45 protein-coding genes are annotated in these 49,125 nt (G+C 66.5%); 16 read left to right on the top strand and 29 right to left on the bottom strand.

Translation table 11 applies throughout. From position 1 onward, the window contains the following. The first annotated feature begins 227 nt into the window (after positions 1 to 227). Complete coding sequence (locus AB0N24_RS24610; protein ID WP_364130345.1) at positions 228 to 863, top strand: DUF2461 domain-containing protein; 636 nt, start codon at positions 228 to 230, stop codon at positions 861 to 863. 67 nt (positions 864 to 930) lie between these two features. Here AB0N24_RS24610 and AB0N24_RS24605 read toward each other — a convergent pair whose 3' ends face one another. The 8 genes from AB0N24_RS24605 to AB0N24_RS24570 all read right to left on the bottom strand — a co-directional run bounded on the left by AB0N24_RS24605 (position 931) and on the right by AB0N24_RS24570 (position 10,634). After that, a complete protein-coding gene (locus tag AB0N24_RS24605; protein ID WP_364130342.1) occupies positions 931 to 1,536 on the bottom strand; it encodes a TetR/AcrR family transcriptional regulator in 606 nt (201 codons plus the stop codon). A 67-nt stretch (positions 1,537 to 1,603) separates the two neighbouring features. Further along, positions 1,604 to 3,178 carry an amino acid permease gene (locus AB0N24_RS24600; protein ID WP_364130340.1) on the bottom strand — a complete coding sequence of 525 codons (1,575 nt, stop codon included), beginning with the start codon at positions 3,176 to 3,178 and terminating at the stop codon, positions 1,604 to 1,606. Between the two features lie 209 nt (positions 3,179 to 3,387). Further along, complete coding sequence (locus AB0N24_RS24595; RefSeq protein WP_364130337.1) at positions 3,388 to 3,795, bottom strand: DUF779 domain-containing protein; 408 nt, start codon at positions 3,793 to 3,795, stop codon at positions 3,388 to 3,390. Next, positions 3,795 to 4,817 carry an alcohol dehydrogenase AdhP gene (gene adhP / locus AB0N24_RS24590; protein WP_364130334.1) on the bottom strand — a complete coding sequence of 341 codons (1,023 nt, stop codon included), beginning with the start codon at positions 4,815 to 4,817 and terminating at the stop codon, positions 3,795 to 3,797. Before adhP ends, AB0N24_RS24595 begins: the two co-directional genes overlap by 1 nt. Positions 4,818 to 4,945: 128 nt before the next feature. Further along, positions 4,946 to 6,469: an aldehyde dehydrogenase family protein gene (locus AB0N24_RS24585; protein WP_364130331.1), complete on the bottom strand. Its 1,524-nt coding sequence runs from the start codon at positions 6,467 to 6,469 to the stop codon at positions 4,946 to 4,948. Between the two features lie 116 nt (positions 6,470 to 6,585). Continuing rightward, positions 6,586 to 7,992, bottom strand: coding sequence for a GAF domain-containing protein (locus AB0N24_RS24580; protein ID WP_364130329.1), 1,407 nt, complete (start codon positions 7,990 to 7,992; stop codon positions 6,586 to 6,588). A 110-nt stretch (positions 7,993 to 8,102) separates the two neighbouring features. After that, positions 8,103 to 9,557, bottom strand: coding sequence for an FAD-dependent oxidoreductase (locus AB0N24_RS24575; protein ID WP_364130326.1), 1,455 nt, complete (start codon positions 9,555 to 9,557; stop codon positions 8,103 to 8,105). Between the two features lie 66 nt (positions 9,558 to 9,623). Beyond that, positions 9,624 to 10,634 (bottom strand): DNA topoisomerase IB, encoded by a 1,011-nt coding sequence (locus AB0N24_RS24570; RefSeq protein WP_364130323.1) that lies wholly within the window; start codon positions 10,632 to 10,634, stop codon positions 9,624 to 9,626. A 165-nt stretch (positions 10,635 to 10,799) separates the two neighbouring features. On the opposite strand from AB0N24_RS24570, the gene rarD reads away from it, so the two are divergent. After that, positions 10,800 to 11,804, top strand: coding sequence for an EamA family transporter RarD (rarD, locus tag AB0N24_RS24565; RefSeq protein ID WP_364130320.1), 1,005 nt, complete (start codon positions 10,800 to 10,802; stop codon positions 11,802 to 11,804). Between the two features lie 32 nt (positions 11,805 to 11,836). Here the strand turns inward: rarD and AB0N24_RS24560 are convergent, their stop codons facing one another. From AB0N24_RS24560 to AB0N24_RS24550, 3 genes are all read right to left on the bottom strand, one after another. Beyond that, positions 11,837 to 12,700, bottom strand: a complete 864-nt coding sequence (locus AB0N24_RS24560) for a universal stress protein (RefSeq protein WP_364130318.1) — start codon at positions 12,698 to 12,700, stop codon at positions 11,837 to 11,839. 305 nt (positions 12,701 to 13,005) lie between these two features. Further along, positions 13,006 to 14,361, bottom strand: coding sequence for a 4-aminobutyrate--2-oxoglutarate transaminase (gene gabT, locus AB0N24_RS24555; protein ID WP_364130315.1), 1,356 nt, complete (start codon positions 14,359 to 14,361; stop codon positions 13,006 to 13,008). A 53-nt stretch (positions 14,362 to 14,414) separates the two neighbouring features. Continuing rightward, positions 14,415 to 15,845, bottom strand: coding sequence for a gamma-aminobutyraldehyde dehydrogenase (locus tag AB0N24_RS24550; RefSeq protein ID WP_364130312.1), 1,431 nt, complete (start codon positions 15,843 to 15,845; stop codon positions 14,415 to 14,417). Positions 15,846 to 16,012: 167 nt separating this feature from the next. On the opposite strand from AB0N24_RS24550, the gene AB0N24_RS24545 reads away from it, so the two are divergent. The 4 genes from AB0N24_RS24545 to AB0N24_RS24530 all read left to right on the top strand — a co-directional run bounded on the left by AB0N24_RS24545 (position 16,013) and on the right by AB0N24_RS24530 (position 20,755). Continuing rightward, positions 16,013 to 17,455 carry a PucR family transcriptional regulator ligand-binding domain-containing protein gene (locus AB0N24_RS24545; protein WP_364130309.1) on the top strand — a complete coding sequence of 481 codons (1,443 nt, stop codon included), beginning with the start codon at positions 16,013 to 16,015 and terminating at the stop codon, positions 17,453 to 17,455. 75 nt (positions 17,456 to 17,530) lie between these two features. After that, positions 17,531 to 18,757, top strand: a complete 1,227-nt coding sequence (locus AB0N24_RS24540; protein WP_364130306.1) for an MFS transporter — start codon at positions 17,531 to 17,533, stop codon at positions 18,755 to 18,757. After that, positions 18,754 to 19,434: a FadR/GntR family transcriptional regulator gene (locus AB0N24_RS24535; protein ID WP_364130304.1), complete on the top strand. Its 681-nt coding sequence runs from the start codon at positions 18,754 to 18,756 to the stop codon at positions 19,432 to 19,434. The genes AB0N24_RS24540 and AB0N24_RS24535 overlap by 4 nt, the downstream gene beginning before the upstream one ends. A 151-nt stretch (positions 19,435 to 19,585) precedes the next feature. Then, positions 19,586 to 20,755 (top strand): AI-2E family transporter, encoded by a 1,170-nt coding sequence (locus AB0N24_RS24530; protein ID WP_364130301.1) that lies wholly within the window; start codon positions 19,586 to 19,588, stop codon positions 20,753 to 20,755. Between the two features lie 153 nt (positions 20,756 to 20,908). Here AB0N24_RS24530 and AB0N24_RS24525 read toward each other — a convergent pair whose 3' ends face one another. Further along, positions 20,909 to 21,454 (bottom strand): hypothetical protein, encoded by a 546-nt coding sequence (locus AB0N24_RS24525; RefSeq protein ID WP_364130299.1) that lies wholly within the window; start codon positions 21,452 to 21,454, stop codon positions 20,909 to 20,911. A 93-nt stretch (positions 21,455 to 21,547) separates the two neighbouring features. Between AB0N24_RS24525 and AB0N24_RS24520 the strand changes: the two genes are divergently transcribed. The 3 genes from AB0N24_RS24520 to AB0N24_RS24510 all read left to right on the top strand — a co-directional run bounded on the left by AB0N24_RS24520 (position 21,548) and on the right by AB0N24_RS24510 (position 23,200). Then, positions 21,548 to 21,838: a hypothetical protein gene (locus AB0N24_RS24520; RefSeq protein ID WP_364130297.1), complete on the top strand. Its 291-nt coding sequence runs from the start codon at positions 21,548 to 21,550 to the stop codon at positions 21,836 to 21,838. A gap of 29 nt (positions 21,839 to 21,867) precedes the next feature. After that, positions 21,868 to 22,695, top strand: a complete 828-nt coding sequence (locus AB0N24_RS24515; protein ID WP_364130294.1) for a DUF1206 domain-containing protein — start codon at positions 21,868 to 21,870, stop codon at positions 22,693 to 22,695. A 64-nt stretch (positions 22,696 to 22,759) separates the two neighbouring features. After that, complete coding sequence (locus tag AB0N24_RS24510; protein ID WP_364130291.1) at positions 22,760 to 23,200, top strand: SRPBCC family protein; 441 nt, start codon at positions 22,760 to 22,762, stop codon at positions 23,198 to 23,200. A gap of 119 nt (positions 23,201 to 23,319) precedes the next feature. Here the strand turns inward: AB0N24_RS24510 and AB0N24_RS24505 are convergent, their stop codons facing one another. From AB0N24_RS24505 to AB0N24_RS24480, 6 genes are all read right to left on the bottom strand, one after another. Then, complete coding sequence (locus AB0N24_RS24505) at positions 23,320 to 24,783, bottom strand: FAD-dependent oxidoreductase (RefSeq protein ID WP_364130288.1); 1,464 nt, start codon at positions 24,781 to 24,783, stop codon at positions 23,320 to 23,322. A gap of 116 nt (positions 24,784 to 24,899) precedes the next feature. Beyond that, entirely contained in the window at positions 24,900 to 26,171 is a 1,272-nt protein-coding gene (gene cobA, locus AB0N24_RS24500; protein ID WP_364130286.1) for a uroporphyrinogen-III C-methyltransferase, read from the bottom strand. Between the two features lie 207 nt (positions 26,172 to 26,378). Next, on the bottom strand, positions 26,379 to 26,840 hold the full coding sequence (locus AB0N24_RS24495) for an SRPBCC family protein (protein WP_364130283.1): 462 nt from the start codon (positions 26,838 to 26,840) through the stop codon (positions 26,379 to 26,381). A gap of 276 nt (positions 26,841 to 27,116) precedes the next feature. After that, positions 27,117 to 28,082 carry an ABC transporter permease gene (locus AB0N24_RS24490; RefSeq protein ID WP_364130280.1) on the bottom strand — a complete coding sequence of 322 codons (966 nt, stop codon included), beginning with the start codon at positions 28,080 to 28,082 and terminating at the stop codon, positions 27,117 to 27,119. After that, positions 28,072 to 28,797, bottom strand: coding sequence for an ABC transporter ATP-binding protein (locus AB0N24_RS24485; protein WP_043483399.1), 726 nt, complete (start codon positions 28,795 to 28,797; stop codon positions 28,072 to 28,074). Before AB0N24_RS24485 ends, AB0N24_RS24490 begins: the two co-directional genes overlap by 11 nt. Positions 28,798 to 28,853: 56 nt before the next feature. Continuing rightward, entirely contained in the window at positions 28,854 to 30,011 is a 1,158-nt protein-coding gene (locus AB0N24_RS24480) for an ABC transporter substrate-binding protein (RefSeq protein ID WP_364130278.1), read from the bottom strand. A gap of 221 nt (positions 30,012 to 30,232) precedes the next feature. Between AB0N24_RS24480 and AB0N24_RS24475 the strand changes: the two genes are divergently transcribed. Then, positions 30,233 to 30,559 carry a GYD domain-containing protein gene (locus tag AB0N24_RS24475; RefSeq protein WP_104175832.1) on the top strand — a complete coding sequence of 109 codons (327 nt, stop codon included), beginning with the start codon at positions 30,233 to 30,235 and terminating at the stop codon, positions 30,557 to 30,559. Positions 30,560 to 30,626: 67 nt separating this feature from the next. Here the strand turns inward: AB0N24_RS24475 and AB0N24_RS24470 are convergent, their stop codons facing one another. The 7 genes from AB0N24_RS24470 to AB0N24_RS24440 all read right to left on the bottom strand — a co-directional run bounded on the left by AB0N24_RS24470 (position 30,627) and on the right by AB0N24_RS24440 (position 38,796). Next, positions 30,627 to 31,631, bottom strand: a complete 1,005-nt coding sequence (locus tag AB0N24_RS24470) for a hypothetical protein (RefSeq protein ID WP_364130274.1) — start codon at positions 31,629 to 31,631, stop codon at positions 30,627 to 30,629. A 75-nt stretch (positions 31,632 to 31,706) separates the two neighbouring features. Then, the gene (locus AB0N24_RS24465; protein WP_364130271.1) at positions 31,707 to 32,873 is read right to left on the bottom strand and encodes an RtcB family protein; all 1,167 of its coding nucleotides are present in this window, start codon (positions 32,871 to 32,873) and stop codon (positions 31,707 to 31,709) included. Positions 32,874 to 32,981: 108 nt separating this feature from the next. Continuing rightward, complete coding sequence (locus tag AB0N24_RS24460) at positions 32,982 to 34,415, bottom strand: GTP-binding protein (protein ID WP_364130268.1); 1,434 nt, start codon at positions 34,413 to 34,415, stop codon at positions 32,982 to 32,984. Beyond that, positions 34,415 to 35,362 (bottom strand): sulfate adenylyltransferase subunit CysD, encoded by a 948-nt coding sequence (gene cysD / locus AB0N24_RS24455; protein ID WP_056626278.1) that lies wholly within the window; start codon positions 35,360 to 35,362, stop codon positions 34,415 to 34,417. Before cysD ends, AB0N24_RS24460 begins: the two co-directional genes overlap by 1 nt. Beyond that, positions 35,359 to 36,147 carry a phosphoadenylyl-sulfate reductase gene (locus AB0N24_RS24450; RefSeq protein WP_364130263.1) on the bottom strand — a complete coding sequence of 263 codons (789 nt, stop codon included), beginning with the start codon at positions 36,145 to 36,147 and terminating at the stop codon, positions 35,359 to 35,361. The genes cysD and AB0N24_RS24450 overlap by 4 nt, the downstream gene beginning before the upstream one ends. Beyond that, positions 36,144 to 37,889, bottom strand: a complete 1,746-nt coding sequence (locus tag AB0N24_RS24445) for a nitrite/sulfite reductase (protein ID WP_364130260.1) — start codon at positions 37,887 to 37,889, stop codon at positions 36,144 to 36,146. The genes AB0N24_RS24450 and AB0N24_RS24445 overlap by 4 nt, the downstream gene beginning before the upstream one ends. A gap of 181 nt (positions 37,890 to 38,070) precedes the next feature. After that, positions 38,071 to 38,796, bottom strand: a complete 726-nt coding sequence (locus AB0N24_RS24440) for a CbiX/SirB N-terminal domain-containing protein (RefSeq protein ID WP_364130257.1) — start codon at positions 38,794 to 38,796, stop codon at positions 38,071 to 38,073. A gap of 60 nt (positions 38,797 to 38,856) precedes the next feature. On the opposite strand from AB0N24_RS24440, the gene AB0N24_RS24435 reads away from it, so the two are divergent. Further along, positions 38,857 to 39,528, top strand: coding sequence for a trimeric intracellular cation channel family protein (locus AB0N24_RS24435; RefSeq protein WP_364130254.1), 672 nt, complete (start codon positions 38,857 to 38,859; stop codon positions 39,526 to 39,528). Between the two features lie 14 nt (positions 39,529 to 39,542). Further along, positions 39,543 to 39,968 carry a hypothetical protein gene (locus AB0N24_RS24430; protein WP_364130251.1) on the top strand — a complete coding sequence of 142 codons (426 nt, stop codon included), beginning with the start codon at positions 39,543 to 39,545 and terminating at the stop codon, positions 39,966 to 39,968. Positions 39,969 to 40,108: 140 nt separating this feature from the next. Here the strand turns inward: AB0N24_RS24430 and AB0N24_RS24425 are convergent, their stop codons facing one another. The 4 genes from AB0N24_RS24425 to AB0N24_RS24410 form a co-directional block, all read right to left on the bottom strand. Next, positions 40,109 to 40,948 carry a DUF559 domain-containing protein gene (locus AB0N24_RS24425; RefSeq protein ID WP_364130249.1) on the bottom strand — a complete coding sequence of 280 codons (840 nt, stop codon included), beginning with the start codon at positions 40,946 to 40,948 and terminating at the stop codon, positions 40,109 to 40,111. A gap of 445 nt (positions 40,949 to 41,393) precedes the next feature. After that, entirely contained in the window at positions 41,394 to 42,497 is a 1,104-nt protein-coding gene (locus AB0N24_RS24420) for a polyprenyl synthetase family protein (RefSeq protein ID WP_214953553.1), read from the bottom strand. Between the two features lie 9 nt (positions 42,498 to 42,506). Further along, positions 42,507 to 43,841: a geranylgeranyl reductase family protein gene (locus tag AB0N24_RS24415; protein WP_364130246.1), complete on the bottom strand. Its 1,335-nt coding sequence runs from the start codon at positions 43,839 to 43,841 to the stop codon at positions 42,507 to 42,509. An 11-nt stretch (positions 43,842 to 43,852) separates the two neighbouring features. Continuing rightward, complete coding sequence (locus AB0N24_RS24410) at positions 43,853 to 44,626, bottom strand: demethylmenaquinone methyltransferase (RefSeq protein WP_311380570.1); 774 nt, start codon at positions 44,624 to 44,626, stop codon at positions 43,853 to 43,855. Between the two features lie 119 nt (positions 44,627 to 44,745). On the opposite strand from AB0N24_RS24410, the gene AB0N24_RS24405 reads away from it, so the two are divergent. From AB0N24_RS24405 to AB0N24_RS24390, 4 genes are all read left to right on the top strand, one after another. After that, complete coding sequence (locus AB0N24_RS24405; RefSeq protein ID WP_364130243.1) at positions 44,746 to 46,191, top strand: isochorismate synthase; 1,446 nt, start codon at positions 44,746 to 44,748, stop codon at positions 46,189 to 46,191. 249 nt (positions 46,192 to 46,440) lie between these two features. After that, a complete protein-coding gene (locus tag AB0N24_RS24400) occupies positions 46,441 to 47,244 on the top strand; it encodes an ABC transporter substrate-binding protein (protein ID WP_364130240.1) in 804 nt (267 codons plus the stop codon). 161 nt (positions 47,245 to 47,405) lie between these two features. Further along, on the top strand, positions 47,406 to 48,197 hold the full coding sequence (locus AB0N24_RS24395; RefSeq protein ID WP_214953544.1) for an amino acid ABC transporter permease: 792 nt from the start codon (positions 47,406 to 47,408) through the stop codon (positions 48,195 to 48,197). Positions 48,198 to 48,208: 11 nt separating this feature from the next. Beyond that, the gene (locus AB0N24_RS24390; RefSeq protein WP_364130236.1) at positions 48,209 to 49,006 is read left to right on the top strand and encodes an amino acid ABC transporter ATP-binding protein; all 798 of its coding nucleotides are present in this window, start codon (positions 48,209 to 48,211) and stop codon (positions 49,004 to 49,006) included. Positions 49,007 to 49,125 lie beyond the last annotated feature (119 nt).

The following is a 49,125-nucleotide window of genomic DNA, read 5'->3' as shown; positions in this document are numbered from 1 at the left end:
AAGCTGCGCGCCAACCTCGGCGCAGGCCAGACCGCATCAGACGCAGAAGCAGCCAACAAGCTCTGAACCGCTCCCTCGCTACAGCGCCCTAAACCCGCGCCTGACAGCCCCTGATACGAACACCCCGCCGCGGACCATCCGCGGCGGGGTATTCTGCGTTCCGGGCGTTTCCACATACGGTCCGATGCCTCTGGCCTGCTGCGGCAGGGCGGCCCTAGGCTCCCTACATGAACACATTCGACGGCATTCCCGCCGGTGCCTCCGGCTTCTATGCGGACCTTGAGCAGAACAACAACCGGGACTGGTGGCTGGAACACAAGGCCCGGTACGAGACGCTCGTCCGGGAACCGCTGGCTACCCTGCTGGCCGAGCTGGAGCCCAGGTTTGGCCCCGCGAAGATCTTCCGGCCCAACCGGGACATCCGTTTCTCCGAGGACAAATCCCCCTACAAGACAGCCCAGGGCGCGGTCGCGTCCTTCCAGGAAGGCGTGGGGTACTACGTGCAACTGAGTGCCGACGGCCTCCTGGTGGGTGCCGGCTGCCATTCGATCTCGCCCGCCCAGCTTGCCCGCTTCCGGAACTCGGTGGATGCCACCGGGACCGGGGAATCCCTGGAGAAGATTGTTCATCGGCTCACCGATGCCGGATTCACCGTGGAGGGTGAACGGCTCAAGACTGTCCCGCGGGGGTTCCCCCGCGAGCATCCCCGGGCGGAGCTCCTCAAATACAAGTCGCTGTCCGCCGGCAGGGAGCTGGGCGAACCCGGCTGGCTCTCCACGCCGGGCGCCGCGGAGGAGGTTGGCGGGCTCTGGGAACAGTTGCGGCCGCTCGTCGAGTGGTTGGGCCGCCATGCTTCGCCCTAAGGCAGCTTCGCCGTAGGCAGCTTCGCCCCAGGGCAGCGGGCCCTGCGGGGCGCGGTTTGTGACGGTGTCAGAAGTGCTGGCCGTCCGTGGCCAGGCGGTGCTCAAGGTTAGAGAAGAAGACTGTCACCATCAGTTCGAAGGCCTTCGTCGCTTCCTCGGGCTGGTTCATCACCACAAAATCGAACTGGAGGCCGTAGAACGTGGACGTGAAGAGGCGGGCATCGGTGTCCGCGAACTCCGGGCGTATGCCCTGCACCACCAGCCAGTCGCGGGCTTTTTCGTGGAGCATGCGGAAGTGGTCCTGGGCTGTTCCGCGGGGCGAGGCCGCCACGATGTCCTGTGCCGTGGCCTCAAACTCAAGCCTGGCCAGGTGGCGGTTCCGCTGGGCCATCGTCCAGCGCCAGGACTCCATCAGGTAGGACCGCCAGGCCTCCTGGTCGATGTCGCGCACATCCGTGGTGCGCATGCTGTCCAGCCGGGATTCGATGGACCGGATGATCTCATTGACCAGCTGCTCCCGGTTGCCGAAGTGGTAGACCAGCACGTACGGGCTGATGCCCAGGCCGTCCGCCAGGCTCCGGAACGTGAGCTCGGCCAAGGTCTTGTCCATCAGGTAGTCCTGAATGGCGGACAAAAGCTCCGCCTTGCGCTCCGGTTTAACTGCTCTGGCCATGGCTCCATCTTATGGAGTCATGGCCAGGGCGGATTCCGACGCAGCGGCTTGCGGACGGGAGCGGAGGTCAGCTGCGGGTGAGCGCGTCCTCGTCCTCGTCGTCCGCAGCGTCCTTGTGCTGCGTTGCGTGCACTGCTTGCGGGGCACCATTGACGGCGGCCTTGGCTTCGGCGAACTTCTCGTTGAGCCGGGAGTGGCGCTGGCCGTAGGAGAAGTAGATGGCCACGCCGATGACCAGCCAGATGGCGAAGAAGATCCAGGTCTCCACCGCGAGGTTCGTCATCAGGTAGAGGCACAGGAGCGCCGATACCACCGGGAGCACCTTGCCGAACGGGACGCGGAAGGCCGGCTTCAGGTCCGGGCGCTTCCTCCGCAGGACCAGGATGCCGAGGCTGACCATCACGAAGGCGGAGAGCGTGCCGATGTTGATCATTTCCTCCAGCAGGTCCACGTTGGTGAGGCCTGCCACGACGGCAACCCCTGCACCGCAGATGATCTGGAGGCGGACCGGCGTCGCACGGATAGTGCTGGTCTTGGACAGCGAGCGCGGCAGCAGGCCGTCGCGGCTCATGGCCAGGACCACCCGGGACAGTCCCATAAGCAGCACCATGATCACCGTGGTGAGGCCCACCAGGGAGCCGAAAGCGATGACCTTGGCAGCGTCGGTGTTTCCCACGGCTTCGAAGGCGGTGGTGAGGGTGGGGTTCTTGGCCTCCGCCAGCTGCGTGTAGGACACCATGCCGGTCAGGGCGAGCGACACCAGGATGTAAAGGACAGTGACGATCGCCAGGCCGCCGAAGATGCCCCGCGGCAGGGTCTTCTGCGGGTTCTTGACCTCTTCGGCCGAGGTGGCCACGACGTCGAATCCGATGAAGGCGAAGAAGACCAGCGCGGCGCCGGCGAAGATGCCCAGTGTGCCGTACTGTGCCGGCACGGCTCCGGTAAGGAAGCCGAAGAAGGACTGCTTGAGCACGTCGGCACCGCCTGAGGCGGCGGTGGGCTCGGAGGCGGGAACGAACGGTGCGTAGTTCTCGAACTTCACGTAGCTGAAGCCCACCACGATCACGAACAGGACCACGGCGATCTTGATGAGGGTGAAGATGTTGCCCACGCGGGCGGAGAGCTTCGTTCCCAGCACCAGCAGCACGGTGAATACGGCCACGATCAGGAAGGCGCCCCAGTAGAGGTCGATTCCGCCGAGCGAGATGGCGGGCGGAATGTCCACTCCCATCAGCGCGAAGACCTTGCTGAGGTAGATTCCCCAGTACTTGGCGATCACGGCGCCGGCGGTGAACAGCTCAAGGATGAGGTTCCAGCCGATGATCCAGGCCAGCAGCTCGCCCATGGTGGCGTAGGTGAAGACGTAGGCGGAGCCGGCCACCGGGATGGCCGTGGCAAATTCGGCGTAGCACATGATGGCCAGGGCGCAGGTGACTGCGGCGATGGCGAAGGACAGCGTCACAGCGGGGCCGGCGAAGTTCGCCGCGGCCTTGGCTCCGACGGAGAAGATCCCGGCGCCGACAGCAACGGCGACACCCATGATCATCAGGTCCCACGTGCTCAGGGAACGCTTCAGTTTGCGTCCGGGTTCATCGGCGTCGGCAATCGACTGCTCAATGGATTTTGTCCGGAAAAGGTTCATAGGAAAGTCCACAATCTCGATAGCTTGTTGGAAACAGACTTATCAAGAGTAGTGTCCATCCAGTGGACGGTCATATTTATCCCAGATAGTGAGACGCTGCATGCCCGGCCCGAAGATCATGGCGGCGTCAAGTTTACGCGCGAACGAACACTTGAGGCCCCTCTCACGAGGGGCCTCAAGTGTTCGTTCGTGCTGCCAGGACGGGCTGGTCAGGCCGGCCACTCCATGAGCTTTGACCGGATCAGGAACCGCTTGCCTTCGGGTGATTCAACCGAGAAGCCGCTCCCCCGGCCCAGGACCACGTCCACGGTCAGATGGGTATGGCTCCAGTAGCTGAACTGCTCCCTGGACATCCAGAACTCGAGGGGCTGCGGCTGCCCGCCATCGGCGATGTCGAACAGCCCCAGGAGGACGTCCGCTTCCGCGGTGATGAACTCCCCGGCCGGATAACACATAGGCGAGGAGCCGTCGCAGCAGCCGCCGGACTGGTGGAACATGAGGGGCCCGTGCTGGCCCCACAGCTTCCTGAGCAGTTCCACAGCCTCGGCCGTGAGCGCCACGCGGGAGATGTCCTCCCCGGGCAGCGTCACTGCCGCGTCAAGCCTCGCCTCCATCATCAGTACTTGATGACGACGCGGCCGTCGATCTTGGCGTGCTTCATCTCGTCAAGAACGGCGTTGACCTCGGAGAGCTCCCGGGTGGACACGGTGGGGTGGATCTTGCCCTCAGCGTAGAACTCGAGGGCTTCCTCCAGGTCCTGCCGGGTACCCACGATTGAGCCGCGGACCGTCAGGCCCTTGAGCACAATCTCGAAGATCGGTGCCGGGAAGTCGCCCGGCGGCAGGCCGTTGAACACGATGGTGCCGCCACGGCGGGCCATCCCGATCGCCTGTCCGAATGCTGATGGGTGCACAGCCGTGACCAGGACTCCATGGCAACCTCCGGTTTCACGCTGGATGACTTCGACGGGATCTTCGTGCAGCGCGTTGACGGTAAGTTCCGCACCGTGCTTCTTGGCCAGGGCGAGTTTGTCGTCCGCGATATCCACTGCGGCCACGCGCAGGCCCATGGCCACGGCGTACTGGACGGCAATGTGCCCGAGTCCGCCGATGCCGGAAATGGTGACCCACTGGCCGGGCCTGGCTTCGGTCATCTTCAGGCCCTTGTAGACCGTGACGCCGGCGCAAAGCACCGGGGCGACTTCAACGGGGTCCGAGCCGGCCGGGATGCGGGCGGCAAAGCGCGTGTCCACGAGCATGTACTCCCCGAAGGAACCGTCCACACTGTAGCCGGCGTTCTGCTGCGCTTCGCAGAGCGTCTCCCAGCCGGTGCGGCAGTACTGGCAGTCGCCGCAGGCGGACCACAGCCAGGCGTTGCCGACGAGGTCTCCGACGGCCAGGTCGGTGACACCCTCGCCCAAGGCAACCACTTCGCCTACGCCTTCGTGGCCGGGGATGAACGGCGGTGTCGGCTTGACCGGCCAGTCGCCCTCGGCCGCGTGGAGGTCTGTGTGGCAGACGCCGGTGGTGATGACCTTGACCAGCGCCTGGCCCCGGCCCGGGGTGGGAATGGGGAGGGTCTGGATCTGAAGATCCTTGCCGAACTCGGTTACTACTGCTGCTTGCATTGTCGTCGTCATTGGCGAAATCCTTGCGTAGATAAAGCGGTGGTGCGGTGGAGGTGGTGCTGCCTTCCTGAGGGGTGGCCAGGATGGTGCAGGCGGGGACGGATCGGTGCTGATCCGTCCCCGCCCGGGCTAAGGGCGGCTTAGAAGAAGCCGAGCTTGTTCTCGTTGTAGCTGACCAGGAGGTTCTTGGTCTGCTGGTAGTGATCCAGCATCATGGAGTGGTTTTCACGTCCGATGCCGGAGGACTTGTACCCGCCGAACGCGGCGCCGGCCGGGTAGGCGTGGTAGTTGTTGACCCACACACGGCCGGCCTGGATTTCGCGGCCGGCACGGTAGGCGACGTTGCCGTTGCGCGACCAGACGCCGGCGCCGAGCCCGTAGAGGGTGTCGTTGGCGATTTCCATCGCGTCGTCGTAGTCACTGAACCGGGAGACCGACACGACAGGTCCGAAGATCTCCTCCTGGAAGATCCGCATCTTGTTGTGGCCTTCGAAGACGGTGGGCTGGACGTAGTAGCCGCCGGCCAGGTCGCCTTCGAGCTGGGCGCGGGCGCCGCCGGTGAGGACCTTGGCGCCTTCCTGCTTGCCAATGTCGATGTAGGAAAGGATCTTTTCCAGCTGGTCGTTGGAGGCCTGGGCGCCGAGCTGGGTGTCGGTGTCCAGCGGGTTGCCCTGGATGATTTTCTCCACGCGGGCCACGGCGTCAGCCATGAAGGAATCGTAGATACCGTCCTGGACCAGGGCGCGGGACGGGCAGGTGCAGACTTCGCCCTGGTTGAAGGCGAAGAGCGCGAAGCCCTCCTGTGCCTTGTCGTAGAACGCGTCATCGGACTCGGCAACATCGTTGAAGAAGATGTTCGGGCTCTTACCGCCCAGTTCCAGCGTGACCGGGATCAGGTTCTGGCTGGCGTACTGGCTGATCAGGCGTCCGGTGGACGTCTCGCCGGTGAAGGCGATCTTGCGGATCCGCGGGCTGGAGGCGAGCGGCTTGCCGGCCTCGACGCCGAAGCCGTTGACCACGTTGAGCACACCGGCCGGCAGCAGGTCACCGATGAGTTCCATCAGGACCAGGATGGACGACGGCGTCTGCTCGGCGGGCTTGAGGACCACGGCGTTGCCGGCGGCCAGGGCCGGGGCAAGCTTCCAGACGGCCATCAGGATGGGGAAGTTCCACGGGATGATCTGGCCCACTACGCCAAGGGGCTCGTGGAAGTGGTAGGCCGTGGTGTCGTCGTCGAGCTGGGAGAGCCGGCCTTCCTGGGCACGGACGGCGGAGGCGAAGTAGCGGAAGTGGTCCGCCGCGAGCGGAATGTCCGCATTCAAGGTTTCGCGGATCGGCTTGCCGTTGTCCCAGGACTCGGCGACGGCGAGCATCTCCAGGTTCTCGTCGATGCGGTCGGCGATCTTGTTGAGGACCGCGGCGCGCTCTGCGACGGAGGTCTTGCCCCAGGACGGTGCAATCTTGTGCGCTGCGTCCAGTGCCAGCTCGATGTCTTCCGCGGTGCCGCGGGCAACTTCGCAGAAGACCTTGCCGGTGACGGGCGTGATGTTCTCGAAGTACTGGCCCTTGACCGGGGCAACCCATTCGCCGCCGATCCAGTTCTCGTAGCGGTCCTTGAACGTAACCTTCGAACCCTCGGTACCGGGCTGTGCGTAGACAGTCATTGCTAGCTCCTTTGCTGTGGCAGTTACTATGCCTCCACCGTAGGAGCCTGGGGGTTGCAACCAGGTTGCAACCCTGTGACTCAGCTCACGCCAGCGCCGTCCGGCACGCCAGAGCCTCAAGCGCTGAGTTCGTTTTCCAGCCGTTCAAGATCGGCGACGACGGCGGCCCGCTTGGGCGAGCGCAGCGGGAGCAGCCTCAGCGCGGCGGTGCGGACGCCGACGTCGTCCTTTGCTTCCGGAAGTTCCGCGTACTTCAACAGTGCATCGGCGCTGCCGTCCGTCAGGACCGCTTCGCGCAGCAGCGAGGACACACGGTCCCGGAGATCGATGATGCCCGGCGCTTCCGAACGCGGCAGCACCGCCCCGCGGTAGATCTCCAGGGCAATGCGGTGCGCCCCGCGCTGCAGGCAGTTGAGCACCTGGCTCGAGTCCGGCATCAGGTCCATGGGGAGCCGGTACGGGCGGGACGCGGGGACGGCTTCCGGGCTCAACTGCTGCAGGACCTTGCGCAGGCGCACCATCTCCGGCCGGAGCGTCATGGAGGAGCCGTCGCCCGGATACAGCAGCGTGCAGAGTTCCTCCGCGCTGAGCCCCTTGGGGTGGACGCTGAGCAGTGCCAGGATCTCGCTGTGCCGGGCGGAGAGTGCCACAGTGCGGCCTTCGATGCTGAGCAGCGCCTGGTCCCGGCCCAGGAGCTGGAGGCTATTGCGGTACAGGCTCCCTTCCACCGCGGAACCGGCCTTCGCAGCGGAAGACGTAGTCCGCCGTCGTGCCGGCGCCGCCTGGCGGGCGGCCGCCAGCTGGAGCCGCTCCACACGCAACTGCGCCTGGGCGGCTGCGACGGTGGCCTCCACGAGGGACAGCGTGTGCGGCGCCACCGCGGATTCGGTGCCCGTGATGTCCACAACCCCCAGCAGTGCGCCGGAGTCGGGGTCGTGGAACGGCACGGCGGTGCAGCTCCACGGATGGACGGAGCGCTTGTAGTGTTCGGCACCGGAAATCTGGATACTGCGGCCCAGGGCCAGGGCGGTTCCGGGGGCGCTGGTGCCAACGCTGGCCTCGGACCAGTCGGCGCCGGCCACGAACATCATGCCTTCGGCGCGCCGCTGCGTTACGGAGTCACCCTCCACCCAGAGGAGGCGGCCCACCTCATCGCCCACGGCAACCAGCAGGCCGCTGTCGTGGCTGGGCAGGACCAGGAGTTTGTGGATGACGGGCATGATGGTGGCCAAGGGATGCTGCCGGCGGTATTCCTCCAGCTCCTCCCCGTCCAGGGCCAGTGGTGCTTCGGGGTTGTCCGGATTGGCCCGGAACTGGACGGAACGCTGCCAGGATTCCTCCACCAGGCTCCGCAGCCCGGGCAGGTGCACGCTCCCGGTGCGGCCGGCGCTGCTCGCGGAATCGAGGCCGCCGGCAGGGCCGAAGCCGGTCACGCCGAGCAGTTCGTGGCCCGCCAGGGCATGCCGCTGGAGAAGTGCCGCGGGGTCCGTGCCCGGAACTGCTGGCTGATTCGTTTTCCTCATGGAACTCCCTTGCCGGCACATCGGTGTGCCTGGCGTGACGGTATGCCGTGCTGGGTTGGTCTGCTCAGTCTATTGCCATCCGCCAAGTCGCCATAGGGCTGGCCGTGGGGTTAGCCCTCGGCGCTGCGGGAGATCCGGATCATTTCCTCGCGCGGCACAACCTTGACGCGTTCGCGGACGACGCCGGTCTCCGCCTCCGCTTCGGTCCACGCCTGACCGAGGGCTGCTTCGTGCGCGTCCAGCCTGTTCCAGCCCTCCCACGTGGTGTACTCGACACCGCGCTCCTCCAGCAGGGCAATGATGGCGTGCGGGTCCGGGTTCTGCGCCGGCGGCAGTGTCAGCCGGTCCTCCAGCAGGCAGCCGATGGTCTCCAGGGCGTCGCCCTTCGTGTGCCCGATGAGCCCCACCGGACCGCGCTTGATCCAGCCCGTGGCGTAGATCCCGGGCACCGGGTTGCCCTCGGAGTCGAGGACCCGGCCGCCCTCGTTGGGGATCACGCCGGCCCTGGCGTCGTATTCCAGCTCGTCCAGCGGGGAGCCGTGATAGCCGATGGCGCGGTAGACGGCCTGGACGGGATAGTCAATGAACTCCCCCGTGCCCTTGACGTGCCCGGTACCGTCCAGCTGCATCCGCTCAAACTTGATGCCCGCAACCTTTCCGGTGCCCGCGGTGCTGCCGGCGCCGTCGTAGACCTCCACCGGGCTGTGCAGGAAGTGCAGGTGCAGGCGTCGGGAGGACGGCTGTTCGGATTCCGCATGTTCCTCGACGAGCCAGTTGGTCAGCGTGTTCACCATGGTCTTGATCTGGTTGTTGCTGCGGATGGCGTCATCCGAGGCTTCGTCGAACTCGAAGTCCTCCGGGTACAGCACGATGTCCACATCCTTCATGTGGCTCAGTTCGCGCAGTTCCAGCGGGGTGAACTTCACCTGGGCCGGGCCGCGGCGGCCGAAGACGTGAACGTCCGTAACCGGGGAGTTCTTCAGGCCCCGGTAAACGTTGTCCGGGATTTCCGTGGAGAGGAGTTCGTCCGCGTGCTTCACCAGCATGCGGGCCACGTCCAGGGCCACGTTGCCGTTGCCGATGACGGCGATTTCCTTGGCATCCAGCGGCCATTCGCGGGGCACATCCGGGTGGCCGTCGTACCAGGACACGAAGTCGGCCCCGCCGAAGGATCCTTCTAGTTCGATGCCCGGAACGTTCAGGTCAGCGTCCTTGATGGCGCCGGTGGAGAAGATCACGGCGTCGTAGAAGGCGCGGAAGTCGTGGAGTTTCAGGTCGCGGCCGTAGGTCACGTTGCCGAGGAACCGGATGTCGCCGCGGTCCAGGACCTTGTGCAGCGCGTTCACGATCCCTTTGATGCGCGGGTGGTCCGGTGCCACGCCGTATCGGATCAGGCCGTAGGGGGCAGGGTAGGCCTCGAACAGGTCGATGCTGACTTCGAAGTCGCCGCCCTTGACCTCGTTGGACTTGGTCAGGATGTCCGCGGCGTACACGCCTGCCGGTCCGGCGCCGACAATCGCGACGCGGAGGGGACGTTTGGGGGTGGTTTCGGCCGTGTTGGACACCGGGAGCCCTTCTGAAACGAGAAACTGCGCCACGTCACGTAGCGCACAGTTCCCCATTCTAATTGGTCACCCCCCTTTCCCTGCGGAGCTGTTGAGGGATACTACGTCGCCCTCCCGGTACAACAGCGCGCGCAATTCGGATTCAGCCGAGCCCGTCCGCCGCGGGTCGATGGTCTCCCCCGCGGCAAAATGGTCCAGGAGCCGGGGATCCACATAGCTTTTCCGGGCGATAGACGGGGTGTTTCCCAATACCGCCGCCGCGTCCTGCATCGCGAGGCTGATGGCCCTCTTTTTCTCAGCCACTGTCTTCCGGGGCCCGATCCGGGCCAGGCTAACCGCGGCAGCCACGGTTCCGTGCAGGGTGCGGAAGTCCTTCGCCGTGAAGTCCGACCCCGTCCGTTCCTTGACGTATTCGTTGATCTCCGGGCTGCCCACCGGATGCCAGCTGCGCCCGTTCTTGTACGCCAGGAGCCGGGCGTTGCCGCCCCGGCGCTTGAGCACCCGGACCAGGGCGGCGAGGTCGGCGTCGTCGATCTCGGATTCCCAGGTTTTGCCGCTCTTGGCGGGAAAACTGAGCCGGAGGCTCTCCTGCCTCAATTTCGCGTGGGCGCACAGCAGGGTGGCCAGCCCATGGCTGCCGTTCTCGTTGGTGTACCGCTCGGACCCGACCCGCAGCGAACCCGTGTCCAGCATCCTGAAGGCAGCCGCCAGGACGCGTTCGCGGGAGATCCCGTCGCTGCGCAGGTCCACGGTGACCAGCCTCCGCGCGGTCGGCAGGGATTCGGCGAGCTGGAGGACCCGGTCGAATTTGAGCCGGTCCTTCTTTTCCCGCCAGGCCGGGTGGTAGATGTACTGCCGGCGGCCCATGGCATCGAGTCCTGTGGCCTGGATGTGCCCGTTGTCGTAGGGCGCAATCCACACGTCGGTCCAGGCCGGCGGGATGCCGATGCTCTCCAGCCTTTCCCGGACCGGCCCCGGGGGCAGCGTGGAACCGTCCAGGTCACGGTACGTGAAGCCGGTGCCTGCGGCCAGGCGCCGGTAGCCCCTTCCCGAGGCGTTGCTGTGGCGGAGCCTCATGGCCCGGCGGGGTCAGGATGCTTGTTCATATTAGTAAGCATACTGATCACCGCAAGGCCCTGCAGCATGGCTCCGGGCGATTCGCTGCCGTGTCGGCGGAATACCGCCCGCGGGGGTGGTGTTATTGATCGTGTGCCTACACCCGACGGAACCGCAGCCCCAGCCATGACCACTCCAGGTACCTCAGCGGCCAACGCAGCTTCCGGCGGACAGCCGCCCCGCCCCGGCGTCGCCCTTAAGGCAGTGGACAAGGACACGACGGCGGGTGTCCTGTTCGGAATCGGCGCGTACGGGCTGTGGGGGCTGCTGCCCCTGTACTTCTTCGCGCTGCAGCCCGCCGGCGCGGTGGAAATCGTCGCCAACCGGGTGGTGTGGTCGCTCCTGTTCTGCACGCTGCTGATCACGGTCACCCGCTCCTGGCGGGTGTTCGGCGCGGCGTTCCGGAACCGGACCGTCCTTGGCACCCTGTCCATCGCCGCGGCTTTGATCGCGGTGAACTGGCTGACCTACACGTACGGCGTCACCACCGGCCAGGCCGTGGAGGCGTCCCTGGGCTACTTCATCAACCCGCTCGTCTCCGTGCTGCTGGGCGTGTTCGTGCTGAAGGAAACGCTGCGTCCGCTCCAGTGGGCCGCCGTCGGGATCGGCTTTGTTGCGGTGGTGGTGCTGACGATTTCCTACGGCAAGCTGCCTTGGATCGCCCTGACCCTGGCGGTCAGCTTCGGACTCTACGGCTTCGTGAAGAAGCGGATCGGGCCCAAGGCCGACGCCATCACCAGCCTGTCCGTGGAGACGGTGGTACTGGCTCCCCTCGCGGCCGCCACGATGATCTTCCTTGGCGTCAGCGGGGCCGCCACCCTCGGCACTCAAGGAGCCGGCCACTTCTGGCTCCTGGTCGCGTCCGGCGTCATCACCGCAGTGCCGCTGGTGTTCTTCGGCGCCTCGGCCCGCCGCCTGCCCATGACCACCATCGGCCTGCTGCAGTACTTCGCGCCGGTGCTCCAGTTCATCGTGGCCCTGGTGGTGTTCAAGGAAACCATGACCCTGGACCGCTGGATCGGCTTCGGCGTGGTCTGGCTGGCGCTGCTGGTGCTGACCGTGGACATGCTGGCGGCATCGCGCAGGAGTTCCGTGGCCCGGAAGCGCGCGCTGCGGGAAGCGCGAACCTAAAGCGCGAACGGGGAAGGCCCGGGCGGGGTCGCTTAGGGGCTGTCGAGGCGCTCGTATTCGCGCGGGATGACCACCATCGGCACGGGCAGAGCACGCAGCACCTTGTTGGCCGTGCTCCCGATGAACAGCTTGTTTTTCTCGGCCAGGCGCGACGAACCCACGATCAGGATCTCGCCGTCGTCCCATTCGAGGTCGTCGATGCACTCCTCGATGGTGCGCCCGTGCGCCACTTCCACGCTCACGTTATGTCCTTCCGGGAGCCGGTGCGACGCCTCGGTGAGCACGGTATTGGCGTGGATGTGCGCCGCATTGACCACTTCGCCGCTGTCACCTTCCGCGTCGAGCTCCACCAGGGAGACCATGCGCAGCGGTGCACCCCGGCGTTGCGCGGCCGCGATGGCGACACCGATTGCTGCCTCCGCGCCCACCCTCTGGCCTACGGCGAGCGTCAGCCGGGTGACGGCCTCCGTGCGGCGGTAACCGCGGGGAGCCAGCGCCACCGGAACCGGGGAGGCGTGCAGGAGGGCGTTGGCCACACTGCCCACCGTGTGGCGCTTGAACAGGCCGCTGCTCGCCGCACCCACCACGATCAGTCCCGCTTGGTACTCGACGGCGGCCTCGATCAGCCCAGCAGCGAACGACTCGGCGTGGCGCACGTGGAACTCCACGCTGACGTCCTCGGGAACCAGTGCCAGCCCTTCACGCTGTGCGTCCAGCACCGCCTGCTCGCCGGCGCCGACATGGCCGCTGTCGGCATCCTGCGCCGCATGCGGGACGCCCTTTTTCACCACATAGACGAGGTCCAGCTGGGCGCCCTGCGCCCGCGCCATCGCGGACGCTAGGGCTACGGCGTCGGCGCCGCGTTCGTTTGGTGTGTAGCCAACTACGTATCGCATGGGTGAACCCCTTTTGGGTCTGGGGCAGAATCCAGCCGCGCTCGGGGTTCCCGGGCAACGTCGGCCGGTCTGCGTTCCTGCAGTGGTAGTGCTGACTCTAGCCCACAAGGGCCCACATCAGGGGTGACATTTGGCCCGAAACGGGCGCCCGAAACGGAGGCCCGGCTACAGCCAAAGCAGCGCATACACAGAAGAGCCGCGGACGGTCGGTCCGCGGCTCTTCTGTTGGCTCCCGGGAGCCTGCGTCAGGCATCCGGGCGGAGTCCCAGTGGGTGGGGCCCTGGTGCGGGCCCCGGGTCTTTAGGTTAGGCGTGCGCCTTGATGGCGGCGGCCAGCACCTCGAGGCCGTCCAGCAGCAGTTCGTCGCCGATGACCAGCGGCGGCAGCAGGCGGATGACGTTGCCGTAGGTGCCGCAGGTGAGGATGATGACGCCTTCCTTGAGGCAGGCGGCGGCAACGGCCTTGGTCAGTTCCGGGTTCGGTTCCTTGGATCCGGCCTGCACCAGTTCGATCGCCAGCATGGCGCCGCGTCCGCGGATGTCGCCGATAACCGATACCTCGGAGGCCAGTTCGCGGAGGCGGCCGGTGGCCAGTTCCTCGATGTGCTTGGCGCGGGCGTTGAGGTCGTACTGCTCCATGGAGCCGATGGACGCGAGTGCCGCGGCGCAGGCAACCGGGTTGCCGCCGTAGGTGCCGCCCAGTCCGCCCGGGTGGACGGCGTCGAGCAGGTCCGCACGGCCGGTGATCGCGGACAGGGGCATGCCGCCGGCGATGCCCTTGGCCATGGTGATGATGTCCGGGACAACACCTTCGTGGTTCACGGCGAACCATTCACCGGTGCGGCAGAAGCCGGACTGGACCTCGTCGGCGATGAAGACAATGCCCTTTTCCTTGGCCCAGGCGGCGAGTGCCGGCAGGAAGCCGTCGGCCGGGACGATGAAGCCGCCCTCGCCCTGGATCGGCTCGATGATGATCGCGGCAACGGATTCGCCGCCGATCTGCTTTTCGATCATGGTGATGGCGCGCTTGGCGGCCTCGGCACCCGTGATCGAGGGGTTTTCCTCGCGGAACGGGTAGCTCATGGGCATGCGGTAGACCTCGGGCGCGAATGGGCCGAAGTTGGTCTTGTACGGCATGGCCTTTGCGGTCAGCGCCATGGTCAGGTTGGTGCGGCCATGGTAAGCGTGGTCAAAGGCGACGACGGCGTCACGGCCGGTGGCCAGGCGGGCCACCTTGACGGCGTTTTCCACGGCTTCGGCACCGGAGTTGAACAGCACCGTGCGCTTTTCGTGGTCGCCCGGGGTGAGGCGGTTCAGCTGCTCGGCGACAGCCACGTAGCCCTCGTACGGGGTGACCATGAAGCAGGTGTGGGTGAAGTGCTCCACGGCTTCTTTCACGGCGCCCACGACGGCGGGATCGGATGCACCGACGCTGGTCACGGCGATGCCGGAGCCGAGGTCAATGAAGGAGTTGCCGTCGACGTCGTGGATGATGCCGCCGTCGGCGTCCGCAACAAAGACGGGGACGCTGGAGGCGACGCCGGCTGCCACGACAGCCTTGCGGCGTTCGGTCAGCGCAACGGACTTGGGTCCCGGGAAGTCCGCCTGAACGCGGCGCTTCTGCTCGAGACGGTAGGTGATGTCATGGGCGGTGGCGGTCATGGAGAAGCCTTTCTTGAAAGCTGGGGATGAGGCGTAAAGGTCAGGAAGTTGGATTATGCGTCGAGTGCAGACATCACGTGCTTGATGCGCGTGTAGTCCTCGACGCCGTACATGGAGAGGTCCTTGCCGTAACCGGACTGCTTGAAGCCGCCGTGGGGCATCTCGGCGGTCAGCAGGATGTGGGTGTTGATCCACACCGCGCCGAAGTCCAGGTCGCGGCTGACGCGCATGGCCGTGCCGTGGTCGGTGGTCCAGACGCTGGACGCGAGGGCGTACTCGACGTCGTTGGCCAGCTCCACTGCCTCGGCCTCGGTGGTGAACTTCTGGACCGTGATGACCGGCCCGAAGGTTTCCTTCTGGACGACGTCATCGGTCTGCTTGGCGCCCGTGATGATGGTGGGTTCGAAGAAGAAGCCCTTGTCGCCGGCGCGGTGGCCGCCGGTCACGATTGTGCAGTTCTCGGGCAGGTGCTCCACCACGGAGTTCACAGCGTTGAAGTGGTTGACGTTGTTGAGCGGGCCGAAGTAGTTGTCTTCGTCGTTCTGCGAGCCGGTGTGCAGGGTCTTGGTGTGTTCCACCATGGCTGCCACGACGTCGTCGTGGACCGAGTCCTCAACCAGCACGCGGGTGATGGCCGTGCAGTCCTGGCCGGCGTTGAAGAAGGCGAACTCGGCGATGGCCGCCGCGCTCTTCTTGATGTCCGCGTCCTTGAACACGATGGCCGGAGCCTTGCCGCCGAGCTCCAGGTGGGCGCGCTTGAGGCCCTTCGCGGCGCCGGAGGCAACCGCGATGCCGGCCCGGACCGAACCGGTGATGGAGACGAGGCCGGGGACCTTGTGGTCCACCATCATGGCGCCGGTTTCACCTGTTCCCAGGACAACGTTGAGGACGCCGGCCGGGAAGATGTCCTTGGCCAGCTTCGCCAGCACCAGGGTGGACTCCGGGGTGGTGTCCGATGGCTTGAGGACCACGGTGTTGCCTGCCGCGAGCGCGGGGCCGATCTTCCAGATGGCCATCAGGAACGGGTAGTTCCAGGGGGCAACCTGGGCCACGACGCCGATGGGTTCGCGGCGCACGTAGGAGGTGTGGCCTTCGAAGTACTCGCCGGCGGACTTGCCCTCGAGGATGCGGGCCGCACCGGCGAAGAAGCGGAGCTGGTCGGCGCCGGCGGCAACTTCCTCGGAGGCGATCAGGCTGCGGACCTGGCCGGTGTTGCGGTGCTGGGCTTCAACGAGTTCGTCGCTGTTGGCTTCAACGGCGTCGGCAAGCTTGAGGAGCATCAGCTGGCGCTGGCCCGGCGTGACGTGCTTCCAGGTCTTGAACGCCTCGTTGGCGGCCGTCATGGCGGCGTCGACGTCGGCCTGGACGGAGATGGGCGACTTCGCCACCACTTCACCGTTCGTGGGATTCACGATGTCCAGCAGTCCAGTGCCGGCGGGCGTGACGAACTCGCCGTTGATGAAGTTCTGCAAGGTTTGGACCACGGTGTACAACCTCTTTCATGCTGGTTTCTGCGGCCGGTCCTGCAACCGGCGCAGTGTTGCGACTGCTCACGAGCCTATGCCAGTGCCCGTACACAGGGAATAGCCACCTGCACACCATCCCCGGAACCCTTTAGTGCGGTTGACCAGCGCGCGGTTATCCTGAATTCATGGCCATCTCCCTCGCCGCCCTGCTGGGCGTACAGTCGCTCAAGCTCATCAAATCCGGCCTTGCGGAGACCACGTGGCACCAGGACATCCAGTGGGTTGCCGTCACCGAGCAGGAGGATCCGCAGCGTTTCCTCAACGGCGGCGAGCTGGTGCTCACCACGGGAATGCGGCTGAAGTCCGCCCCGGAGCAGCGCCGCTTTGTGCGGCAGGTGCAGCGGGCAGGCGCGGTGGGGATCGGGTTCGGGATCGGCCTGACGCACGACGCCGTTCCGCCGGCACTGATTGCCGAGGCGAACCGCTGGGGCCTTCCCGTGGTGGAGGTCCCGTACGAGACGCCCTTCATTGCGATCACCAAGCTGGTGGCCGACGCCCAGTCCGCGGACCACTACTCCAAGCTGGAACGGCTCATTGCGGGCCACCAGATCCTGGCCCGCGCCCTGCTGACCGGCGGCGGCCTGTCCGAGCTGCTCAAGAACCTCGGCTCGATGCTCCGCACGGACATTGTCCTGACCCAGTTCACGGCGCAGCTGTACAACAGCGTGCCCGGCAACCCGCCACCCACGGCGGACACCTGGGCGTCCTACCCCATCCCCACCGGACGGCGCGACGCGTGCACCCTCTGGATCCGGCAGCCTTTCGAGGATTCCGGCATCGTGGGGTACGCGCAGAACCTGATCAGTGTCGAGCTGAACAACATGGTCAAGCAGCGGCAGGCCCAGCGGGCACTGTCCGGCCAGGTGCTGGAGGACGTGATCCACGGGACCCTGGAGGCCAGCGAGGCGTCCCGGCGGCTCGCGGGCATCGGTGTCAACAGCACCCGGAAGAACGTGGTCCTCCTGGCCGAGTCCGCGGCGCACCCCAAGCAGTTGGTGAGTTCCTCGGTGCCGCGGCCGCTGGAGCACGGGGTGACCGCCGTCGTCGGGAAGGACCTGATCATCGTGTTCCAGGACGACGGCAGCGGCGCCAGCGTGCTGGCCAAAAGCCTCAGCGACCACCTGGCCGAGGCCGGGATCCACGCCACGATCGGCATCGGCGGCGCCTACACCAAGCCCAACGGGCTGCGGTGGAGCTACTTCGAGGCCCGGGACGCGGCAAGCCACGGCCTGCCCGTCAACGAACCCGAGCGGCTCAGCCTGACGTCGCTGCTCCTGGCCAGCGAGGACGTGCCGCTCGCGGACATGGCGAATGAGTCCCTCAACCCGCTGCGGAATTTCGACGCCCTGCACGGGGCCGAGCTGATGACCACGCTGGAAAGCTACCTGAACAACAACGGCTCCGTGGCCGCCGTCGCCGAGGCACTGACCCTACACCGCAATACCGTCCGGTACCGGCTCGCGCAGATCACCGAGCTGACCGGCTACGATCCCGCCCAGACCCAGGACCGCGTGCAGCTCTGGCTGGCCCTTGCCGTGCAGCGGCTGAGCCAGCGGCAGCAGGGGTAGTCCCCCGTTTGAAGCTTCCGGAGATGTTTGCCACATCTTTACAAACATCAAACGTCTAACGTCTAATGTTTAAGTATGGCAAGTACGACGGCGGCACCTCCTGGAACTGACACCCCACCCAACGCACGGGTCGGGGTGAGCCGGCCGCGCGCCGTCGTCGTCCTCGGAATCATTGCCGTCGTCCTCATCGGCCTCAACCTCCGCGCCGGTATCACCGGGGCTTCCGCCCTCCTCCACGACCTCCAGGAAGTCCTGGGCTACGGGCCCTTCATTGCCGCCGTGATCCCCTCCATCCCCACGCTGTGTTTTGCGGTTGCCGGCGCGGCCACGTCCTGGCTGACACGCCGGGTGGGCGTGGAGAAAGCCATCCTGCTGGCCCTGGGAATGATGGCCGCCGGCCTCCTGGTGCGCGGCATCCCGTCCACCGGCATGCTGTTGGCCGGAACCGTGGCGGGGATGTCCGGACTGGCCGTCTGCAACGTGGCCATGCCGTCCTTCATCCGTGAGCACTACGCGGACCGCACTTCCCTCATGACGGCGCTCTATACCGTCACCATGACCACCGGCGCCACGGTCACGGCCGTGATGGTCGTCCCGGTGGCCCAGGCGCTGGGATCTGCGTCGGCGGGGCTTGGCTCCATCGGCCTGCTCTCCGTGGCCGCCTTCCTGGGTTTCCTGCCGGTCGCCCTTCATGCGCACCGGAACGCCACACCCGGCCGGGGCAGCCACATTTCCCCCTGGCCGCTCCTGCGGACCCGCAAGGGCGCGCTGCTCACCGCCATTTTCACCCTCCAGGCACTCCTCGCCTACGCCGTGCTGAGCTGGTTCCCGTACATGCTGACCACCCTGGGGCTCACCGCGACGGACAGCGGCCTGATGTTCGGGCTGATGCAGCTGGTGTCCGTTCCCGCGGGCATGGTGCTGATCGCCATCGGATCGCGGCCTCGAATGCTGCGGCCGGCCTTCTACCTGGCCAGTGTCACCATGGTCCTGGGCGTCATAGCCCTGATGCTGCTGCCTGCGACGCTGGCCGCCGTCCCGGCCGTGCTGCTGGGTTTCGGCCTGGGAATTTTCCCGCTGGTGATGGTGATGATCAGCCGCAGCGGACGCACGACGGCGGAAACCACCGCCATGTCCACGCTGGCACAGTCGGTGGGGTACCTGCTGGCCACGGCGGGTCCGTTCGGCATGGGCCTGCTTCACAGCGCCACGGGCGGCTGGACGGTACCGCTGGTCCTGCTGCTGGCCATCGCGCTGGCCCAGATCGTGGTTGCCCATCTGCTGACAAGGACCCGGCCATGACCCTCACCGCTTCGAACCGGCCTGCACTGGCCGACGAAATCACCGACAAGCTCCGCCGGATGATCCACTCCGGCGAATGGCCGCTGCAGCAGAAAATCCCGGCCGAGCCCGAACTGATGGCCACGCTGGGCGTGTCCCGGGGCACCCTGCGCGAGGCCATCAAGGCGCTGGCCCATGGCGGCATGCTGGAGGTCCGCCGCGGCGACGGCACCTACGTCCGCGCCACGAGCGAGATTTCCGGCGCGGCGCAGCGCATGTACCAGGACCACACCCAGGAGCACATCCTCGAAGTCCGGGTGGGCCTGGACACACAGGCCGCCCGGCTTGCCGCCCGCAATGCAAAGGCGGACCACATCACCGCCATGAAGGCCCTGCTGGCCCAGCGCCGCGATGCCTGGAACTCCGGGGACTACGCCGCCTGGGCACAGGCCGACTGGGACTTCCACGTGCTGGTGGCGCACGCGACCGGGAACCCGCTGCTGCATGAGCTCTACGTCAGCTTTGGCGCCGTGTTCCATGCAGACCTGCTCCGGCAGCAGCGCCGCAGCGGCTTCAACGGGCTCCCCGACGAAGGGCACGGCAAGCTTGTTGAGGCCATCGAGGCACACGATGAAAGCGCCGCCGTGGACAGCGTCAACCGGAACCTGAACTCCTGCGCGGAGTGGCTCGGAGTGTAGCCGGTCCGGCCGCCCTTCAGCGGGCACGGCGCTAAGCCTTCAGCGGGCACGGCGCTAAATCAGTAGGCTTGTCCCTTTGGGGGAGCTCTTCATCCGGCCTTGGCCGCAGCCGACCCGCCCTTTCTGCCTGCTGACGAAATTGGAGTACCCCTTGGCCAGATCAGTCGAAGTCACCGCGGAAGGCAAGCGTCCGGACCCCTGGGCGGACAGCCTGGGCCGGGTGGGCGTCCGCTCCGCCCAGGTCCTGCTGATCCTGACCGTTGTTGTGGTGTCAGTATTCGCCCTGCTCCAGATCCGGCTCCTGGTCATCCCGGTGCTGATCGCCCTGATCCTGGCGGCGGCGATCGCACCCTTCGTCAACGTGCTGAAGCGGCGCGGCCTGCCCGGCGCAGCGGCGACGGGACTGGCCTTTGTGGCCCTGCTCGCGGTACTCGCCAGCGTCACCGCCGTCATTGTGGTCTCCATCCGCAGCCAGTGGAGCGAGCTGGCCAGCCAGGCGTCCTCGGGGCTGGATGAGCTGCAGTCCTTCCTCCTCAACGGCCCCGTCCCCGTGGACCGGGATCAGATAGAACAGGCCCGGGCAGCCATCGTGGAATTCGCCGCCAGCAGTCAGGTCCGCTCCGGAGCGCTCACCGGGTTGTCCGTCATCACGGAGTTCCTGGCCGGCGCCAGCCTCATGGTGGTGATCCTGTTCTTCTTCCTCAAGGACGGCACGGCCATCTGGAGTTTCTTCCTGCGGCCGTTCACCGGCGCACGCGAGGCGAAGCTGCGCCGGTCCGGCACCCGGACCATCCAGGTCCTGGGTGACTACGTGCGCGGCACCGCCATTGTTGCCCTGGTGGACACCGTGGCCATCGGTTCGGCACTGCTGATCATGCAGGTTCCACTGGCCATACCGCTGGCCATTATCGTCTTCATCGGCGCCTTCGTTCCGATCGTTGGCGCCACGGTGGCCGGCATCCTGGCCGCGCTCGTGGCCCTGGTGGCCAGCGGACCCGTGGTTGCGCTGATCGTGATCATCGTGGTGATCGCCGTCAACCAGCTGGAAGGCAACCTGCTGCAGCCCGTGGTGATGGGCAAGTCCCTCCAGTTGCACGCCCTGGTTATCCTGCTGGCCCTGACCGCAGGGACCATCCTGGCCGGCATCATCGGCGCCGTGCTATCCGTCCCCTTGGCCGCAGTGGCGTGGGCGATCATCCAGGTCTGGACCACGGATCCCAAGGAATTGGAAGCCAAGAACCCATCCGGTCAGGAACTGGAAGACAAGGACCCTGAACCTACGGACGCGGAGCTTGCCCCGGCGGACAGCGCGTCGCGGTAGGGGCAGCGCGCCATAAGGGCACAGGCGCGGCCACCGAGACCAACCAACCACGGTGGTCCCATCCGAAGGGGGCACATGACAGAAGCGGCCCGGACCCGGCGGGGTCCGGGCCGCTTCTGTCCGGGCGGATTGGGGTTTAAGGCTGAGGGCTGCCTAGCTGGAACGGTGCAGGAGGCCCTGGATCACGTTCTTCGGCCGCTGCATTTCGCCGTGCTTGGAACCGAGGACGATGACCCACCCCGCAAACACCGGGATGGCCCACTGCAGGACTTTCAGTTGCTTCTGGGCCGCTTTGAGCTCTTCCGACGCACCGGGCCTGGGCTCCGTGGCACCTTCGGCACCCTCACCCGCGAGCTTCTCCACCTTGCTGCCCAGGATTCCCGCATACAGCGTGACTGCGGCGCCGGTGAGGGTGACCGCCGTCTTGTAGACATTGAGCCCCGCCACGCCCTCCTGGGCCGCCGTCCGGCCCTTGTTCTCCCAAGTGATGGCCAGGCCGGACAAGAGATGCGCGGCAAAGGCACCTGCCTGGACAGGCGCCCACCTCTTCCACCCCAGGCTGGAGAGCAAGGTGCGCTCCGCCGGATCCTTCGCAGCGGACGCGGCTCCGTTAAGGCCGATGGCGCCCATAAGGGAGCCGCCGAACCAGGCCCCCGCGGTTAGGTCGTGGACGGCCCGTGCAACAAGATTTCCTGCCATGGTGATCTTTCCTAACGTAGTGCGGCATGTCCGGCTATAGTAAGCACACTTATCAATATCTTGGTAGTCTGAAGAATGCGTAAAATCAGCGATATGAACGGAACTGGAACTCTTTTCGGCTGGGCATTTGGTGACGTCGCACGGTCCGAAGACACTGCGTATCTCGGCCTACTGCGCAGCGATGCCCTGGCGAACGCCACGAAGGACGCCGCGTCCCGGGGGTTCGACGTCGAAGCCGGGACTGAAACGTACACGGTCATTAACCCCCACGACACCTTGGCGGACCTGACCACCACACCGGACCAGCTCATCGTCCGCTGCACCGTGAAACTCGTCGGCCCGGGCGCCGAGAAAATCCACGCCGAGGGCCCGATGAACGGCTGACCGCACGCGTGAGAGAGGAGCCCAACGCGATGACGGACGAAGATACCGCCGTCGGCGAAGCCGCCGATGCGGCCGAGGCGGCGTCGAACACCAAGGCGCTCGACGTCGTCGCGCGTTCCGGTTTTGCCGTGATGGCCCTGCTCCACATTGTGATCGGGGCCATCGCCATCGCCCTGGCCCTGGGCAAGCCGGGGCAGGCCGAGCCCACCGGGGCCATCGAACAGCTCGCGGCCAACCCGTGGGGGCCCGCCGTCATGTGGGCCTGTCTGGTCGGCTGCGCCGGATTATCCCTGTGGCAGCTCAGCGAAGCCACGCTCCGGGCACGCCACCTCCCTGCGGGCGAACGGCTCGGCAAACTCGTCTCCTCCGGATTCCTTGCTGTGGCCTACGGCAGTGTGGGGCTCAGCTTCGCAGGGTTTGCCGTTGGCCTGCGCGGCGACTCCGGGAATTCCACCAAGGACTTCAGCACCGCCCTGGTCCGTAGTCCGTTAGGAGTTCCGGCGCTGGTCGCGCTGGGACTGACGGTCATCGGCGTCGGAATCTATTTCATCGTCAAAGGCGTCCGGAAACAGTTCAAGGAAGAGCTGCACCACTTCGAAGGAACGCGGCGCGGCCGGGTCATCAGCGGGCTGGGCGTCGTCGGCCATGCAGCCAAGGGTGTTGCCCTGACCTTGGTGGGACTGCTGTTTGTGGTGGCCGCCGTCCGGAACGAGCCCGGCCAATCCACCGGGCTCGACGGCAGCCTGAAGGCGCTGCGGGATCACCCGGCGGGGCCGTACCTGCTGATGGCGATCGCGGCAGGCCTCATCAGCTACGGGGTATTCGCCCTGATAAGGGCCAGATTCGGCCGGATGTAGGCTGCCCCGCTATATGCAGGCTTCGGAACGCACGCACCAACCCACGAAGAAAGCGAGCACCGAGATGGCTACCGTTTCCAAGACCTTCCTGACTCAGCCGGCCGACGTCTGGAACGTGATCGCCGACGGCTGGCTCTACTCCGGATGGGTCGTAGGTGCGTCCAGGATCAGGGATGTGGATGCACTGTGGCCCGCTGCCGGCGCCGTGCTGCACCACTCGGTCGGCGCATGGCCGCTGCTGATCAATGACAAAACCACAGTGACGGCGTCGGTTCCGGGGAAGTCCATCGAGCTGATCGCCCGGGGCTGGCCCCTGGGAGAAGCCAAGGTGGTGATCACCCTGGAGCCGGTGGAAACCGGGTGCACGGTGTCCATCGCCGAGGACGCCGTCAAAGGCCCGGGCCTGCTGGTTCCCAGGTTCATCCGGGACCCGCTCATCTCGGTCCGGAATACAGAAACGCTGAACCGGCTGGAACTGATGGCCTCGGGTGGCGCCGGCAACTAGGTTCTGGGCTGCTGGGTTAAAGCGCGAACGGGCAGTTAAGGACCGTCAAAACCAAGGGTTTGCGGTCGTTAACTGCCCGTTCGCGGACTATTCAACGTCTGCACTAGGGAACGGCAGGATTAGACCTGCGCGGCCACTCCGTCACGGGAGATGGACACCATGTCCTCGCGCGGCACAACCTTGACCCGCTCGCGGGCAACCTCAACGCCGTGCGAACCGGTCTCGGTGGCCTTTTCGCCGAGGCTGCGCTCGTGCGCGTCCAGTGCCAGCCAGCCTTCCCAGCTCGTGAACTTCACGCCGCGGGCATCAAGGAGTTCGACGACGGCGTCCGCCTCGGGAACGGCGGCAACCGGAAGGTTTTCGCGGTCTTCGAGCAGGTACGTCACGGTTTCCAGCGCGTCACCCTTGGTGTGGCCGATGAGGCCCACCGGGCCGCGCTTGATCCAGCCGGTGGCGTAGATACCCGGAACGTGGGTGCCGGCAGCGTCCAGCACGCGGCCGCCGTCGTTCGGTACAACACCCTTCTTGTGGTCGAACTCGACCTCCGGGAGGGCGGAACCGAAGTAGCCGATGGCGCGGTACACAGCCTGGACCGGGTAGTCCACGAACTCGCCGGTGCCTCGGGCGTTGCCCGTGCCGTCCAGCTCGGTGCGCTCAAACTTCATGCCGGCAACGCGGCCGGGGGTCTCGGCGTCGTCGTAAATTTCAACCGGGCTGTGCAGGAAGTGCAGGTGCAGGCGGCGGGAGGCCTTGAGTTCGGAGACGTCCTCGGGCTGCTCGGCGATCCAGTTGGTGAGCGTGCCCACCATGGTCTTGGTCTGGTTGTTGCTCTGGACCTGGCGGTCGGATTCCTCGTCGAACTCGAAGTCCTCCGGGTACAGGATGATGTCCACGTCCTTGGAGTGGGCCAGCTCGCGCAGTTCCAGCGGGGTGAACTTCACCTGGGCCGGGCCGCGGCGGCCGAAGACGTGCACGTCCGTGACGGGCGAGGACTTCAGGCCGGCGTAGACGTTGTCCGGGATTTCGGAGACCAGGAGATCGTCGGCGTGCTTGGAGAGCATGCGCGCCACGTCCAGGGCCACGTTGCCGTTGCCGATGACGGCGATTTCCTTGGCGTCCAGCGGCCATTCGCGGGACACGTCGGGGTGGCCGTCGTACCAGGACACGAAGTCGGCGCCGCCGTAGGAGCCGTCGAGTTCGATGCCCGGGATGTTCAGATCCGCGTCCTTGATGGCGCCGGTGGCGAAGATGACGGCGTCGTAGTGGTTGCGGAGGTCCTCGATGGAGAGGTCCGTGCCGTAGTCCACGTTGCCGAAGAACCTGATGTCGCCGCGGTCCAGGACCTTGTGCAGGGCGTTGACGATGCCCTTGATGCGCGGGTGGTCCGGGGCAACGCCGTAGCGGATCAGGCCGTAAGGCGCCGGGTAGCGGTCAAAGAGGTCGATGCTCACGGTCAGCTCGCCGCTCTTGACGGCTTCACTCTTGGTGAGGATGTCGGCGGCGTACACGCCGGCGGGGCCGGAACCCACGACGGCGACCCGGAGCGGGCGGGCGGCAGAACCTACGGTGGTGCTAGTTGACACGGCTGTGTTCCTTTTTTCTGTCACGGCCCAACTAGGTAGCAGCAGATGTCGTTATGACGGCTCAAAACGACACTTAGTGCTACTTAGTTGGGAAGGGGCTACGGGGGCTAACTTGGCTACGGTGTGAGGACGCGGGTGTTCGAAATGCGGGGGCGGTTCGGGGTGGTGGTGCTGTAGTCGGCAGTCTTGAAGTGCGACGGCGCGAACGGGCTGACGCGGACAACGTCGCCGATCACGATCACCGCGGGATTCGCGACGCCGGTGGCCTCGGCCTGGTCAGCGATGGAACCGAGAGTGCCAATGGTCACGCGCTGGTTGGGCAGATAGCCATTCTCAACGATGCCAACTGGAGTGTCCTGAGGCAAACCGACGCCGGCCAGGGCGGCTGCGGATTCGCGCAGCTGGCCCACTCCCATGAGCAGCACAATGGTGTGGTCGGCCCGGGCGGGGACCTCGGAAAGTTCCTCGTGGCCGGTGACCACGCTGAAGCCCTTGGCCAGGCCGCGGTGCGTCACGGGGATGCCGGCCGCTGCGGGAACGGAGATCGCTGACGTCACGCCGGAGACCACTTCAACCTCGACGCCGTGCTGCCGGCAGTATTCGGCTTCCTCGCCGCCGCGGCCCAGGACGTACGGGTCCCCGCCCTTGAGCCGGACCACGCGGTGGCCGGCCAGGGCTTCGTCGACCAGGATGCGGTTGATGTCGGCCTGCGGTACAGGATGGTGGCCGGGAGTCTTGCCCACCTCGATGACGCGGACGTCCGGGGCGAGTTCGTTCAGGAGTTCGCGCGGGCCGAGGCGGTCTGCCACGACGACGTCAGCTTGGCCCAGGAGCCGGCGGCCGCGGACGGTGATGAGCCCGGTGTCGCCGGGGCCGCCGCCCACGAGGGCCACGCTTCCCCGGTGGGCCCGCTGGCGGCGCAGCGGAAGGTCACCGGTTTCCAGTGCGGTGGCGACGGCGTCGCGCAGGGCCATGGCGCGGCGCGGGTCTCCCCCGGCGTTCACGGCGATCTGGACATCGTCCACCACGGCGACGGCGGGGGTCCAGGCGGCGGAGGCTTCATGGTCGGAGGCGTTGACGCACCAGAGGCGCTGCGCCTCGGCGTCGGCCGAAACGCGCGAGTCCACGGCGGGATCGCCGGTGGCGGTCTGGACGAACCAGACGCCGTCGACGTCGGAAGTGCGGTAGTGGCGCTGCTCCCAGGTGAGGAGCCCGGCGTCGGCCAGTTCCTCAAGTCCCGCGGAGGCGGCGGGGGCAACCACGGTTACCCGGGCACCGGCGTCGAGCAGCCCCTTGGCGCGGCGCGTGGCCACCGGCCCGCCACCCACCACCAGCACGGGGCGGCCCAGCAGGCGAAGTGCCGTGGGGTAAATATCCTGAATTGCCATGAATCGACGATAGGGCCGCGTCACATACCGGAACAACGACGCGGAAACACCAGTTCACGTAAGGTAACGCTGCGTCACATTGCCGCGGCGCCGGTTTGGGCCGCCGGGCGCCGGCCGTCGTCGGGCACATTGAAGCCGATGAGGCCCCGAGTCCTGCTAATGGCCGGCGTGTCCGTGTCAAAGTGCCCCTGTTCGGCCGAGCCCGCCCTAGCCCGCCGGCGGCGGAACAAGGCCCGCGAGGTACAGTCCGCGCTCCGCGATCAGCCGTTCCAGGTACCGGCGCAGCACCAGCCTCTCGGCGATCCGGCCCAGCGCTCCGAACGGCGCCGTGAATTCCACGCGGTCCGTCATGAGGCATCCGTGGTCTGTCGCTTCAAACTCATGGACGTGGCGGAAGGCTTGGAACGGCCCGCGGACCTGCTCGTCCACGAAGCGCCCGGGAAACTCCAACGACGTGATGCGGCTCGTCATCCGTATGGGCAGCCCGAAGTGCCGCGCCCGCCATGTCACTTCCTGCCCGGCGCCGATCAGGCCCGACGTCACGCCCGCCACCGCGCGCTCCCCGGCGACAGCCTGGGAGTCCAGGTGAGCGTCGATGCTGCGCGCGAGGTCGAACAGCTGCTCCCGGGACAGGGCGGATTCGGTACGGCACACAAAGCTGACGGTCATGGCGCCAGTCTGCCAGACTCCCCCGCCGCCCCGGCGCCGTCGCGTCCTACGGGGGTCCGGCGCCGTCGCGTCCTACGGGGGTCCGGTGCGCCGTCGCGTCCTACGCGGGGCACTTTGAAGCTGGTTCGGCCCGCAGCCGACCTAATCGACGGCGTGTCCGTGCCGAATTGCCCCAGTTTGGCCGAGGACAACAAGAACAGCAGAGCCCCACGGCGGGACTCGCCGTCGGGCTCTGCTGTTGGGTCTTGCTGTGGCTGGGCAGGCAGCCGGCGGGTCCTAGCGGGTGCTGCCCGCGAGGAGGCCGCGGCGGCGCAGGAGCCGCTTTTCAATCGGCGCGAACACCAGCAGTTCGATCAGGATGCCCACAGCCAGGATCAGCAGGATGGCTGACATCACGATGGTCATGTCGGCAAGGTCGCGGCCCTGGTTCAGCATGGAGCCGAGGCCGAAGCCGATGGTGCCGCCCACCGCGATGATTTCCGCAGCCATGAGTGACCGCCAGGAGAACGCCCACCCCTGCTTCAGCCCGCTCAGGTAGCCCGGCAGTGCGGCAGGAAGGACAATTTGAAGGGCCATCTGGAGCCGGTTCGCGCCCAGGACCTTGCCGACGCTGCGGTAGTGCGGCGGGATCTGGTCCACACCGGAGATCAGGCCGTTGATGATGGATGGAATGGCGCCCATGAACACCACGAAGTAGACCGTGGCGTCCGTGATACCGAACCAGAGGATAGCCGCCGGCACCCAGGCCACGGAGGGCAGGACCTGCAGTCCGGAGATGAGCGGACCGAAGGCGCGGCGCAGCGGGGCCACCTGTGCCAGCAGGAGTCCGATCGGAGTCGCGATGGCCACGCTGATCAGGAAGCCGATGAGGCCGCGCTGCAGCGAGGTCCAGACAGCTTCCTGCAGGGACCCTTCGGCCCAGAGGGTGCCGAACTGGCCCAGCACGTCCAGCGGACCGGGCACCAGGTCCCGGCGCTTGAGGCCCAGCGAAACGTAGAACTGCCACGCCAGGACCAGGACCACGAGCGCCGCCACCGGGAGCAGGATGCGGCTCCAGTCGATGCGCGCCGCGCGGGCAGCGTCGGACTGCAGTGAGTCAAGGCCGGATTCGAGCTCGCGCAGGTCCTCGTTGCCGGTGGAGGACCGGGTCAGGGCAGCGTGGACTTTGCGGGTTTCGGGCTCCGCGCCGGACAATTCCCCGGTAACGGGCGCTTCGGCCAGGGGCGTTGGATTATTTGGCATGGCGGCGGATCTCCTCTCGCAGCCGGGCGGTGATGACCCCGGTCAGCTGTCCGGCAAGTCCGGCGTCGGTTCGGTGTTCCTCGGTGACGTTCCATTCCTGGACCACGCGGCCGGGGCGTGAGGACAGCAGCAGCACGCGCTGGCCCAGCCGGACGGCTTCGCGGACGTTGTGCGTCACAAAAACGATGGTGCGGCCGGTTTCTTTCCAGATCCGCTCCAGTTCGTCATGGAGGAGGTCGCGGGTGATGGCGTCAAGGGCGGCAAACGGCTCGTCCATGAGCAGCAGCTGACGGTCCTGGGCCAAGGAACGGGCCAGGGACACGCGCTGGCGCATGCCGCCGGAGAGCTCATGCGGGCGCTTGTCGCCGGCACCGCCCAGGTGCACCAGGTCCAGGAGTTCGTTGGCCTTGGTGCGCCGCTCCGCCTTGCCCACGCCGCGCAGCTTCAGGGCGAGTTCGATGTTCTCCCGGGCCGTCAGCCACGGGAAGAGGGCGGCGTCCTGGAACATAAAGGCCGCGCCGTCGCTGGGGACCTCAAGGGCGCCCGACGTCGGCAGCTCCAGTCCCGCCATGATGTTCAGCAGGGTTGACTTGCCGCAGCCGGAGGCGCCGAGGAGGGCGACGAACTCGCCTTGCGCGATGCTGGCGTTGACGTCGTCCAGCACCGGGGCGCCGTCGCCGAAGCGTTTGCCCAGGTTTTCCAGTACGACTGGCATGGTCCTGTCCTTACGTTGATGGGGCTGGAGGTGATGCTTGGGGGTGGTGCGCTTGGTCAGTCCTTGCCGAGGCCGGCGGCGCTGACCTTGTCTCCGCCGGTTTCGGCGGTGACGCTGTTCAGGGCCGTGAGGTCGAAGATGCCGTTGATGTCCGCCTGCTTGGTGGTGCCGGCGTCCACACCGTCCTGCAGCAGCTTCTTATAGGCTCCGGCCAGCGGATCCACCGTGAAGACGATGTTCTGCAGGGACCGGTCAATGACGTCCTGCTGGAGCTCGGCGCTCCCGTATTCCTTCAGCGCTGCGTTCAGCACACTCGCCTTTTCCGCAGCCGGTGTGTCATTGAGCCAGGCTACGGATTGGGCATGGCCCTTCAGGAGGGCTTTGACGGTGTCCGGGTGCTCGGCGGCGAACTTCTTGTTCACGATCAGGATGGTGGTGGGGAACTCGCCGGGCTTGCCGGTCAGCGAGCCGTCCCACAGGTCCTTCTCATCGACCAGGACCTTGGCGCCGGCCTGCAGCACCAGGCGGGAGGCCCAAGGCTCGGGCAGCCACGCGCCGTCGAGCTTGCCGTCCTGGAACAGCTTCAGCGTCTGAGCGTTCTCGGTCGGGTTGATCGCCACATCACCGCTGCCGTCGGTGTTGGTCTTGTAGCCCTGCCCGGCCAGCCAGGCCCGCAGCGCCACATCCTGCGTTCCGCCCAGCTGCGGCGTGGACAGGGTCTTGCCCTTCAACTCCGCCGCGGAGCCAATCTCCGGCTTGACCACCAGCTGCGCCCCGCCTGCCGCGGCCCCGGCAATGATGCTGACGGACTCGCCCTGGCTCTTGACGAACGAATTGATCGCAGGGTTCGGGCCGATGTAGGCGGCATCGATCGCGCCGGCGTTCAGCGCCTCGATCGCGGCCGGGCCGGCGTTGAACACCTGCGTGCTCAGCTTCGTCCCGCCCAGGCTCTTCGCGATGAAGCCCTCCTTGACCCCCACCAGGGCAGGGGCATGGGTGACGTTGCCAAAGAAGCCAAGTTTCAGCTCGGCCGCGGGGGTGGGAGCGGCGGCCTGGGCTTCGGTGTTACGGGAAAGTGTTGACGCCACCACGGCACCGGCGGCAATGAGCAGCACAAGGCCGAGGGCAACCAGAACCTCGACGGCGCGCTTGCGCTTCGGTTTGTTGCTCTCTCCTGCCACGATGCGGGTCATTCCGGGCTGGGGACTTGTCATTGTTTCACCATAGGGAGTGTCATAAACGAGGTTCAATGACTTGGAAACCGGGGGTCACGCGCGTTCATGCAGCGTCATATTCGCGCAACACACGGCAAGGCCATTCCCGCCGGAAAAGGGGCCCGGGCATTGCTGCCCGGCCCGGAGACTGCCACTCTTGCTGCATCGGCACCACCGGCACCACCCGAGCCACCGGCGCCCAGGAGAGGAAGGACCAGACGATGCCGCTCTACCTGTCGAAATTCAGCTACACACCGGAGACGTGGGCGAGGCTGACCAGCAACCCCGAGGACCGCAGGAAGGCCGCACAGGCATACATCGAATCCGTCGGCGGTAAACTCCACGGCTTCTGGTACGCCTTCGGCTCCCACGACGGCTACAACCTCTGGGAGGCTCCCGACAATGTGTCCATGGCCGCGGTTGCACTGGCGATCAGCGGAGGCGGCGCCCTGAGCTCATTCGACACCACGGTGCTCCTGACCGTCGACGAAACGCTGGAGGCCCTGCGGAAGGCCGAGCAGATCAAGTACCGGCCGCCCGGCACCTGACCTTCCGGCGCTGTCCCACAGGGCTGGCCCGGCCGGCGGCGCCGGCCCACAGGCCGCCAGGCGCGACTCAGCGCATGCGTTCCAGCCGGTACGTCAGCTTCGACTCACGCTTGGGGTCGTCCCCCAGGGATTTGGTGCGGGAAATGTAGTCCCTGCCCCAGGTATTCAGCAGGAAGTCGTCCGCAATCCGGACGTGGCCGGCCGGGAACTTGTAGTCCATTCTTTTGGCCACGGCTGACCAGTCGGCGGCGCCGAAGAGCTCCTCTGCGTCAGCCACGGTCCGCACACCGTTGGCAGCAAGCAGGTCCCCCAGCCAGTCGTATTGCCGGGCCTGGCTCCTGGGGTGTTCCGAGAGCAGCCGCGTGAGCATGTCCTGGAGGATGTCCCCGGTGAGCTCGGTGGCGGGGTTCTCGGCGAAGTCGGCAGTGCTTTCGGCCTGGCGGCGTTTGACGATGTCGTTGATCGCGGAGAACTGGGCGTCGGCGAGTTCGATGAGCGTTGACGCCATGGTGAACGCGCGGTCCACCTCGGCGTTGGCCTCGCTGCCGCCCTTGTAGCGGATGTCGTGTTCGAAGGCGGCCCACGCATGCTGTAGCACGGTCCGGATCTGGACCTCGAACCGGTCCCCGACGAACGAGTGGCAGCCCACGGGAACGTTCTCGGCAGGGATTTCGAGGACGAGGTGCCTGCCGGCGTAGCCGATCTGGCCGTTACGCCGCTGGGAGCTCGTTTTGTCGTCGTCCTCGCGGCAGCTGAATTGCCCCTTCAGCGCCGTTGCGACGTCGGCGATGTCGGGTTCCAGGAACATGATGACGCGGACGCCGATGAGGTCGTCGAGCTGCTCGAGGCCCCGTTCATACTTGAAATTTCCGTCGGCTTTGAGCCGGTCCAGTTTTGCCTTGACCGAGGCGGGGTCCTTGACCCTGGCCTGCACGGTGTGGTGGTTGAGGCCGTCATCCCTGAGCCGGGCCCGAATGGCGTGCCCGATTGCGTCCGAAGCCGCATTCAGCCGGGGCAACAGCTCCGCGTACTGCTCCAGGGAGCGGGCCACAACCGCCTCGTGATCTTCCAACCGTTCCCCCGATCATCAGCCGCCCATGTACCCAGCAGAGTATCCAAGCCAGCCGGTTTCAGCTACTGACCATGCTCAATCTCCCTTGATGTTGATCAGCTGCCGAAGGGTGTGACGGATGCTCACCAGGTCCTGCGCGTCGCGCATCACAACGTCAATGGGCTTGTACGCCGCTGGAATCTCGTCAATGAAGGCCTCGGTGGCGCGGAATTCAATCCCGTCCATGGCCCCTTTCAGCTCTGCCAGCGAAAACGTCTTGCGGGCAGCGGTCCGGGAGTACTCGCGGCCGGCTCCGTGCGGCGAAGAGTTCAGGGAAGCGGGGTTGCCAAGTCCCGCCACCACGTACGACGCCGTCCCCATGGACCCGGGAATAAGTCCCGGATCGCCGTGCTCGGCCCTGATCGCGCCCTTACGCGACACCCACACGGACTTGCCGTAGTGCCTTTCCTGCTGCGTGAAATTGTGGTGGCAGTTGATCCGCTCCCGCTCCCTGACGTGGCCGCCCACCCAGTTGGCGAACTGTGTGATCACACGCTCCATCATTTCTTCCCGGTTCAGGAGGGCGAAGTGCTGGGCCCAGCGCAGCTCCGCGATGTACCGGGTGAACTCGCTGGTGCCTTCCTCCAGGTAGGCCAGGTCCGGGTCGGGCAGCCTGGTTCCGCGTTTCCGGGTCACCTGCTGGGCCACGCCGATGTGATGCTGGGCGATCTTGTTGCCGACGCCGCGCGAGCCGGAATGCAGGAACAGCCAGACGGCATCGGTTTCGTCAGCGCAGACCTCGATGAAGTGGTTCCCAGACCCCAGTGAGCCCAGCTGGAGTTCCCACTTGGCCAGGTACTGCGCCGGATTGAACCCCGCCTGGGCCGCCATTTTTCGGAGCTCGGCAAGGCGCGGCTCGGCTGAGGCCGTGACTTTCCTGTTGTTGTGGCCCGCCGAGAGTGGGATGGCCCGTTCGATGGCCTCGCGCAGCCGTTTGCGGTCCTTCGGCAGGTCCTTCAGCGAATACTGCGTCCGTACGGCAATCATCCCGCAGCCGATGTCCACGCCCACGGCGGCCGGAATGATCGCGTGAAGGGTGGGAATCACGGAACCCACGGTGGCGCCTATGCCGAGGTGGGCGTCCGGCATCAGCGCCAGATGCGGGTAGATGAACGGCAGCGTGGAGGTGGTCAACGCCTGCTCGCGGGTCTTGTCGTCCAGGATCGAGGCCCAGTTGAGCAGCTTGCTGTTGATGATCTCCACGTTTCGCCTCCCACCGTTAAGGATACGAAAACGACAAAACCGCGGCTTGTTCGCAAAACCGGCCTGTGAAGTTCCGGATCTGCGAACAAGCCGCGGTTTCTCGTCTATTTAGATCGAGTAGCGCTCGTCCTCGTGGTCACCCGGGTGGTCGTTGACCAGCCCGGCGGCCAGGGTGTTGCCGTCCAGCGGGTCGATTACCAGGAAGGCACCGGTGCGGCGGTGGTGCAGGTAGTTCTCCAGCGGCAGCGGGGCGGCGAGCCGGAGCTGCGCGTGGCCGATGTCGTTGAGTTCCAGGCTGGACGCGCCCTCCAGCTTGAAGGTGGCGAGGTCCAGCTTGCCGCTGACGCTGCGGACCAGGGCCTGCACCGTGCGGGTGCCGTGCTTAACCAGCACCTTGGCGCCTTCACGGAGCGGCTTGGGGGACAGCCAGCACAGCGCAGCGTAAAGGTCGGCGGAGGCTTCGCGGACGGTGCCTGCGGCGGCGATCGTGTCACCGCGGGCGACGTCGAACTCGTCTGCGAGGCGCAGGGCCACGGACTGCGGAGCCACGGCTTCGGTGAGCTCAGCGCCCGCGAAGTCAATGCCCGTGACGGTGGTGGTGCGCGGGGCCTGGCCGGGGGTCAGCACGCTCACCTTGTCCCCCACCTTCACCGAGCCCTCGGTGATCTGCCCGGCGTAAGCGCGGTAGTCGCGGTACTTCTCGACGTCGAGTCCGCCGGCAATGGCGTCGGGAGCAAGCGCGCCCTGCGGCCGGACCACCAGCTGCACCGGGAAGCGGAAGCTCTCCAGGTGGCTTTCCAGTTCGTCCGCGGCGGGCAGGGTCTCAAGCACCTCAAGCAGGGCCGGGCCGGTGTACCAGGGGGTGCGCTCGGAGCGCTCCACCACGTTGTCGCCGTCGAGCGCGGAAACCGGAACCACCAGCAGGTCGGTGATGCCGTCGGATCCGAGGCCGAGTTCGCGGCCCACCTTCTGCACGTCAGCTTCGATCTCGCGGAAGACGCTTTCGCTGAAGTCCACCAGGTCGATCTTGTTCACTGCCACGATCACGTGGGCCACGCGCAGCAGCTGCAGCACGGAAAGGTGCCGGCGGGTCTGCTCCAGGACACCCTTGCGGGCGTCGATGAGTACGACGACGGCATCCGCGGTGGACGCGCCGGTCACCGTGTTCTTGGTGTACTGCACGTGCCCGGGGCAGTCGGCCAGGATGAAGCTGCGACGGTCCGTGGCGAAGTAGCGGTAGGCGACGTCGATGGTGATGCCCTGCTCGCGCTCGGCACGCAGGCCGTCGGTCAGCAGCGCCAGGTCGATCGCCTGGGTACCGGTGGCACCGGCCCCGCCAAATCCGCGGTCCGCGGAGGTGCGGGCAACGGCGTCGAGCTGGTCTGCCAGGATCGCCTTGGAGTCGTGCAGGAGGCGGCCCACCAAAGTGGATTTGCCGTCGTCGACCGATCCAGCGGTGGCGAAGCGGAACAGCGAGGCATGGGCGAGGGGGGCCTCGTCAAGAAGGGCAGCCGCGCGGGCTGTATCGATTTCGGTGCTCATTAGAAATAGCCATCCTTCTTGCGGTCTTCCATGGCGGCCTCTGAGATGCGGTCATCCGCACGGGTGGCGCCACGTTCGGTGATGGTGGAGGCGGCAACTTCAATGACGACGTCGCGCACCGTGGCGGCGGCCGACTCAACGGCGCCGGTGCAGGACATGTCGCCGACGGTCCGGTAGCGGACGGTCTTGGTGATGACTTCCTCATCGGGGCGGGGCTGGGAAACCTCGCCCACTGCACGCCACATGCCGTCGCGGGCAAAGACCTCGCGGTCGTGGGCGTAGTACAGGCCCGGCAGCTCGATGTTTTCGCGCTCGATGTAGCGCCAGACGTCCAGCTCGGTCCAGTTGCTGATGGGGAATGCGCGGACGTGCTGGCCCACGGTGTGGCGGCCGTTGTACAGGTTCCACAGCTCGGGGCGCTGGTTGCGCGGGTCCCACTGGCCGAACTCGTCGCGGAGGCTCAGGATGCGCTCCTTGGCGCGGGCCTTGTCCTCGTCACGGCGGCCGCCGCCGAAGACGGCGTCGAACTTATTGGACTGGATCGCGTCCAGCAGCGGGACGGTCTGCAGCGGGTTGCGGGTGCCGTCGGCACGCTCGGCCAGTTCGCCGCGGTCGATGAACTCCTGGACGGAGCCGACAACCAGCTTCAGGCCAAGGCGCTCCACAGTGCGGTCGCGGAAGTCGATGACCTCGGGGAAGTTGTGGCCGGTGTCCACGTGCAGCACGGGGAACGGAACCTTGCCCGGCCAGAATGCCTTGGTGGCCAGGTGCAGCATCACCACGGAATCCTTGCCGCCGGAGAACAGCAGCGCAGGCTTCTCGAACTCGGCGACGACCTCGCGGATGATGTGGATGGCCTCTGATTCGAGGGTGTCCAGGCTGGAGAGGCGCGTGGAAACGGCAGCGTCAGTCACCTGGGTGGGCTCCTCAGTTAGGAAAGTGCTCATACGTGTAGTCCGCATTCTGTCTTGTCGGTTCCTGCCCAGCGGCCGGCGCGGGGGTCATCGCCGGGCGCTACCTTGCGGGTGCAAGGCTGGCAGCCAATGGACGGGTAGCCCTGTGAAAGCAGCGGGTTGACGGGAAGGAGGTTGTCGTCGGAGTACTGCACCAGCTGGTCGAAGCTCCAGGCCGCCACCGGGTTGACCTTGACCAGGCCGTTGACCTCGTCCCAGGTGATCAGCGGCGTGTTGGTGCGGGTGGGGGCTTCGTCGCGGCGCACGCCGGTGAACCAGAGCTCGTAGCCGGCGAGGGTGCGCCGCAGCGGAGCCACCTTGCGGAGGGCGCAGCACTGGGCGGCGTCGCGGGCAAAGAGGTCCTTGCCGAGCAGGCGGTCCTGCTGCTCCACGGTGTTCTCCGGGAGGACGTCCACCACGTTGACGCGGAGGTTTGCGGCCACTTCGTCGCGCGTGGCGTAGGTTTCCGGGAAGTGGTAGCCGGTCTCCAGGAACAGGACGTCGACGCCGGGAAGCTGGTCGGCAACCAGCGCCGGCAGCACGGCGTCGGCCATGGAGCAGGCCACGGCCACGGCCGGCAGGTCGAAGTTCCGCGCCACCCAGGCAATCACGTCACGGGCCGGGGCGTCCCAGCCGAGCTCGGCGGCGCCGGACTCAGCCAGTGCCTTGAGCTCGTCGTGCGTGCGAAGCTTGGGCGCCGCGGCTGCCACCGGGGCTGCCTCAACCGCTGGGGCTGCCTCGCCTGCCACCGGATCAATTCCAAGTGCGTGCTTGCTCATTGCAGGTCCTCCTCATCGGCTGCGTGGGCCCACTCGGCGAAGGTCTGGCCTTCGGCGTGGTCGGCCACGAACTTCCGGACAACGCGCTCGACGTAGTCGGGCAGGTCGTCAACGTAGACCTTGAGGCCGCGGACGGTGCGTCCGAGGCCGGCTTCTTCGCGGCTGTTGGAAGCCAGCCCGCCGCCCAGGTGGACCTGGAAGCCGGGGCTGGGGTCGCCGTCGGGTGTTGGCAGCATCATGCCCTTGAGTCCGATGTCCGCGGTCTGGATGCGGGCGCAGGAGTTGGGGCAGCCGTTGATGTGCAGGGACAGGGCGTGGGGCAGCTGGCCGCTTTCCGCGAGGTCCGCGAGGCGGCGTTCCAGCTCGGCCACGGCGGTGGCGGCGGTCATCTTGGTTTCCACGATGGCCAGCTTGCAGTATTCGATGCCGGTGCAGGCGATGGTGCCGCGGCGGAACACGGACGGCCGGGCGGAGAGGCCCAGGGCGTCGAGCTCGGCGACCAGCGGTTCAACCTCGTCCTTGGGGACGTCCAGCACAACCAGCTTCTGGTGCGGGGTGGTGCGCAGGCGGCGCGAGCCGCGGGCCTCGAGGGTGTCCGCGAGCTTCACCAGCTGGGTGCCGGAGAGCCGGCCGGCCAGCGGGGTGGCGCCGATGAAGAACTTGCCGTCCTTCTGCTCGTGCACGCCCACGTGGTCGCCTGGAGTGGTCGGCTTGGGCGCGGCCGGGCCGTCGGCCAGCTTGTAGCCGAGGTATTCGTCCTCGAGGATCTGGCGGAACTTTTCGGGTCCCCAGTCGGCCATCAGGAACTTCAGGCGCGCCTTGGTGCGCATGCGGCGGTAACCGTAGTCGCGGAAGATGCTGGTGACGCCGAGCCACACGTCGGCTGCCTGCTCGGGCGTGACGAACGCGCCGAGGCGCTTGCCCAGCATGGGGTTGGTGGACAGGGCGCCGCCGGCCCAGAGGTCGTAGCCGATGCCGAGTTCGGGGTGCTTGACGCCCACCAGGGCGAAGTCGTTGATCTCGTGCACCACGTCCTGGCTGGGGTGGCCGGTGATGGCGGTCTTGTACTTGCGCGGCAGGTTGGACAGCAGCGGGTTGCCGATGAACCGCTCCCCCAGTTCGGCGATAAGCGGGGTGGGGTCGATGATTTCATCCTTGGCGATGCCAGCCACCGGCGAGCCGAGGATGACGCGGGGAACGTCGCCGCAGGCTTCGGTGGTGGACAGGCCCACGCCCTCCAGCCGGGTCCAGATCTCGGGGATGTCCTCCACGCGGATCCAGTGCAGCTGGATGTTCTGGCGGTCAGTGAGGTCCGCGGAATCCCGGGCGAAGTCCACCGAGATGTTGCCGATCACGCGCAACTGCTCGGTGGTGAGCGCACCGCCGTCGATCCGGACGCGGAGCATGAAGTACTTGTCCTCGAGCTCGTGCGGCTCAAGCGTGGCGGTCTTGCCGCCGTCGATCCCGGGCTTGCGCTGCGTGTAGAGCCCCCACCAGCGGAAGCGGCCGTGCAGGTCCTGGCCCGGGATGGAGTCGAACCCGTCCTTGGAATAGATGGACTCGATACGCTCGCGGACGTTGAGGCCGTCGTCTTCCTGCTTCCAGGTTTCGTTGGCGTTGAGCGGGGCGGTGCCGTCAACCTTCCACTGGCCGTGCGGCTTCGCTGCCGGACGGTTGGCGCGTGCAGGTCGCTTGGCGGCAGCGGAGTCCGCGGACGCTCCGGCTAGAGCTGTATCAGTCATGCATCGACTGTAGGTCCGACCCGAAAGCCGTCACAAAGGGTCAGAAACGCGAGGTCACCTAGGGAAACATTTCGTCATGAATCGCCGGGGAGCCTTGAAGAAGGACTGGGGCTGTGCATGGTCCGGGGCCGTCAGCCAGGTCCTCAGCAGGGCCTCCGCAGGGGCGGTGTCAGCGGCGGCGTCAGGGGGCAGCTGCCGCGGCGCCTGCCGCGGCTGCCACGGCGGCGTCATAGCGGTCCAGCGCAATCTCGGCCATGAGCCGTGAGGGCAGCAGCGGCTCCGTCACCACGTCCGCTTCGGCCTTGGCAAGCTGGTCGTGGAAGTAGCCGTGCGCCAGCAGGTACGACGCAATGATCACGCGGCCCTGGCCCTCCCCTCCCGGGTATTCGGCGCGCAGCGAGGCGACGGCGTCCGGCACGGAGGGCTTGGCGGCCGCACCGTACGCGGGAACGATCCTGTTGCCCCGCAGCGCCCTCAGGTGTTCGGCGAGCTCTTCAACGCTGACCGAGGCTTTAGGGTTGGTGGATCCTGCAGCGGCAAGGACCACGGCATCATGCTCGGTGGCTCCGGCCTCGCGCAGCCGCTGGTCGAGGATCTCTGCCAGCCTGGGATCCGGACCGAGGGGATCCGACGCGGTGCTGCCTTCACGGCCCCGCGCCGCGCGCGCGATGTCCACCTTGGTGTGGAAGCCCACGCTGAGCAGCAACGGTACGATGACCGCCTGCTCACCTTCCGGCAGCCCGGCCATGACATCCACCAGATCCGGGTCCTGGACATCAACATAGGCTTCGCGGACGTCCAGGCCGGGGCGCAGTTCGCTGATCCCGGCACGGAGGCCGTTGACCTCGGCAGCACCCAGCGGGCTGGACGTTCCGTGGGCACAGGCGATCATGATGGGGCTATTCATAGGGGCTAGCGTAACGTTGGAGCCGCCCTATCCGCCCCTTGAAATTCACCGGGACGCCCCATGACCTTCTCATTCAACGCCGTTCTGGTATGGCTGGATCTGGCCGGTGTCTTCTTTTTCGCGGTGTCCGGGTCCCTCCTGGCCGCGCGGAAACAATTCGATCTCATCGGATCCCTGCTTCTCGCCTCCCTCGTTTCGCTGGGCGGCGGCGTGATCCGCGACATCATCCTCAACAGCGGCCCACCCGCGGCGTTCACCAACCCGGCCTACCTGGCTCCCCCGCTGCTCGCCACCGTGCTGGTGTACTTCCTCTTTTCCAGTTTCCAGCGCTTCACGTCGCTGCTCATCCTGTTCGACGCCGGCGGCCTGGCACTGTTCTGCATCACCGGAACGCTGAAGGCACTGAGTTTCGGCATGAACCCCGTTTCGGCCGTGCTGCTGGGGGTCACGACGGCGGTGGGCGGCGGACTGCTGCGCGACATCACGGCCAACGAGGTGCCGCAGCTTTTTGACCCGAAGGACCTCTACGCGCTGCCTGCGCTCACGGGGGCGGCCCTCACCACGGTCCTGTGGGTGTCGGGTGCGTTCAACGCGTTCACTGCGGGGGCCGTGGCCGCCGTCGTTTTCGCCTTCCGGGTCACGGCCTGGCGCCGTTCCTGGTACGTTCCGCTGGCTGTGCGGGGGTGGCACCGGCTCGGGCTGGGGACGGCGGAAAACGGTGGCCGGGATTAGCTAGGATATGAACCATGACTGACATGTTCCTCGAGAAGTTCCGCGCGCTTGTTCCGAAGTATCTCGAAGACGAATGGCAGGAAGAGGACGGACTGGCCGAAGACGAACTCGAGTCGGCCCTCGCCGAGCACCAGTTCCAGATCCCGCTGGTCCTGAAGGAGTTCTATCAGGCACTGGGCGGCTGCGAGGACCTCATGGAGGCCTACCACTACTTCTGGGACCCCGAGGAACTCGAAGTTGATGACGAGGGCTTCCTCATGTTCCTCGAGGACGAGGAAGAACAGTTCACCTGGGGCTTCCGCGTAGGCGACCTCGGCGTTCCGGACCCCATTGTGTACCGCCGCAACAACGCCCGCGGCCAGTGGAAGAGCGAAGAGGGCACCTTCTCGGAGTTCGTGTTCGACATGTTCGAGTGGGCGTTCAACGACGAAGAGGACTAGGGTCCCCGCTACCTCGTTTCGGCGGCTCCCCGGCCTAAACGGGGCACTTCCACACGGACACGCCGTCGGCCAAGCCCGGTTCCCCGGATTCGTCGCCCAAAGTGCCCCACGACTGCGGCAGGAGAGCACGACGGCGGCGGTCACCTCGTTCCGAAAGCTCCCCGCCGGCAGAGCTCCAGTACCTCCAGCACCTCGGCCACCATCCGCTGCGGGTGATTGACGACGTCGTCATAGCCGTACCGAAGGCCCAGGCGTCCGCCGATGACGGTGGCATTGTTGCGCTTCCGGTCCTTCTTCACCTGGCGGGGCTCCAGATGCGATCCGCCGTCGGTTTCCACCACCAGGCATTCCTCAATGAGGAAGTCCACCTCCCCCACGCCCGGAAGCTCCACATGCCGCCGGACATGCAGGCCAGCCCGCCGGAAATGGTAGTTGGCCAGGACCTCGAGGATGGAGTCCGCCCGAGGGATCACGCTGTCCAGGACCGCCCGGGCGCGCGCATTGCGGTTTCCGGGCAGCTTGCGGCGCAGGAACTCCGCGGTGATGTCTCCCCGTTGGGCTGCGCACTGGACCATGACCAGCGATTCCACCTCCGGCAGGCAGCGCAGGGCGTGAATGAGCACGTCGGCGAGGCCAGCGACGGGAAGCCACGGATGGGCCGGATGGGGGCATCTGCCATGTGTCAGCGTCCCTGGCGGCGTCTTTTTGTGCGAGGGGCTCAGGTGCACAGGCCCCGCATCAAGCACGGTCCACAGCCCGTAAGTGGGCGCGGCCGACAGACACGTCAGCAGGGCATTGTGCCGTAGCGCCAGCCCGAAAGCACCGGCCTCCGCGGGCAGGCTGTAAATGCCTCGCCGGATTCGCACAATGCGCCCCGCTGCCAGTGCTTTATCGCGGGCAGTGTGCGTAAATCCCGCCGCGCGGAGTGCCGACGCCTTTGTTACGCCGGACCGGGTGCGGAGGAAGGCTTCGATGTCCATGCTCCCAAGCTGTCCCTTGGCCGGCGGGATGGGCAGATCCGGGCTGCGTCATGTGGACAACCCGTCCGTCCTGGGGCACTTCGACACGGACACGCCGTCTTCTCAGCCCGGAATGCGCATCCCCGGGCTCAATGTGCCCCGCGACGGACGAGGGCCGGCAGTCCGGCAGGCGGCAGGCGGCAGGCGGCAGGCGGCAGGCCTGCAGTCAGGCAGTGCGGCAGGCCCAGAAAGTGTGACACACCTTTTAACATCCGATTCGCGTTCGTGACAAAGCTGTCATAGACTTGTTCACGGATCCACTAAATGCCTCCGGTGGATCTGATGCGAACGGAGAAATGGCCCCGGTTCGATGCAGCGAGTGACTCGTATTGCTGCAAAGGACCGGGGCCATTCCGTGTTTAAGCAGGCGGCTCCAGGCAGAAAAGCCCGCGCCTCCGGGCAAGGCCTAGCTGGCGCGGTCCACCACGGCCAGCGCGAAGCTGATGAGTGAGGACTTGACCACGCCTTCGGGCAGCGGCGCCAGCGCGGCGATGGCCTCATCGGCCCAGGCGCGGGCCACAACCCACGACTCCGCGGTGACCCGGTGGTCGCGCAGGCCGGCCACGGCGGCGGCGAGTGCCTCGTCCGAGGTGAGGTCGCCGTCGATCAGTTTCAGGAGTTCGACGGCGGACGCGTCACCTTCGGCGGCGGCGTTGCGGAGCAGCAGCACGGGGAGGGTGGGCACGCCTTCGCGCAAATCCGTTCCGGGGGATTTGCCGGACTTGACCTTGATGCCGGTGACATCGATGACGTCGTCGGCCAGCTGGAAGGCCACACCGATCTTTTCGCCGTACTCCACCAGCAGCGGCTCGTAGGCTTCGTCGGCACCGGCAAAGATGGCACCGAGCTGGCCGGAGGCAGCCACCAGGGACCCGGTCTTGTCCGCGATGACGGACAGGTAGTGCTCCACCGGGTCCTCATCGGGACGGGGTCCCACAGTTTCGTGCAGCTGGCCCAGGCACAGCCGTTCGAAGGTGCGGGCCTGGATTCCCAGCGCGCGCGAGCCGAGTTCGGACACCAGGATGGACGCCCGGGCGAAGATCAGGTCGCCGGTGAGGACCGCCACGGAGTTGCCCCAGACCTCGTGGGCCGTGGGGGCGCCGCGGCGGAACGGGGCCGAGTCCATCACGTCGTCGTGGTACAGCGTGGCCAGGTGGGTGAGCTCAACCACCACGGCAGCCTGTACCACAGCCGGCCGCGAGGCGTCACCGAGGTGGGCGCAGAGCAGGGCCAGCAGCGGGCGGATGCGCTTGCCGCCGGCTTCCACCAGGTGACGCGACGTCGCATCGGCCAGCGGATCGGAGTTGGCAATGGCCTCGCGGAGCTTCTTCTCCACGCGGGCAAGGTTCGTGGTGATGGCGGGGCCCAGCTCCGGGTCCTCCGCGATGGCGGCGAAACCGGCCGGCAGCTGGAGTCCTGTGGCGATCGCGGTGGTATTGGGCTCGGGCTCCCTGGAGTCCGGCAGGCCGTGTCCGGCATGGGTCCAGCTGTGCTTGGCAGAGTTCGTCACGGGTTAACCCTAACTTTTTGTTGCGGAAACCGCGGATGTGTAGCTGGACGGGGAGAGGGAGGTGTTGGACGTGGCAGGCACCAGGGCCTCCAGGAGTCTGATCACCCTGTCCTCGAATCCCTTGGCTGAGTCATCCGTGACGTTGGCCATCAGCCGGACTACGAACTTCATGAGTGCCGGCAGCGGCATGCCGGTCCGGAGCGCGAGCTTCATCACGGACGGCTTGCCGATCACCGAGGCGAAGGCCCGGCCCAGGGTGAAGTGGCTCCCCCACTGGCCGCGCACATAGTCCGCGTATCCCTTGAAGTGGAGGTCGGCGTCGTCGTGCGTCCATTTGGCGTACCGGCTCTGCCAGGTGTTGGCGTCGATGACGAATTCGGCCGCAAAGCGGGCGGATTCCATGGCGTAGGAGATGCCTTCGCCGTTGAACGGGGAGACCATCCCGCCGGCGTCGCCCAGGAGCAGCAGGCCCGGGTAATAATGCGGCGTCCGGTTGAAGCCCATGGGCAGCGCGGCGCCACGGATTTCGCCCACCTGGTTTTCGGGCGTGAAGCCCCATTCGGCGGGCATGCCGGCGGTCCACTCGCGCAGGACCTGCTTGTAATCCAGCCTGCCGAATTCCTTGGAGGAGTTCAGGATGCCCAGGCCCACATTGGAGGTGCCGTCGCCCACGCCGAACACCCAGCCGTAGCCGGGAAGCAGCTTGCCGTCGCGGCCGGGGAGCTCCAGCCAGCCTTCCATCCAGTCGTCGTCGTGCCGCGGACTGGTGAAGTAGGTGCGCACGGCCACGCCGAGCGGGCGGTCGTCGCGCTTCTGGATGCCGAGGGACACGGCGGTTCGGGACGAGTTACCGTCCGCGGCGAGGACGACGTCGGCAAGGAAGTCGCGCGCCTCCCCCGTCTTGCGTCCGGACTCGTCAAGCAGCGCGGCGCGGACGCCGATGACGCGCCCATCCGGCGACCGCAGGGCTTCGGTGACGCTGTGCCCTTCCAGGACGCGGGCGCCGGCGGATTCGGCGTGCCGGGCCAGCTCTTCGTCGAAGCCCAGCCGGGTGCGGATCAGGCCGTATGTGGGGAAATCGGAAACTTCCGGCCAAGGCAGTTCGATGGTGCGGCCGCCGGCGATCAGGCGGAGGCCTTTGTTGCGGCGCCAGCCGCCTTCCTCGGGGTGGGGCAGGCCGAGCTTCTGGATCTCGCGGACGGCGCGCGGAGTGAGCCCGTCGCCGCAGACCTTTTCACGCGGGAACCTGGTTTTTTCCAGCACCGTGACGCGGATGCCGGCCTTGGCGAGGTAGTAGGCGGCAGTGGACCCGGCGGGCCCTGCGCCGACGATCAGTACGTTCACGGCAGGTTCGGCTAGCTCGCCGGCCGGGTGATGTTGCGGCGGAGCTTCGCCACGGGGCCGGTGTGGTTGGCGATGGCGGCTGCGCTGCCGGACAGCGGCTTGTGCGCGCGGTGGACGGCCACGATGCCGCCGCTGAGGTTGCGGTACGTGACCTTCTCCCAGCCGGATTCCTGCAGCCAGCCGGCCAGGTGGTCCTGGTCCGGCCAGGCGCGGATGGACTCGGCGAGGTAAACGTAGGCGTCCGGGTTGGACGAGACCTTCACGGCGATGGCCGGCAGCGCACGCATGAGGTATTCGGTGTACATGGTGCGCCACAGCGGGACCACGGGCTGGGAGAACTCGGCGATGACCAGCTTGCCGCCGGGCTTGGTGACGCGGAGCATTTCGGCCAGCGCCTTCTTGGGCTCGTTGACGTTGCGCAGGCCGAACGAAATGGTGGTGGCATCAAAGGTGTTGTCCGCGAACGGCAGGCGCGTGGCGTCACCGGCGATGAAATCGATGTCCGGGCGGCGGCGTTTGCCCACCTTGAGCATGCCGAGCGAGAAGTCGCAGGCGATGACGTTGATCCCTGCATCCGCGTAGGGCTCGCTGGATGTGCCTGTTCCGGCGGCGAGGTCCAGCACGCGCTGGCCCGCCTTCACATCCATGGCTTCGACGACTACCCGGCGCCAGCGGCGCGTCTGTCCCATGGACAGGACGTCATTCACGACGTCGTATTTGGGGGCGACGTCGTCAAACATCGTGGCTACTTCGTCCGGACGCTTATCCAAGGATGCTCGGTTCACCATGTCATTGTCTCAAATGTTGGGCGGACCCACGAACCACGGCCCGGCGCAGCGCGGCGCAGGGCGGCGCAGGGCCCAAATCAGGCGCCAGCGGCACTCGGGAGTACTGTTATCTCATCATGACGAGTACGTTCCGCGCCGGTATTATTAAGACCTTGACAGTCCCCCTGGATGGAAGATCATTCTCCGGGGGGCTGCCGTCATTTCTGGTCCGGGACGATGTCCTCTGCTGGACCCGCCGCGAAGCCGGACTGGTGGGGTTCGGCGAGATCGCCCGCTTCACCGCCACCGGCCCCGAGCGATTCCTCGAGGCCGACATCTGGTGGCGGCACCTGGTCCTCGAAGCGGACATCACCGACTCCGTGGAGTGCCCCGGCACCGGCCCGGTGGCCTTCGGCTCCTTCGCCTTCTCCAAAGTGTCCACGCACCGCTCCCGGCTGATTGTTCCGGAGATCGTGGTGGGAGTCAGGGACGGCCGCGCCTGGCTCACCCAGTTAACGTTCGACGACGGCGAACTCACCGAAGCGGGCGCCCTCGCCGCCCTGCAGCGCTGGCTGGACGCTGATCCGCTGGATGCTGACGCGCCCGACGGCGGCCCGCTCGTTTCCGGACTGGCTTCCGGGCTCGCTTCCGGCACGGACGCGTCCGGGCTTCCCCTTGGCGGACGTCGAGGCGCCCCTTCGGGAGGTGGCGTTGCCGCGGAACCGGCTGCCGACGTCGTGCCCAAACTCGAAACCGGCTCCCTCAGCGAGCATGACTGGATGGCGGCAGTGGCCGCCGGCGTCGCCGAAATCCGCACCGGCAAGCTTGAAAAGCTGGTGCTGGCCCGGGACATCGTGGCAACGATTCCGGAAGGCGTGAATGCCGCGGAAATCCTCCGTCAGCTGGCCGTCCGGTACCGCGAATGCTGGACCTACGGCGTGGACGGGCTGGTGGGGTCGACCCCGGAAATGCTGATCCAGGTGGAGGGCCGCACGGCCCAGGCGCGGGTCCTGGCCGGCACCCTGGACCGCCGCGATGCCGAGGGGATGGACGGCTCGCCGCTGGAATTCGCCGAGCGCGTGCTGGCCGGGTCCGAGAAGCAGCGGCACGAGCACGAGATCGCCATCCAGTCGCTCACCACCCAGCTGGCGCCGTTTTCCGAGGCCATGAACGCGCACAGCGAACCGTTCATCCTGGAGCTGCCCAATGTGTGGCATCTGGCGTCGGACGTGAAGGCTGAACTGACTGAGGTGGAGGGCCATGTGCCCACGTGCCTCGCGCTGATCAACGCGCTGCATCCCACAGCCGCGGTCTGCGGAACCCCCACCACCGTGGCCGGGGCGCTGATCCGCAAGCTGGAGCACATGGACCGCGGGCCGTACGCAGGTCCGGTGGGCTGGCTGGATGCGGCGGGGAACGGCGAATGGGGCATCGCGCTGCGCGGCGCCGTCGTCGAGGCGCCGGACTCGGTGCGGCTCTATGCAGGCTGCGGCATCGTGGAGGGCTCCCACCCCGAGGCGGAGCTGGCGGAGACCTGGGCCAAGTTCCGGCCGATGCTCGAGTCGCTGGGCATCAGCAGCTAAGTTCGCCCCCTCCCCACCAACTGACTGGCAGTTAACGTCGCCAAACCGCGTTTTCAGAGCGTTAACTGCGACCCAGTTGGGCGGAGTGTCCGGGGACGCAGACACCAGCGCCTCGCCTAGGCTTGAAATCAAGGGTAGTTTGGTTATCCAATAGTGAAACTAAGTTTTCTGTGATGCACATCTCTTATTCGGCGTTACACTATAAGCCGTCTTAGTCACGCATACCCCTGCAACAAAAGGTAAGAAACTATGCAGCCCATGTCCTCCGCCACGGCAAAGCTGGCCGCCAAGGCAGCCGCCATCCTCGCCGTCGGCGCCCTTTCCCTCACGGCCTGCGGCGGTAGCTCCACGCCTGCAGCCTCCTCCGCAGGCGGCGTCCAGCTCATCAATGCCGGCAAGCTGACCGTTTGCTCCGACGTCCCCTACGAGCCGTTCGAATTCCAGAAGGACGGCAAGATCGTCGGCTTCGACATGGACATCGCCGCCGAGGTTGCCAAGGACCTGAAGGCCGAGCTCAGCGTTGTGGACAGCTCCTTCGAGGCCATCGAGACCGGCACGGCGCTCACCGGCTGCGACGTCTCCATCTCCTCCATCTCCATCACGGACACCCGCAAGGCCGTCATGGACTTCTCCGAGCCGTACCTGAACGACGACCTGACCCTGGTGGCCACTGACGCTTCAGGCATCACGAACATCGACGGCGCCAAGGGCAAGAAGGTGGGCGTCCAGCAGGCCACCACCGGCGCCCAGTACGCCAAGGACAAGGGCCTCGACGCCCAGCAGTTCGAGGACACGGGACTCCTGGTCCAGGCCCTCAAGGCCGGCACCATCGACGCCGCCCTGGGCAACCAGTCGGTCCTCGGCTACGCCATCAAGGACGACGCCAAGTACAAGCGCGTGGAAAACTACGCCACGGGCGAGAAGCTGGGCATCTCCATCAAAAAGGGCAACACCGCCATGGCCGACCAGGTCAACTCCACGCTCAAGCGCCTGACCGACGACGGCTCCTTGAAGAAGTACGAGACCACCTGGTTCGGCGAAGCCGCCAAGTAGCACACACTCCGGCCCGGACACTCTAGCCAGAGAACCCCGGGCAGCCCTGTGACCTACCAAGTTGGGGCCCTGTACCGCTGTATGACAGTCCGCTGTAAAGCACTCCGCTGTACAAACAGCCCGTACGGGGCCTCAACTGCGCAAACGAATGTGAGAACACCATGGCAATGACCGCACGTCAACGAGCCAAAGTCAGCCTGTACGTCCAGGCCGGAATCTTCGTTGTGGCTGTGGCCGCGCTGATTCTGGCCACAGACTGGAAGACCATCGGCAACAGCGTCTTCAACTTCGCCAAAATCGGCCCGATGTTCCCGGATATCTTCCTGGTCGGCCTCAAGAACACCCTGATCTACACGGCCCTGGGCTTCATCGTGGGCCTGTCCGGCGGTTTGCTGCTGGCCCTTATGAAGCTTTCCAGCTTCCCGCTCTACCGCTGGATCGCCACCGGCTACATCGAGTTTTTCCGCGGCATCCCCGCGCTGCTCGTGTTCATCGCCTTCGGCTACGGTGTTCCGCTCGCGTTCGGCGTGCAGTGGAACGTGACCATTGTGGTGATGATCTCGCTGGGCATGGTGGCTGCGGCCTACATCGCAGAAACGCTCCGCGCCGGCCTGCAGGCCGTGCCCAAGGGACAGCTGGAAGCTGCCCGCTCGCTGGGCATGCCCCAGTGGCGGGCCATGGTGTCCATCGTGATCCCGCAGGCTTTCCGGATCGTGCTGCCGCCGCTGACCAACGAGGTCATCCTCCTGACCAAGGACTCCTCGCTGATCTACGTGCTGGGCCTGACCGCCTCGCAGTACGAGCTCACCAAGTTCGGCCGCGACGGCATCTCCAGCCTGGGAGCCGGGCTCACCCCGCTCCTCGTAGCTGGCGCCTTCTACCTGGTGATCACCATCCCGCTGAGCCTTTTGGCCCGGAAGTTCGAAAGCCGCTCCGCGCGGACGAAGCGATAGGCAGGACAGTCATGAACGACGTCGAAAACAACGCCCGCAATACTGCCGTACATGCCGCCGGGGTTTCCCTCAAGGACCTCCGCAAGTCCTACGGCTCCAACGAAGTCCTCAAAGGCATCAGCCTGGAGGTCAACCCCGGCGAGGTTGTCTGCCTCATCGGACCGTCCGGTTCCGGCAAGTCCACCCTGCTGCGCTGCGTGAACCTGCTGGAGCAGCCCAATGAGGGCACCATCCACGTTGGCGGTTTCGAGGCCACACACCCCGATGTGGACATCGACAAGATGCGCCGCAAGGTGGGGATGGTGTTCCAGCAGTTCAACCTGTTCCCGCACCTGAACGCCCAGCAGAACTGCACCATCGCCCAGACCAAGGTGCTCAAGCGCCCGCAGGCGGAGGCGGACAAGGTGGCGCGCGCCAACCTGGAACGCGTAGGCCTGGGCCACCTGGCAGACCGGTTCCCGGACCAGCTTTCCGGCGGCCAGCAGCAGCGTGTGGCCATTGCCCGTGCGCTCAGCATGGACCCCGAGCTCATGCTGTTCGATGAGCCCACCTCAGCCCTGGACCCGGAGACCGTGGGCGATGTGCTGTCCGTCATGCGGAACCTGGCCAAGGAGGGCATGACCATGCTGGTGGTGACCCACGAGATGGGCTTCGCCCGCGAAGTGGCCGACCGCGTGGTCTTCATGGACGGCGGCGTTGTGGTGGAGGAAGGCGTGGCCGAGCAGGTCATCAGCGCCCCCAAGCAGTCCCGCACCAAGGAATTCCTGAAGCGCGTCCTGGACCCGACGCACATCGACATCTCCAAGTAGGTAGTTTGGGCTGAGGACGCAGAATCGGCCCGGGGGGCCGGAGAATTCGGGGTGGCCGGGCCCCTTAATCGGGCGGGGCCCCCCAACAACGCGGGGGGCGCCCGCCACCCCCCACATTA

Origin of the sequence: Arthrobacter sp. NPDC093128 (assembly GCF_040683875.1) — a bacterium.
Lineage (GTDB): Bacteria > Actinomycetota > Actinomycetes > Actinomycetales > Micrococcaceae > Arthrobacter.
The sequence above is the reverse complement of the archived record's forward strand: the minus strand, read 5'-3'. Positions and strand labels throughout refer to the sequence as shown.

Bases quoted from the DNA above. Each gene is read 5' to 3' on its own strand.
- AB0N24_RS24610 (WP_364130345.1), top strand. From the start codon at position 228: ATGAACACATTCGACGGCATTCCCGCCGGTGCCTCCGGCTTCTATGCG.
- AB0N24_RS24605 (WP_364130342.1), bottom strand. From the start codon at position 1,536: ATGGCCAGAGCAGTTAAACCGGAGCGCAAGGCGGAGCTTTTGTCCGCC.
- AB0N24_RS24600 (WP_364130340.1), bottom strand. From the start codon at position 3,178: ATGAACCTTTTCCGGACAAAATCCATTGAGCAGTCGATTGCCGACGCC.
- AB0N24_RS24595 (WP_364130337.1), bottom strand. From the start codon at position 3,795: ATGATGGAGGCGAGGCTTGACGCGGCAGTGACGCTGCCCGGGGAGGAC.
- adhP (WP_364130334.1), bottom strand. From the start codon at position 4,817: ATGACGACGACAATGCAAGCAGCAGTAGTAACCGAGTTCGGCAAGGAT.
- AB0N24_RS24585 (WP_364130331.1), bottom strand. From the start codon at position 6,469: ATGACTGTCTACGCACAGCCCGGTACCGAGGGTTCGAAGGTTACGTTC.
- AB0N24_RS24580 (WP_364130329.1), bottom strand. From the start codon at position 7,992: ATGAGGAAAACGAATCAGCCAGCAGTTCCGGGCACGGACCCCGCGGCA.
- AB0N24_RS24570 (WP_364130323.1), bottom strand. From the start codon at position 10,634: ATGAGGCTCCGCCACAGCAACGCCTCGGGAAGGGGCTACCGGCGCCTG.
- rarD (WP_364130320.1), top strand. From the start codon at position 10,800: ATGACCACTCCAGGTACCTCAGCGGCCAACGCAGCTTCCGGCGGACAG.
- AB0N24_RS24560 (WP_364130318.1), bottom strand. From the start codon at position 12,700: ATGCGATACGTAGTTGGCTACACACCAAACGAACGCGGCGCCGACGCC.
- gabT (WP_364130315.1), bottom strand. From the start codon at position 14,361: ATGACCGCCACCGCCCATGACATCACCTACCGTCTCGAGCAGAAGCGC.
- AB0N24_RS24545 (WP_364130309.1), top strand. From the start codon at position 16,013: ATGGCCATCTCCCTCGCCGCCCTGCTGGGCGTACAGTCGCTCAAGCTC.
- AB0N24_RS24540 (WP_364130306.1), top strand. From the start codon at position 17,531: ATGGCAAGTACGACGGCGGCACCTCCTGGAACTGACACCCCACCCAAC.
- AB0N24_RS24535 (WP_364130304.1), top strand. From the start codon at position 18,754: ATGACCCTCACCGCTTCGAACCGGCCTGCACTGGCCGACGAAATCACC.
- AB0N24_RS24525 (WP_364130299.1), bottom strand. From the start codon at position 21,454: ATGGCAGGAAATCTTGTTGCACGGGCCGTCCACGACCTAACCGCGGGG.
- AB0N24_RS24520 (WP_364130297.1), top strand. From the start codon at position 21,548: ATGAACGGAACTGGAACTCTTTTCGGCTGGGCATTTGGTGACGTCGCA.
- AB0N24_RS24515 (WP_364130294.1), top strand. From the start codon at position 21,868: ATGACGGACGAAGATACCGCCGTCGGCGAAGCCGCCGATGCGGCCGAG.
- AB0N24_RS24510 (WP_364130291.1), top strand. From the start codon at position 22,760: ATGGCTACCGTTTCCAAGACCTTCCTGACTCAGCCGGCCGACGTCTGG.
- cobA (WP_364130286.1), bottom strand. From the start codon at position 26,171: ATGGCAATTCAGGATATTTACCCCACGGCACTTCGCCTGCTGGGCCGC.
- AB0N24_RS24495 (WP_364130283.1), bottom strand. From the start codon at position 26,840: ATGACCGTCAGCTTTGTGTGCCGTACCGAATCCGCCCTGTCCCGGGAG.
- AB0N24_RS24490 (WP_364130280.1), bottom strand. From the start codon at position 28,082: ATGCCAAATAATCCAACGCCCCTGGCCGAAGCGCCCGTTACCGGGGAA.
- AB0N24_RS24485 (WP_043483399.1), bottom strand. From the start codon at position 28,797: ATGCCAGTCGTACTGGAAAACCTGGGCAAACGCTTCGGCGACGGCGCC.
- AB0N24_RS24480 (WP_364130278.1), bottom strand. From the start codon at position 30,011: ATGACAAGTCCCCAGCCCGGAATGACCCGCATCGTGGCAGGAGAGAGC.
- AB0N24_RS24475 (WP_104175832.1), top strand. From the start codon at position 30,233: ATGCCGCTCTACCTGTCGAAATTCAGCTACACACCGGAGACGTGGGCG.
- AB0N24_RS24460 (WP_364130268.1), bottom strand. From the start codon at position 34,415: ATGAGCACCGAAATCGATACAGCCCGCGCGGCTGCCCTTCTTGACGAG.
- cysD (WP_056626278.1), bottom strand. From the start codon at position 35,362: ATGAGCACTTTCCTAACTGAGGAGCCCACCCAGGTGACTGACGCTGCC.
- AB0N24_RS24450 (WP_364130263.1), bottom strand. From the start codon at position 36,147: ATGAGCAAGCACGCACTTGGAATTGATCCGGTGGCAGGCGAGGCAGCC.
- AB0N24_RS24445 (WP_364130260.1), bottom strand. From the start codon at position 37,889: ATGACTGATACAGCTCTAGCCGGAGCGTCCGCGGACTCCGCTGCCGCC.
- AB0N24_RS24440 (WP_364130257.1), bottom strand. From the start codon at position 38,796: ATGAATAGCCCCATCATGATCGCCTGTGCCCACGGAACGTCCAGCCCG.
- AB0N24_RS24435 (WP_364130254.1), top strand. From the start codon at position 38,857: ATGACCTTCTCATTCAACGCCGTTCTGGTATGGCTGGATCTGGCCGGT.
- AB0N24_RS24430 (WP_364130251.1), top strand. From the start codon at position 39,543: ATGACTGACATGTTCCTCGAGAAGTTCCGCGCGCTTGTTCCGAAGTAT.
- AB0N24_RS24425 (WP_364130249.1), bottom strand. From the start codon at position 40,948: ATGGACATCGAAGCCTTCCTCCGCACCCGGTCCGGCGTAACAAAGGCG.
- AB0N24_RS24405 (WP_364130243.1), top strand. From the start codon at position 44,746: ATGACGAGTACGTTCCGCGCCGGTATTATTAAGACCTTGACAGTCCCC.
- AB0N24_RS24400 (WP_364130240.1), top strand. From the start codon at position 46,441: ATGCAGCCCATGTCCTCCGCCACGGCAAAGCTGGCCGCCAAGGCAGCC.
- AB0N24_RS24395 (WP_214953544.1), top strand. From the start codon at position 47,406: ATGGCAATGACCGCACGTCAACGAGCCAAAGTCAGCCTGTACGTCCAG.
- AB0N24_RS24390 (WP_364130236.1), top strand. From the start codon at position 48,209: ATGAACGACGTCGAAAACAACGCCCGCAATACTGCCGTACATGCCGCC.